Below are 44,441 nucleotides of genomic sequence, written 5' to 3' on the forward strand. Positions count from 1 at the left end.
AACAGGTTCTGTCCTCGATAACTAATGACATATCTTATATCAGTTTTTTCTGTTTACACAAAACTTGAAACGCTCTCACAGGCGGTACCTGCTTTTCATTTTTAGTCATCTGACTGTCATGAAATCAGTACCGCCTGTTTTCTGTTATTTCTTAGTATGCCAGTTCCTTCATCAGTTCATGAACTGTCGTCATCTCATGGATTCTTCCAACGTTTGAACCACAGAAGATCAGACCCTGATCAAGATTTCCTTTTACCGCTTCGATCAGTGCTTTGGTAATACAATACGGAACATTTTTCGGGTCACATTTTTCCAGACAGTTGTAACATTTACGGACAGGTTCCCTCGCTGTCTCCAGATTACGGATAAAGGTATTTCTAAGTGCCCTTCCCGGCATTCCTACCGGACTCTGTACGATCTGAATATCTGCTTCCTCTGCATCAAGATATGCTTTCTTGTAAGCGTCCGAGGCATCACACTCTTTGGTCGCCACAAATCTGCTTGCGATCTGTACACCATCCGCGCCAAGTTCCAGTGCATGATCGATATCTGCTCTGTCAAAAATCCCCCCTGCAACGATCACCGGGATCTTTCTGGAAAATTTTTCTTCATATTCTTTCTTACATTCGATGATCTGTCGGATTTCTTCATCAAAATCCAGTGTATCCAGCCTGGACAGCTGTTCTCTGGAAAATCCCAGATGGCCTCCTGCCTGCGGTCCTTCAATAACAATAAAATCTGCGGTCCTTCCATATCTGTGTGCCCACATCTTAAGGATCAGATTCGCCGCACGTCTGGAAGAGACGATCGGTGCAATCTTTGTCCCGGACTCCTCACTCACCATCTTTGGAAGCTCCATCGGGAGTCCCGCTCCGCTGATGATCACATCTGCTCCGGCTTTCACCGACTCCCTGACATGTTCTTCATAATGCTTCAAGGCCACCATGATATTGACACCGACAATACCTCTGCCGCCTGCAATCTCTTTTGCACGTCTGATGTGCTTTGCAATTGCAGCCCGGTTGCATCCTGCCTGATCATTGGCAAATCCCTCTTCATCATAGCCAATCTGCGCTGTTGAGATTATGCCGATACCACCTTCCCGTGCTACCGCCCCGGCAAGACTGCTTCTGCTGATTCCGACACCCATGCCACCCTGAATGATTGGGATCTGTGCTGTTTTTTCTCCAATATGAAGTGCTTTTAATCTGCTTTTATTTTCCATTGTATCCTTCCTCCGGTCCATCAATTACTTTGATTATCAAACTATTTGATAGTATACTCTTTCTATCTCGCTATGTCAATGTATTGTTGAATCTTTTTCTAGTTTACATGGTTTTTATTACTACATTATCCTTTTTACAAAATATCTGGACTTTACCGGAGCTTTTTTATAAAATAGTCGTGACTGCTCTGTACGCAGAATACTTCCAAAGAGGATTTTCTAATGAACTATCAGGATGGATTTGAATTTGAAAAACGCTGTGCTGCCTTTCTTAAGACCAAAGGCTATCACAAGATAACGGTCACTCCGCCAAGCGGTGACCAGGGAATTGATATTATCGCGTATAAATCCGGTCTGAAATATGGCATCCAATGCAAATATTATTCTGCTCCCGTTGGCAACAAGGCCGTCCAGGAGGCTTACAGCGGTGCTCGTTTTTATGACTGTAACCGTGCTGCTGTCATGACAAATCATACCTTTACGAAGGCTGCCAGAGAACTGGCTGACAAACTGGAGGTTGAACTGTGGGATTACTGCAACCCAACTGTTCAAACAGATTTTTTCCGAAAAGTATCCTGTGTGTTCCTGCTTCTTTTTCTGCTCGCAGGTATTTCTGCCGGTATTTCCATGTTGATTTTTGAATACCCGAAACCTACTTTTTTAAACTATTCCGATATTTTTCTTATGATCACTGCATCCCTTCTGGGAATCTTCGGATGGCAATTTTTTTTCCCGAATCTGCTCTCTGGAGTTTTGCACCTTATTTTATTCTTTCTGCTGTTATTTTCGGGAACCGGAAAAATTCTTCCGGCTGTTTTTCTTCCTGTGTTTCTTCTTCCGGCACTTCTCATGTTCGGACACAGTATTTTTCTTCACCTGCATCGTGCATCTGCAGACACCGGGGACGGCTCTGACAGCCGCAGTAAAAAAGCTGCAGATGCTATTGGAAAGGCTTACCTCAAAGTACTTTCCTGCGGACTTCACACAAAAATCCGCTTTGTAAGCTCCGAGAAAAATGAACTGGAATATAAGTTTCTTTTTTATGCCGATCATTTTTCCACGCAGGAGCTTTATGCCTTGGAAAAAGAAATGAATCGTTCTATGAAGGATCACTACCGCCTGCAAAAAGTTGACGATTCTCATTTTTATCTGCACAGAATCGAAAAAAAAGGAAAATAAAAAACCAGGACAGCCATTAACAGACTGTCCTGGTTTTTTATTTTCCATTTGTTCCGAACATCTTTTTCATGTTTACGTTCATAATAAAATAGTACATGGCGATCAGAAGACCTCCCGCAAGTACCCAGGCTGCCGGACCTGCCATACAGACACCCGTATAGCTTCTCTTTGCCCCGGCGATCACCGCGACAACGCCTCGTCCGATCAATTCTGCGACACCCGCCATCATCGGAAGAAGTCCATATCCAAGTCCCTGAATACCATTTCTGTAAATATTGACTACTGCAAGCGGAATAAAGAAAATTCCGATGCATTTCAGATAGATATCAACCGAACTCATGATGATCTCTACATCCTCTGAAACAAAGAGATAAGTCATATATTTACCAACTGTCATGATAAAAGCAGCTGCCACAAAGGAATATATCACGCCAATGATCGTACACGCCTTAAATCCTTCACGAATACGCTTCACAGAACCTGCTCCCATGTTCTGGGCAGCGTAAGTTGCCATTGTTGTTCCCATCGCCACATATGCCTGTGTTACAACCTGCTCGATCTTGCCAGCTGCCGTATAAGCGGCAACCAGAGTAGAACCAAGAATATTCAGGGAAGACTGTACCATCATAGTTCCAATTGCTGTGATCGAATACTGAAGTGCCATCGGCAGACCTATACGCAGCTGATTCTGGTAAATGGTACTTCCTACATCGAGATCTTCACGCTTCAGATGAAGGATCGGAATCTTTGCAATAATATAAAACAAACAGAGAATTCCGGAAACTCCCTGTGCGATCACAGTTGCAACCGCAGCTCCCTTTGCTCCCATTCCAAATCCGACAATGAATACCAGATCCAGAACAATGTTCAAAAGAGCACTGATCACAAGAAACAGAAGCGGCAGTTTACTGTTTCCAAGCGCTCTTAAGATGCTGGACAAAAGATTATAAAGCATCTGTGCCAGGATACCACCGCTGACGATCATGATATATGCATATGCATCCGCAAAAATATCCTCTGGTGTATTCATAAGGATCAGAAGAGGCTTCATAAATGCCATAAAAAGTACTGTCAGAAGTGCTCCGACCAGAAGCGAAAGAATTCCTGCTCCTGCCACAGTCTTACGCATCCCCTTCATATCACCGGCTCCGAATTTCTGTGCTGTAAGCACCGTGAATCCTGCCGTCATTCCCACAACAAAACCATAGATCAGAAACATGATCGTACCCGTGCTTCCTACCGCAGCGAGTGCTTTGTTTCCTACAAATTTACCAACGATCACGGCGTCTGCCATGTTGTAAAACTGCTGAAATACATTCCCTATAAAAATCGGCAGCGTGAAACCACAGATAATCTTCATTGGGTTTCCGGCAGTCATATCATTTTGTGCTGATTTCATTTTTATACACTCCCGTTTTTTTCATCGTTTGCATATTATATACTCATTTTATGCTTTCGTAAACCCATTTTTTGATTATTTTGGAATACAATTCTGCCTAATTTTTATCTGTGAAATCGGCTTCAGTGAATATATTCACCAATCTGTTTCCAGGCCTCTTTCAGCCTCTCCAGAGAATAACCTGCATTGGCCGGGCTGGTCGATGGAAGCTTATGTGCTTCGATCCCGTTTACAGGATAAATATACTTCTGATACAGTTCATATGCCTTGCCGCCATTTGTATAAATTGCCTGAATATCTGCTGTTCTCAGAATCTCCGACAGATCATTTGGTATTACGTCCCGGATACTTGCATCTGAAGAGCCTTCAATCTCACAGCTCTGTATTACATCCCACACTGCGATGTGATGTTTCAGAAGCATCTCCTTTTTCTCCTCAATTGTCTGAGGCACTTTACAGCCAAGAATCCCTGAAACCACTTTCCAGAACCTATTCTGCTTATGCCCGTAAAAAAATTTCTGCTCCCTGGACTTTACCGACGGAAAACTTCCAAGGATCAGTATTCTGGAGTTCTCATCATACACAGGATTTATTGTATGTTCCATACACTGTATCTCCTTCTCAAATTCCACAGCTTCAGTTTATATTGCCATCATCCAACTCTTCTTCAGATCAGATTCTTCAAGTTTCTGATCCTGCAGCATACGGAAAATGGTTGTCCAGTAATGCTTTTTGACTTCCTGGCAGATCTTGTTACAGTCTCCCTCTTTGCATGCCTCCAGGATGGCAATATGATTATCATACTGTCGTTCCAGTATTTTTTCTTTTTCTGCCAGTAAATTGTATCCTGCCAGCAGATTGCTGTAATACAGTTCTTTCCATGCCTTCTCAAGCCGCGGAAGTTTTGACATCAATACCAGTTGTTCATGAAACTGGTTGTCATATTCAAACACACGGTCAAATTCATTTACAGGAATATTTTTCATATGTTCCAGAATGTTTTCCATATTCCTGATCGTATCTTCAGGCACCTTTCCATTCAGCAGACGTATGCTGACTATTTCATAATTGGTACGAAGAAGATACACTTCATAAGAATCCTTAACGGAAAAATTACACACGGAGCATCCCACATTTCTGGTATATTCTACAATCCCCTCAATCTCCAGCTGACGCAGTGCTTCACGGATCGGACCTCTGCTTGTATGAAATTCCTGTGCCAGTTCCAGTTCCACAATCCGCTCACCCGGACGGATCTGATGATTCATGATTTTGGCCCGGATAGCATTCACTACACTCTCTCTTAATGTTTTGTACAATAATTCGCTCATATGTCTCCCTGCTATATCATAGCTGTAATGCACCTGCATGGACTGACAGTGCATCTTCAGTTATCTGTTACTTTATCACTTTACCATAAAATATTATATCTAAATTTTTTTCACTGTAAAGTGTTATCACAAAAGCATCACATTTTTTTGATAATGTTTTTGATGATTTCTACGGACTGATCCATTCCTTCCACCGTAATATGTTCAAACGGACCATGGAAGCCATCTCCGCCGGTACCGAGATTCGGACACGGCAGTCCTCTGAAGCTCAGACGGGCACCATCTGTACCGCCACGGATCGGAGCGATATCCGGCTCTACCCCTGCCTCTTTGCAGGCTTCTTTCGCATAGTCAATCAGCTGCATACATGGTTCGATCTTTTCTCTCATATTACGGTAAGATTCTTCAAGTTTTACCTCTGCTGTCCCGTCTCCGTAAATGGTATTGATCTGGGCTACTGCCTGACGCATTTTCTCCTGTTTTTCCTCGAATAATGTTGAATCAAAATCACGGATAATGTATTTCATCACTGCCTGTTCTACATTTCCATTAAAATCTGTCAGATGATAAAATCCCTCATATCCCTCTGTTTTTTCCGGACATGCATCTTTTGGCAGCATTCCATGGAACTCCATGGCAATGGTCTGGGCATTTTTCATAATATCCTTGGCGCTTCCCGGATGAACATTTACGCCATGTACTACCACTTCTGCGCCGGCTGCATTGAAGTTTTCAAACTGGATTTCTCCTTCATGGCTTCCATCCAGCGTATAACCGTAAACTGCCCCGAATTCAGGAATCTTCAGATAGTCTGCCCCTCCGCCTACCTCTTCATCCGGTGTGAAGGCGATGCAGATTTTTCCATGAGGGATCTTGTCTCTCATCAGTTCTTCTGCAGCTGTAAGAATTTCTGCAATTCCTGCTTTGTCATCTGCACCCAGAAGTGTAGTTCCATCTGTTGTGATCAGTGTTCTTCCCTTATATGTTTTTAATCTTGGAAAATCTCTGACAGAAAGTACTTTCCCGGAGGTTCCCAGTGCTACATCTTCTCCGTTATAATCCGGGATGATCTGTGGCTTTACGCCACATCCACTATAATCCGGAGCAGTATCCATGTGGGCGATCAGAGCAAGAGCCGGTACCTCTTCCATTCCTTCCGTAGCCGGAAGATATCCATAAACATAACCATATTCATCAATTTTAACATCGGAAAGACCGAGTTCATTCATCTCCTCAACGAGAAGATTTCCCAGATCCAGCTGTCTTTTGGTAGTTGGAACCGTTGTACTGTCTTCATCACTTGAAGTCCAGACAGTTACATATTTCAAAAAGCGTTCATAGGCTTTCATATCACAATCTCCTTAGTTTTTCGAGAAAAACAGCCCGGACACTATATCCGGGCCGTATCTTTATAAAATAATCTTATGCCTGGTGGGTATATCCGAAGAAGAAATATCCAAGTGGGCAATAATACATTCCTTCGATACCATCTGCAAGCATGTATTTCTGAGTATAGAAGTACAGCGGAGCTAAAGCGTTGTCTTCGCCGATGATCTTATCCTCAGCTTTATGAAGCAGTTCCATACGTTCTTTGACATCTGTTGTAGTTTTTGCTTCTTTGATAAGAGAATCATATTCTTCATTTGAATACTGAGCGTCGTTGTTTCCGCCGCCAGTCATCCACATATCAAGGAAGGAAATCGGGTCATTGTAGTCAGCAATCCAGCCGTTACGTGCGATAGAGTAATCTCCATCCTTACGTGTCTGAAGGAATGCTGCCCATTCCTGGTTATTCAGAGTAACCTTTACGCCAAGTTCTTCTTCCCACATGTACTGAAGAGCTTCTGCTACAGCTTTGTGAGCATCACTTGTGTTATAGAGATATTCTACAACCGGGAAGCCTTCTCCGTTTTCATATCCTGCCTCAGCAAGAAGTGCTCTCGCCTCTTCACAGTTCGCTTCATAGTCAGCATCTGTAGGTTTGTAGTAATCTCCACCAACTGTACGGAAGTCATCTCCGGTTGCTCCCTCGGCATCGTAAACACCAGCCGGTACAAATCCGCCAGCTTCAACCTGTCCGGACTGTGTAACCTGGTTTACGATATAAGTACGATCGATTGCCAGAGAGAATGCTTTACGAACTCTCGGGTCATCGAATGGTGCTTTCTGAGTCTGGAAGCATACATAATATGTTCCGATATAGTCTACGATCTTCATATCACCGGAAGCGATCAGGTTAGCGATCTCTGCCTGCGGAACATCCTCGATGAAATCAAGCTCACCGGAATTGAATCCGGAAAGCATAGCGTTCTGGTTATCCATCAGCTTGAATGTGATTGTTTCCGGTCCGAGTTTCTCATAATCATAGTAGTTTTCGTTCTTTTCTACCACGATCTGAGAGTTATGAGTCCACTCTTTCATTTTGTAGGCTCCATTGGAGATGTATGTTGAAACATCAAATGTCCAGTTATCTCCAGCTTCTTCGATAACATCCTGACGTACTGGCATCATAGCCGGAAAAGCACACAGTTCTTCAAAATATGGCAGATCATTTACGAGAGTTACTTCGAATGTTTTGTCATCAACTGCTTTAACAGCCAGTTCAGATGCATCTTTTTCACCGGCGATGATCTCGTTGGCATTAACAACACAATCCAGCATGTAGCTGTAATCAGCTGCTGTTGCAGGATCTACAAGACGTTTCCATGCATATTCAAAATCACCTGCTGTTACATCTTTACCGTCAGACCATTTGATTCCATCACGAAGTTTGAAGGTATAAGTTACAGTTCCGTCTTCATTCTCTGTTTTTTCGTAGCTTTCTGCCTGTCCTGGAGCCAGCTGTGCACTGTTAGCAGTACCGTCACTGCCATTTACTTCTACACCACTGTCTTCCCATTTCATCAGACCTTCAAACAGATGGTTAGCCATGTTACTGCCATCACTGGTAGTATTAAGTGTCGGATCCATTGTCTGAGGCTCAGAAGCCAGGTTTACTGTGATATTAAAATCACCAGTACTTGCAGTTTCCTCTGTTGCTTCGTTCTCAGCTGCACTTACCATTGTTGCACCAGCAAACATAGATACGGTAAATGTTGCAGCTAACAGGATAGATAAGACTCTCTTCTTCATATATCCTCTCTCCTTTTCTCTTTTTATTGATAAACAGGGAGTCCTGTATATCTTGAATTAATAACATGCAATACCTTTACTTTTCAAGCAGATGACATGCCACCCAGTGACCCTTGTCATATTCCTTGAATGTCGGTACGACCTGTTTACATTTCTCAGTAGCATAAGGACAACGTGTATGGAATCTACAGCCGCTTGGCGGATTCATAGGAGACGGAATATCTCCTTCCAGTACGATTCGCTGTCTGCTTCTGCTTACCTCAGGATCCGGTACCGGAACAGCAGAAAGCAGTGTCTTGGTGTATGGATGCAGAGGATTGCGGTTCAGCTCATAGCTTTCTGCAAGCTCAACCATTGTACCCAGATACATAACACCGATACGATGAGAAATATGTCTTACAACCGAAAGGTCATGAGCAATAAACAGATAGGTAAGTCCCATCTCATGCTGCATATCCTCCAGCATATTTACAACCTGAGACTGGATAGAAACATCCAGCGCGGAGATTGGTTCGTCACACACGATAAATTCCGGATTTACTGCAAGTGCACGTGCGATACCGACACGCTGCTGCTGTCCACCGGAGAATTCATGAGGATAACGGTTTGCATGCTCTGTATTCAGACCTACATGTCCAAGCAGTTCCTTGATACGGTCTGTTCTGTCCTTCTTGCTGGCATATAACTTGTGAATATCAAGTGCCTCGCCAATAATCTCTCCGACCGTCATACGCGGGTCAAGACTTGCAGATGGATCCTGGAAAATGATCTGCATCTTACGACGGTAAGGAAGCATGTTCACCTGTTTTGCCTTCGGGACTTTTACCGGATGAAGGATTCCATTCTCATCTCGTTTCCAGGGATCCTGTCCCTCAAAAATTGTTTCTCCGTCATAAATGATCTTTCCGGAAGTAGGATTATATAACTGTAATACTGTACGGCCGAAGGTTGTTTTTCCACAACCGGATTCCCCTACCAGTCCAAGAGTCTCTCCTCTCTTGATCTCAATGGAGATATCCTCTACAGCCTGTACTCCAGGTCCCTTAATGCCTTTGACCGGGAAATATTTTTTCAGGTGTTCAACCCGAACAAGAGTATCATTTTTCTCACTCATGGCTGCCTGCCTCCGTTTTTTCTGTATTTTTGTCTGCTGCTTTCTGTGCCTTTATCTGATCCTGCACACACAGCCAGCATGCAGCTCTGTGGTTTTCGCCCAGTTCTACATATGGCGGCATCTTCTGCAGACAAATCTTCATGGCACTTTCACAACGCGGTGCAAAAGGACATCCTTCCGGAGGATTCAGCATATCTACCGGAGTTCCCTCGATCGGGATCAGACGTTCATAGCTGTCTGCGTCTACTCGCGGCATGGAGCGAAGAAGACCTCTGGTATAAGGATGACCCGGCGCATAGAAAATATCATCAACCGGTCCCTGCTCTACCATCTTACCTGCATACATAACAGATACTTTGTCACAGATTTCTGCCACAACGCCGAGGTTATGTGTGATGAAAATAATACCCATCTGATTTGTCTTCTGGAGTTTTTTCATCAGTTCAAGAATCTGTGCCTGGATCGTTACATCAAGTGCCGTTGTCGGCTCATCTGCGATCAGAAGCTTCGGATGACAGATCAGACCCATTGCGATCATAACACGCTGACGCATACCGCCTGAGAGTTCATGCGGGTACTGTTTCATACGTTTTTCAACGTTGTTGATACCTACTTCCTCAAGCATTGCCATGGCACGTTTCTGAGCATCTTCTTTGCTGATGTTCTTGTCATGAGCTTTTAATGCCTCAACCAGCTGGTTCCCAATCGTATATACCGGGTTCAGACAGGTCATCGGGTTCTGGAAGATCATTGCCACTTCACTTCCTCGGAAGTTGACCATCTCTGCCGGAGTCTTGGCCAGTACGTCCTGGCCTTCAAAAGTAATGGAGCCGCCAATTACTTTACCTGGATTCTGTAAGAGACCGATGATGGAATAAGCTTCCACACTTTTTCCGGATCCGGACTCACCAACAACACCCATTACTTCATTATAATTCAAATCATAACTGATTCCATTTACTGCTTTTACTTCTCCTGCCGGAGTGAAGAAAGAAACCTGGAGATCTCTGACTTCCAAAAGCTTGTCAGTTTTTTTATTCTGTTCCATTATGTTTCTCCCTTTCTTATTTTTTCAGCTTAGGATCTAATGCATCACGAAGGCCATCACCAAACAGGTTCAGAGACAGGATCATAACACTTAAGATCACTGCCGGAATGAACAGTCGGTATGGATAAGTTGTGAGTCCGCTCAGTGCTTCGGAACACATGGATCCAAGACTGGTAAGCGGAGCTGATACACCAACACCCAGGAAAGATAAGAAGGATTCCAGGAAGATTGCTGAAGGGATCTGCAGGAAAGTAGTCGTAACGATCTGTCCGATACAGTTCGGAAGCAGATGCTTTGTGATGATACGTCCACCCTTGGCACCAAGTGCTCTGGCTGCTGTTACATATTCCTGCTGTTTTAACTGCAGGATTTGTCCACGGATGATACGGCTCATAGTTACCCAGTACAGAAGACCAAAAGCAATAAACATTGAGATCAGGTTTGGTCCAAGCAGAGTTACCAGACTCTGTAAAATACCATCCCCTGAATTCTGGAACTGTTCCAGTGCCGGTTTCAGAGTTGCAGATAACAGAAGGATGATCAGCATCTCCGGAATAGAGTAAATGATCTCAACGATACGCTGCATCACAGTATCGACCATGCCGCCACAGTAACCGGAAATAGAACCATACAGTGCACCAATAATCAGTACCAGAAGCGCTGCACAGACACCTACGATAATAGATACTCTGGCTCCGACCATTACACGGACCATGATATCACGTCCCTGATCGTCAGTACCAAATACATGCGGGAATACTTTTTCACCTTCAGCTTTTTTCTGAAGTTCTTTATTGGAGTAACCAAACATACTGTGTTTGATACCCAGTGCTTTGACAGCATCTGCCTCTGTGACTTTTTCTTCATTGTCACTTGCTTGCTGCTGGGATACGTTTGCTTTGGCACGGATCTTGGCTTCATCCACACGGCTTAAAGTGGTACCCTTGGCTTCTGCTTCTTTACGTGCCTGTTCTACTGCTTCATCAGGGGACAGCTTACCGGCACCACTGTGCTCTTCCATGTAAGCATTGATCTTTTCCTGATCTTCCAGGCTGTAGTGCCATGGATGTAAAGCTTCTGAGCCACGGATCTGCTGTTTGTATGTATACGGAACAACAGCCGGTCCTACAAATGCGAAGATTGCCAGCAGGATAATAATAACCAGTGCCACCATCGCTACTGTGTTTTTGCGAAGACGTCTCCATGCATCTTTCCAATAGGACACACTTCTGCGGTCCTGAATAAAATTCTCTTTCTCTTCAGATGTTGCCGGTTCAAAAGCATCTGCCGGCAGGTCATTCCACTGGAGGATGTCCTCAATATTTGGCTGAAGAGAACCCGGTTTATGAAATCTTTTCTTATCAGACATAACCTTTTAGTTTCCTCCCTTTACCAGATTAATTCGCGGATCCACCAGTTTGTAGCACAGGTCTACGATCAGGTTCATCACGATAATAAATGCTGCCAGGAAAATCGTTGTTCCCATGATCAGCGGATAGTCACGGTTCTGGATAGCCTGTACAAAATATCTTCCCAGTCCCGGAATTGAAAATACAGTTTCTACTACAAGACCACCGCAAAGTGTAAATGCGATCTGGGGTCCGAGATAAGTGATAACCGGAATCAGCGCATTACGCAGAGCATGTTTGAAGATAATCTTATTGTTTTTCAGACCTTTTGCTCTGGCTGTCTTGATATATTCCTGATTGATGGCATCCAGCATGGATGTCCTGGTCTGTCTGGAAAGATAGCACATAGGATAAAATCCAAGAGCTGCACACGGCAGTACGTAACTTGCCGGTGTTCCGTCAAACAGTGCCGGAAAAACTTTCAGACCTTCAATACCTCCACAGAACGTATGCAGCAACAGTGTAGCTACAACAAATCCCGGCATTGAAATACCGATGGTACACAGCACTCGCAAAAAGCTGTCCACCCAGGTTCCTCTCTTGAAGGCTGCAAGACATCCAAGGGGAACACCTACGAGCACTGCCCATAAAAGAGCAATACTGCCGACTTTTGCAGAAACAGGGAACATTTCCTTGATGATGCTCAGAACCGGACGGTTCTTCTGCATCTTAATGGAGGTTCCAAAATCTCCCTGTGCCAGATTCTTCAGATATTTGCCCAACTGGATATACTTAGGCTGGTCCAGTCCGTATTTTGCATTCAGTGCCTGGATAGTTGCCTCAGATGGTGTCTTTTCTGATAACCAGGGATTACCCGGAATAGCATTCATCAGAAAGAACGTAATACTGGCAACAAGCAGCAATGTAACAAATGCCATACAGACTCTTCGTACTGTGTATTTTGTCATATTTTACACCTTTCCTCTCTATCTTCTCTCTTTTTTATCTATTCTGTCGATTGTAAATTGTCGACAATATGACAATATTATACCTACTTTACCACATTAGTGTCAAGCTAAATCAGGGAATTTGTTTTTATTTTTCACACACTTGTATTTTGTTCACGGACATTATAATGTGAAATGTCCGTGAAACTATGATTTTTCCAAAATCTGCAAAATCTGATTGACTTTTTTATTCCGATAGTTACAATGATATGCGAAGCTTTTCGGCCGCATGACAGATTTTTATTTCGGCAGACAAGCTTTATCCGACAACAGCCCTCTGATGGGGCTGTACTTTTTATTACAAATCAGGAGGAACCGACACATGAGTTCTTATATGGACTTTATCACAGAACAATTATACGCACTGACTGCTGTTCCAAGCCCGACCGGCTTTACCAAAAAAGCAGCCGATTACCTTTTGGCAGAACTGACTTCCCTTGGATATACCCCAGAACTTTCCAATAAAGGAAATGTATCTGTCACTCTGGGAGGAAGCGGCTCGCCTCTGGTACTGGCTGCTCACGTTGATACTTTAGGTGCTATGGTTCGTTCCATCAAGGAAAATGGACGCCTTCGTCCTACAACCCTCGGTGGTCATCAGTGGTCTACCGCTGACGGAGAAAACTGCACTATCCATACCCGGGACGGCAGAGTTTACACCGGCGTGGTGTTAAACACCGAACCATCTGCCCATGTTGCAGATCAAAAAGTTGAAACTCTGGAAGAGAACATGGAAATTCTGCTGGATGAAAATGTATCCTCCAAAGAAGATGTTCTGGCCCTCGGCATTCAGACCGGAGACATCATCGCCATGGATCCCCGCACAGTTATTACCAAAAGTGGATACATCAAAAGCCGTTTTCTGGATGACAAGCTCTCTGCTGCTATCCTTCTCGGCCTTGCCAGGGCTATCCGGGATGAAAACTGGAAACTGAACCGTAAAGTTTCTTTGTTGTTTACAGTCTATGAGGAAGTGGGACACGGCGGATGTTTCATACCTTCGGATACCGAAGAAATGCTTTCCGTAGATATGGGCTGTGTCGGTGCCGATCTTGGCTGTACAGAACGGATGGTATCTATCTGTGCCAAAGATTCCGGCGGTCCTTATAATTATGATCTGGTAACCACACTTTCTAATATTGCCAGAGAGCAGAAGCTGGATTATGCCATTGACATTTATCCACATTATGGATCCGATGTAGAAGCTTCTTTACGTGCCGGCTACGATATCCGTCACGGCCTGATCGGACCCGGTGTCTATGCTTCCCACAACTATGAGCGTTCCCATGTAAATGGAGTTCGCTGCACCTTTGAACTGTTAAAGACCTATATTACGAAATAACAAACAGCCGGATACTTTTGATCATGTTTACAGAATCAGAAGTATTCGGCTGTTTTTATCTGAGCAGATAAGAGTCATTATCTTCTCAGAAAACTTATCCAATTATTATATCCAGTCGGCAAATCCGGCAGATACCAGGAACAGAATCAACATGACGATCGGCACTACATAGCGGATCATAAATCGATACAAACCGGCCCGCCTGAAATGTTCCCCGTTTCGCTCCACCTCTCCTATGATCCAGTCGGGTCCGATCACCCAGCCGATCAGGATACTGGTCAAAAGTGAGATAAATGGCATCAGAAAACTGTTGCTGATATAATCCATAACATCCAGGAGCTGTCCGACAGAACCATTTGGAAGTTTCAGTTCGAAATACAGTTTATTATACCCAAAGCAGATCAGCACTGCCGTAATAAGAGAATATACTCCGACCACGCCGCACATTTTTTTACGTGGTTTATGAGAAAGCTCCATGCAGTTTGCAACCAGAGTTTCCATAACCGATACACAGGAGGTCAGAGCCGCAAATCCCATCATCAGGAAAAACAGGATTGCCACCGGACGGCCGAAGATTCCCATGACTTCAAATACCTTTGGCAAAGAGATAAAGATCAGGCTTGGCCCGGAAGCCATTCCATCGTTTCCAAGGAACACAAAGACAGCCGGGATGATCATCATTCCTGCAAGAAATGCAACTCCGGTATCAAAAATTTCAATCTGATTTGTCGCCTTATTCAAATTCACTTCATTCTTTACATAAGAACCATAGGTGATCATAATTCCCATCGATACACTTAAAGAAAAGAACAGCTGGCTCATCGCATCCAGAAGAATCTCAAGGAAACGCTTTACTGTCAGACCGCTAAAATCCGGTCTGATATAAACAGCCAGTCCCTGAAGACCGGTACGAACAGTACCATCTGCATCCGTATGAGACAGGGTCAGTGAAAAAACAGCAATAACCAGAATCAGAAGGATCAGCCCCGGCATGATAATTCTGGAAAACTTTTCAATTCCCTTTTCCACACCACGAAATACGATCCAGGCGGTCAGTGCCAGAAAGATCAGCATAAATACGATCGGTGCAATATCCGATGTGATAAACGATGTAAAATATCCATCTGCTGCCGCTTCCTTTCCATCAGACACAACATAAATAAAAAAGTACTTTGCGATCCATCCACCGATGACAGAATAGTATGTCATGATCAGTGCCGGAACCAGAAATGTCAAATGTCCCAAAAATTTCCACTTTGGATTAAGTGCTTCAAAAGCTCTCAATGCATTTTTCTTTGTTTTTCGTCCGATTGCAACATCTGTTGTCAGAAGTACAAAACCAAAAGTAAGTACCAGCACCAGATAAACCAGAAGAAACAGACCACCTCCGTCTTTTGCACAGAGATACGGGAATCTCCAGATATTCCCAACGCCTACGGCACTTCCGGCTGCTGCCAGGACAAATCCTATGGAGCCGGAAAAGCTGCTTCCTTTTTCTTTCATTTCAATTTCCCCTCTTCAAATAAAGTTTGATAAAGGCTGAATCTCTTCAGCCTAATATTTCTATATTAAGCCAAATAAGAAGATGTGTAAACGGTAAAATTTTCTTTTCACGAAATTTTACTCCTTTGAGCCGTGCATACTTCGGATATAGAAAGCAATCTGATAGGGCAGTCTCTCTTCCGGTGTCTTCAGTTCATTTCCCAGAATTTTTCTGATATTGCCAATTCGGTATAACACTGTGTTACGATGAGTATACAATTCTGCAGCCACTGCCTGGATACTTCCATTATGTTTCAGATAGGATTTTAGCGTTTCCACGTAATCCGCGTGGTATCTGCGATCATATTCTTCCAGTGCTTCAAGACATTCTCTTTCTATTTCTTCCAGAATCTTCTTGTCTTCTACCCTGTAAAGCAGGCGGAACAATCCGCAGTCATCAAACTTTACCACCTGTTTTTTGTGTGTCACAGCCATTTGTGTTGCCGCTTTTGCCCTCTGATAACTTACAGAGAGCTGTGAAATATCTATACATCTGCTCCCGATCCCGACACACAATTCCAATCCCGGCATACGCCTTTTTCCTCTTTTTAAGGCTTTTTCTACAAGATTACACAAATACTCTTCCGAAAGTGCATTGGCTACCAGCACAAAATCCGAATTATAATAAAAGAAACTGGCATTGTGCGAAATATCCTCAAGATATACCTGTATTCGATAAGACAGCTTCCTTCTCTCTACCGTATCCATAGAATCCAGTCCTTCGCAGGTGAGCAAAAATACCTGAAAACTTCCATCCACATCAAAATGCTGCAACAGTTCTTTTCTGTATGCCTTCTGGTTTTCGGGTGTCTCAATTGCCGCAATCAGAGCCGAGGCAATCTGCTCATCGGTATGATCCTGCAAAAACACATGAATACTGAAATCTTTTATCATATCTGACAAATGTACTTCCCATGGCACAGTCAGAAGCGGAAGATCATTTTCGTCACAGTATACCTTCAGTTCTTCTGGTACCTCATAAATATACTGTCCCACATTAATGATCAGTCCGGAGGCATGATATTTATTCAACAGTCTTGCAAGATTCATCCAGTCTTCTTTTTGTGGAAAGCCAAGCCCTGTTGTCACTGCGAGTTCCTTTCCCCAAAAGTTCTGTATGATCGTGGTATCTTCCAGAAGATGCACCCAGCTGATTGAATTTGCCCAGCCATTTTTTCCTGCAAGAAACTTCATTTCATATCTCTCTTCTGCCGTCAGTATCATATCTTCTATTGTAAAACTCATATCCCCTCACCTCTGTCTTCCATCTGATTTACCTTTTTGTCTCTTCTTCTCTTATTATATCATCTTATTGTGCTGGAAGCACATATTTAACCCCTGATTTTTAGAATTATCCCCTATAGTTTTTATTTAATTTTGTGCTACAATATAAGTAACTTAAGAAATACTTATAAGGATTCATTAAAGGAGGCGTGATTATGAGATTCGCAACTTATACAAATTCACCGGATACTCTTCCGGAATGGATTACAACGGAACGGTATATGTATTGTGACAATTTTATAAACGATTATATGCACTCTGAACATTTCAGTCTTCTTGCATTTATCAGACGTCTGTTTCACAGATAATATATACGCTCCCTTTTAGTAAAAAGGACATCCTTAGACTCAGGATGTCCTTTTCTTTTTTATCTGCCAAAAATCTGATCCAGATTTTCCAGGATCACATCTGCATTGATCGGTTTTGCAATATGACCGTTCATACCTGCCTTGATCGCCTTTTTACGATCTTCTTCAAAAGCATTCGCAGTCATCGCGATGATCGGTATATTTGCACATTTCAGATCCGTAAGCGTACGTATCTCTCGGGTTGCAGTATAGCCATCCATCTTCGGCATCTGAATATCCATAAAGATCAGGTCATATTTTCTGCCTTCTGCTGATGACATGATGTTTACAGCATCCGTACCATCCTCTGCAATATCCACACTCAGACCAATTTCCTGCATGATCGCCGTCGCGATCTCACGATTCAGTTCATTGTCCTCTACAAGAAGAACTTTCTTTCCTTCATAATTTCTCTGGCTTTCTGCCTGAAGCTTCTGATTCTCATTCTTAAGAAGTGCTCTCTGCTCCGGATTCATCAGAACTTCCCGCAGTTCTGAAAGAAACAGAGGTTTCGACACAAATGCAGTTACACCCGCTTCCTTTGCCTCCTGTTCAACATCTGACCAGTCATAAGCCGTCAGGATGATAATTGGATTCTCAGGTCCAACCACCATACGGATCCTGCGGACTGTCTCAATTCCATTCATGTCCGGCATCAGCCAGTCAATGATATAAACCTTAAATTCCTGATTCTGTTCATAAGCTTCCTTGGCACGAAGCACCGCTTCTTTTCCTGAAGTAGTCCAGTCTGCTGTCATCTCAATCTCACGCAGCATCCGGCTTACACTCATGCAGGTTTCCGCATCATCGTCCACCACAAGAGCCCGTGCTCCCTTAAGTTCCGGAATAGCTCCCCGTTTCACTGTCACTCCTGCTGTTTCGCATTCAAGCCTGACTGTAAATTCTGTTCCTTTTCCTACTTCACTTTCAACCTGGATCGTACCGCCCATCATATCCACGATATTTTTGGTGATCGCCATCCCAAGACCGGTTCCTCCGATTCCATTCTCCGTAACTGTATGTTCTCTTGAAAATGAATCAAACACCTGCTCCCGAAACTCCGGTGACATTCCGATTCCATTATCCTTCACACTGAAGATCACCGTTGTATATCCTTCTCTTCTGCATGGTTTCTCCGAGACACGAATATTAACCATACCACCAACCGGTGTAAACTTCACAGCATTACTGATAATATTCAGAAGCACCTGCGTCAGACGCAGCTTATCGGTAACGATATCTTCATGGAGTACATCCTGTGTATCAATATAAAGATCCTGCTGCTTGGAATACACATATCCCTGAATGATTGTTCTCAGATCGTGCAGAATGTCCGGCAGATGTACCGTTGTATATTCAATCCGGACGGAACCACTCTCAATTCTACTCATATCCAGTACATCATTGATCAGGCTTAACAGATGTTGTCCGGACGTATGGATCTTTTTCAGATAATCCAGAACAAGCTCCGTGCTGTCGATATGTGCTGTCGCAAGTGCAGTGAATCCAATGATCGCATTCATCGGCGTGCGGATATCATGAGACATATTATTCAGAAAGGCTGTCTTCGCCTTGTTCGCATGCTCCGCAGCCGCAAGTGCATTTCTCAGATTCTTATCCTGTTCCATCTCACGTTCTTTTTCTTCTGTCACATCACGATTCGCAACCAGGACTGCACACAGGTTCTTATCCTTATCATATTCCTGCGGCACAATGATCATCGTCATCCATCTTTCATCCACTGTCCGTGCTGTAAGACTCAATGTCATACGTTCTTTCAGTCGCTTCGCCACCGTACTCATATCGGCAAATTCCCGATACGCCTTCTGAAATGGCTCTGCAATAACCTGCTGTATCAGTTCTTCCTGATGTGCTTTCGAAATCCTGTCACCCTTCTGATCCGGCTTCATATAGTTTGAAGATTTTACAACTTCTATTTCCTCTGTTTTTAAATTCACAAGAGAAATAGAGGAATATGCATGACCCAGTGCATTGATCACTCGAAGTCTCTTCTGATCCTGAAGGATACTTCTTTTTTCTGTTCTGCTTCTGCTCACTCGATAAAGAGAAAAAAGAAGCAGTGCAAGCAGCACATAGATTACACATACAATATTTCGTGTGATGTACACCTGAACTTCCGGAAAAAAGATATATGCATCATAATCTTTGATCTTTTCCTGACGTCCATACCAGTTTCCGTTCTTTGAATGAAGACGGACAATTCCCTTCACACCTGCCTTAAATTCATTTTCATACAGGGACTTTGAGTCTTCTATCGAGTGAGCGGCCAGATCCTGTTTATTTGTACTGACAATCTTATCCTCATCACAGATCACAATACTTCCATTCATCTTAAAGGGAAAATCCGAAAATAGCGATGCCATCGTCAAATCTCCGTTAAGCTCATTTACTTCCTCTTTCTGCATATAGGAAATCAGGATGCCTGTCTCATCCTGTCTTGCCACCGCCGCAAAATCGTAGAGCTTTCCTTCGTTTCTCAGACGGGTCGTATAAGTCTTTTCCGGATGGTCTATAATATCACGTACATAATTACTTTCGATCAGTTTCTGCCACAGCGGCATGCTGTCTCCATCCTGCGTCTGTTCCTCTACATTCAGGCTCTGATCTAGCACAAGGATTCCTGTCAGACGCTGTTCCCTGGCATATTCATCCAGCATTTCTGCACTGAGATTTCCCTCCCGCGCCAGAACCCGGCTCAATTCTGTTATCTTATCCATAAGACGTACCAGACTCTTCACCTGGTCGTTCGTATTATAGATCTCATATCTTTCAATCCGGTTTTTTGCAAAGTCAAATGTCTCATCCAGCGTATTATTCAGCTTTTTATTATCACTCGCAGTCAGCAGCAGAAAAATCAGGATTCCGACAAAAATCTGTACAGTCACCAGTAAACAGGCATTTCTGTCAAACTGCTTTTTCTTCCCTGTGTTTTTCCCTCTTTTCTGTGTCTGCGGCATCTGCGTCCTCATCTGTCTGTTCATTTATTTTCTCCTCCCGGCAGAATCTTGTCCGCATCCAGTCCATATTTTATAACTATTTTTTCTGTAATACCCTCACCCTGCATCTCCTTGAGCGTTTCTGTAAGCTCTTCTGCTAATTCCTTATGAGTTCCTTTTTTAAAGGCTATTCCAAGTTCTGATGTATAAATACTTTCCTCCAGCATACGATAAGCGCCCTCACCGTCCTGTACCAGACTATTAAGCATCGCCTCATGTCCTGCAATCGCATCCACATAATTTTTCCTGAGTGCGGCATAAAGTTCATTCGTTGTAGAAAAACAGTTTACCTGCTCCATCTGTGGAAGATCTGAATCAATATTATGAAGAAAAAGATCCTCTGCCTTTGTAGTTGCCTGAACTGCGACTCTCTTCCCTTTCAGATCCTGAACCTTCTTGATTTCACTCTCGGCTCTTACGGCCACCATCTGACGACTGTACAGGTACGGACCTGCCCACTGATATTTATCTTCTCTTCCATTCATGGAATAACTGCTCCACAGACAGTCTATTGTCCTGTCTGCCAAAAGTTCATCCTTGTCTTCCCAGACAATATTCTCAAACTTCGGCTGATAACCCAGCCTCTGAAATGCTTCCTGGGCAAGTTCCACATCGATACCTTTGTATTCGCCGTCACTCGTCTGATAGCTGTAAGGTTCAAAATAATCCATTCCGATGACAATCTCCGGCAGTTCACTGTCCGCAGCTTTCTCTTTCTTTCCTCCACATCCTCCCAGCATAAGACTGCCAGCCAGAAGAAATGCAGTAATGCAAATTCTTTTTCCCCGGGTACGGGAGTTATTCTTTCGATTTTTTCTCATATCCAGTTCCTTTTTTATTTGTTTAACGTAACGCCAAAAAAGAACAGCCAATATATATTCGAACTGTTCCCCTGGTACTTTCATTTCTGCAAAAATCATTTTCGCTTATATCATTGTTATAATATCACAGGCACTTCCTTTTGTCACATAAAAGTTTAAAGTCTCAAACCAAAAGCCCCTGTATTCATAGAACATCATATTTTATAGATTTTCCATCACAAAACGATGTGCATTTCCGTAAAAGATTTTCTCTGTCAGCTCTTCTGAAAAACCATGTTTCATAACTTCCTCTCTTAAGAGTGGAATAGACTGTACTCCATTTATTCCCGCCGGAAAATGTCCGTTACAGCCGTCAAAATCACCTCCAATGGCAAGGCAGTCCTCCCCGCCCATTTCCAGTACAGCATCTATATGTTTCAAAAGATCTGATATCTGTGGTTTCTCACCTACAAACGCAGCACAGAAATTCATTCCTATAATTCCCCTCCTGCGGATCAGTTCCGCAAGATGACTCTTCTGAATATTACGAGGCATGTTCCATACTTCTCTTACATCCGAATGAGAGGCCATGATCGGTCTGTCTGTTATCTCAAACAGATCTTCAACTCCCTGATCCGACAGATGCGAAATATCTATCACGATTCCCTGATCTGTCAAAGCTTTTATTGTTTCTTTTCCCTTAGATGTCAGCCCCTTTCTCTGATCAAAGGCTGCGCCACATGCATATTTATTTTCGTAATTCCAGGCAGGCATTGCAAATCGAAATCCCATCTCATAAACTGTTTCGATATATTTTCCCATGACAGACATATCTTCAATAGATAAAAATGCGGCTGCTTTTCCCTGTCTGTGCGCTTTCTCCATTTCTGCTCCATTCAGACACAAGGTGATCTTACGGTTTTCATCTTCGAGATATGCCATAGCTCGATGATATAATCTCAGGAAATCCTGGTCAGGATCTTCTCTGTCCAGTTTCTTCGCATCTTTCCAGACAGCAAAAATCTGCGTGTAATTTTCTACAAAATCGCCTGCTCTTTTCAGATCCAGATCACCGGAGTTTTCCTCCAGACAGTCTCCTGGTTTTACAATTTCAGTCAGTGTATCTGCATGACAGTCAAAATAATTCATTTTATCCGCCGTTCCTTTCTTCTATCTGAGGTATTTTCGTGAACCTTTTTTTACATTCATCTTATCATTCTCATATACAGTTTGTCCAGATTGGATCTCTGTCTTTCCAGTCTGATCAATAAGTCAAAATACCGTAATTTTTTGTCATATTAGCAGTAGATTTTTTCTTCCGTCACAGTTATAGTAGAAGATAACAAAGCGGAATAATTTCGGCAGTTTTTCTTAAAACCAGCTGAAAAGTGCTTTTATAAGTCAGAATAGTGTTATTAACAGGCACTTTTCTGACTCAAATGACAACAACCATACAGGAGAAAAAACGATGGCAGAGGAAAAAAAAGGCCAGTTTCCTTCTTCCTTAAAAGAAGCAAGGCAGCATGGAAGCTTCAGTTTTCCATGTGCATTTTACCAGGCAGTGCCTGAAACCAATCCGCCCGGATTTCCATTTACGGTCAAACATCACTGGCACGAACCGGTCGAGATCATCTATCTTGAGCAGGACTCTTATCAGGTTGATATCAATATGACGCTGACTCATCTCAAAAGCCCATGCTTTTGTTTTATCAACAGCGGAGAACTGCATGCACTTACCTCCGATTCTGAACAGTATCAGGAACAGGCTGTCGTCTTTTCTCCCGATCTGCTCACATTCGCCGCTCCGGATCCGGCACAGGAACAGTTTCTGCTTCCATTATCGGAACATAAACTTTCCTTTCCATCTTTTCTTGGATCTGATCACCCGGCCTTTTCGGAAGTACAGCAGGAATTTTTCCGGATCCGCTCAATCTTTTCCCGCGAAAACCGGAGCTGTCTGGATCAGTTTACAATCGAAAGTCCCATTTCACAGCTGCGGATCAAGGCAGCACTTTTGAGTATTCTCGGAATTCTTGCCGAGTATGATCTGCTTACCCTGAACGATCCGGTACACAACCCTCGCGTAGAGCTTCTCAAGACCGTGATCAGTTATATCCGCCAAAACTACCAGCGTCCGCTTTCTCTTGGAGAGCTGGCTGCACTTGCCGGAATGAATGAGCAGTACTTCTGCCGTTTTTTCAAAAAAGCCCTCGGCAAAACACCCATTTCCTATATCAATGACTTTCGCATCCGGCATGCGGCAACGCTGCTGTGCACGACCGAACTGCCCGTCACGGAGGTCTGTCTGGAAAGCGGGTTCAATAATCTCGGACATTTTATGAAGGAATTCAAAAAAGCGACCCAGTTTACACCGCTGCAGTTCCGAAGGCAAAGTATGACGGAAACTTTTCCCGATAACAAACACTCTTTATAACTATTTTTATAACTAATGAAAGGAATTTTACTATGCAAAAAAAATGGTGGCACAAAAAAACAGCCTATCAGATCTACCCAAAAAGCTTCTGCGATTCCAATGGAGACGGCATCGGCGATCTTCCGGGCATTATCAGCAAACTCGATTACCTCAAAGACCTCGGCATCGACATTATCTGGCTCTCTCCGATCTACTGCTCTCCGCTCGCAGATCAGGGCTATGATATTTCGGATTATTACAACATCGACCCACGCTTCGGCACAATGGACGATATGGACCGTCTGATCGCGGAGGCCAAAAAACGTGATATGTACATCCTGATGGACCTCGTTGTCAATCACTGCTCTGATGAGCACGAATGGTTCAAAAAAGCCTGCGAAGATCCGGATGGCGAGTACGGAAAGTATTTTTATATTGAAGACTGTCCTGATGGAAAACTGCCGTGCAACTGGCGTTCCTACTTCGGCGGCAGTGTCTGGGAGCCGCTCCCGGGCCATCCGGACAAATATTACCTGCATATGTTCCACAAAAAACAGCCGGATCTGAACTGGGAAAATTCAAAACTGCGCGATGAAATCTACAAGATGATCAACTGGTGGCTCGATAAAGGACTTGCCGGCTTCCGTATCGATGCGATCATCAACATCAAAAAGGCGCTTCCATGGCAGGATTACCCGGCAGACCGTGCAGATGGTATGTGCAGCCCAGCCGAGATGCTCAAGCATGCAGTCGGTGTCGGCGAATTCCTGGGAGAAATGCGTGACCGCACTTTCCTTCCGCACGGTGCCTTTACTGCCGGCGAAGTCTTCAATGAGAAACCGGAGGAACTTCCGGATTTCATCGGTGACAACGGATACTTCTCAACGATGTTTGATTTCAACGAAACCATCTTCGGCGGCAGCGAAAAGGGCTGGTACGACCAGACTCTGATCACCCCGAATGACTACCGCAGCTGTTGCTTTGCCAGCCAGAAAAAGATCGGCAACATCGGTATGCTCTCTAATATTATCGAAAACCACGATGAACCGCGCGGTGTTTCCCGTTATATCCCGGAGGGCGAATGTACCTCCACCGCCAAAAAGCTTCTTGCCACAATGAACATCATGCTCCGTGGTCTTCCGTTTATCTATCAGGGACAGGAAATCGGTATGGAAAATGTAGAATTCCAGTCGATTGACGAAGTAGATGATATTTCAACACTCGACGAGTACCAGGTAGCCTTGAATGCCGGTCTGACACCAGCCGCCGCCCTGAAGGCAGTAAACCGTGTCAGCCGTGACAATGCACGTACTCCGTTCCAGTGGGATGCTTCTGCAAACGCAGGCTTTACGTCCGGCACTCCATGGCTGAAGGTAAACCGCAATTACACAAAGATCAACCTGGAAAGCCAGAAAGATGATCCAGACTCCGTTTATCAGTACTACCGCCGCCTGCTTGCACTACGCAAGGATCCGGCTTATGCCGAAACTGTCGTATATGGTGATCTGCTTCCTGTATTTGAAGATCAGGACCGCGTCATGGCATACTACCGAAAGTCCGCAGATCAGACACTGCTCGTGATCGGTAACTACAAAACACAGCCACAGACTCTGACACTTCCGTCCAAGATCAAACATATCGTGCTGAATAATCTGCCGCAGCTTAAGACAGAAGGAAATGAAATTATGCTGGAAGGCTATCAGGCAGTCATTCTGGAAGTATTTTCATAAACAGAAAAGACACAGAGCAGAACCTTCATTCATCCGGTTCTGCTCTGTATTTTAACTTATTCTGTCAAATATCGAACATTTCTCTACAAATTGTTTTTCCACACGCTGTTTTGAAAATATTATGATAAGCTTTTAAAGCAGCTTCTTTCGTCAGACTATCCTCCATGATATTTACCAGAAAATCTGCCTCTACCAATATTTGATAATCCATTGCATCAATATCATTATATGTATGATGATGTGCGATCAAATACTGAACCCGGTCAGATACCTCCTGATCAAATCCTAATTTTTTGAGTAGTCTTTCTGCTATTGCAGGACCTTCCTGCTCTTGTAGTCTGCCATTACAATTTCCATATTTTTCTTCACAGAAATGGATTCCAATATCATGTGTCAAGGCAGCAGCCTCAATAATAAATAAACTTTTCTTGTCTACATTCTCCGTTTCGGCAATTAACTTTGCATAACTATGCACTTTACAGAAATGTTGAATTCTCTTTGCATCTCCTCTATATAGTTCAATCATTGCCAGGTGTAATTTATTTATCATCTCATGTCTTCCTCCACTTTCTCGCATATATAATTACTCGTAAATTAATCCTATCATTTTTCATGATGAATATTATTTTTCGTAATTTTAATATGATTCATTGCGTTTCCTTCTCTTCTCATCATTAAGCATCTGTTTGTACAGAAAACGACAACAGCCAAACGTTTTTCCAAGGAGTATCTTCTGTTCTTCTGTTGGATAAATCCGGAAACGATATGCTATGTTCAATTCTTTTTCTCTCCCTGGTTTTCGATGTATTGACGGATCACTTCTACTGGTGCCCCTCCTGCCGTCAAAAGGCAGAAACTCTGGCTCCAGAACGCTTCTTTCCAAAGTTTTTCCCGGATTTCCGGATACTCTTTTTTCAGCAGCCTGCTGCTGGCACTTTTATAAGCATTGATAAATTTACTGAGTTCTGTTTTAGGCTGTGCACGAAACATTACATGCACATGGTCAATATCATGATTCCATTCCTCCAAAACAATTCCATACCGTGGATTTTATCACCAAACAAGCGTTCTTTTTTTATTTTTTGCAATTCATCTCCCACCTGTAGAGGTAGGAGAATTTTTATAAGGCTTTATATATTTTTACAGTTTCATAGCACTGCGGATGCAGTTCTCAATAAATTCTTCTCCCAAATCTGTATTCAGGCTAAGATCAAAGTTTCCGGCTGCTCCCCACATACGATGAGTGTAATAGCGGTAGTTATCTGCACGGAGTTTTTCATTTTTCTGAACCGTAGCTTTGGCTTCTCCCTCGGAGATATTCTGTCTCTGTGCCACTCTTCTTATTCTGCTCACAAAAGGCGCTGAAAAAAATACTTTCAGACAGTTTCCGGAATTTCTGAGAACGTAATCTGCACAACGGCCTACTATGACGCAGTTGCCTTTTTTCGCAAGATTGCGTACAACCTGACATTCTGCCTCGAAAATTTTATCCTTCGGTGCTTCATCCTGCCTGTCTGTATTCAGGTACATCTGATTGACCAGATCATAGAGAAGGCTGTTTGTCATGATCTCCTCGTTTTTCTTAACGAATTCCGGGGTATATCCGGTGGTTCCTGCTGTCATCTGGATGATCTCTGCATCATAAAAATCGTAGCCCAGCTTTTCTGCAAGAACCTTGCCGATATCGTGACCGCCGCTTCCGAACTGTCTTCCAATGGCGATAACATTTTTTCCATAGATTCCTGCTGTCTGTTCTTTTGCTTCGTTCTCGTTTTCTGCAGATACGCTTTCGGGGAAAATCATATCTTTCAGGAATGCAAGTTTCTTAGCGATGAGTCTGGCGATAAAGCCTACCAGAAGGGCAGCAATAACGGTACCTTCTCTTACACCAGCCAGCTTTCCTGCAAATACGAAAGAAAGTACAGCAGCGATTACTGACATGGATACATCAAAACATATCTTGGTTGTTCCGAAATTTGTTTTCCATGTAAGAACAATAGCACGGACAAAAGACTCTCCCGGAAGCATAACAACGTCTGCCAAGACCTCCATATATACACCTACGCCAAGGATCAGACATCCGATAAGAAGATATACAATCTTCATGATGTACGCTTCCGGATTGACCCAGAAAAAAAGAATCATGGTAAGATCAATAAAATATCCAAATATGATGGATACCGGAATCTGAAGGATGTGTTCCAATTTAAAGTTCTTTCTCAGGATGATCAACTGAAGTACGATCAGAAAGATACTGAAAAAGATGGTAAAGTTTCCAAGTGTAAATGGAAAATTAAGACTTAATACGTAAGGAATTGATGAAATCGGGGATGTTCCCAGGTTTGCCTTTGTGATCAGGCTGACTCCCAGGGAGTTTACAAACAATCCTACCAGAAATATTAAATATCGTTTTAATTTCTCCATTTTTTATCCCCTCCTCATTTCATATTTTTTATTGCCGGATCATTTCATATCTGCAAGATTTCGATAGATCCGGCAAAAAATATCCATAAACAGCTTCTGCTCTTCTTCGGAAATACCATTTAATGCAGTTTTTTCTATTTTCTTAAAAGCCTCCTCCACAAGCTTCTGATTTTTCTTTCCAGATTCTGTCATAAAAATATGAAAGGTACGACGGTTTCCATTGAGCATTTTTCTTTCAATCAGATTTTTTTCTTCCATACGGTTTAAAATGGACGTTAAAGATCCTGCCTCAATGAGGCATCCTGCCGCAATCTCTTTCTGGCTGACACCATCATGATCTTTCAGGTAATCTAATACTTTGGGCTGTCCCAAGGTAAGGCCTGTATCTTTCAGCTGTTCCATTAGTTTTTTCTGGATAGTCATATGGTTTATCATAGACAGGTAGTGAAATGAATCATCCATTTATTATTTATCCCCTTCTTTTATTATATAGTATAATTACAATTCAAACATTTAGAATTATAACTATATTTATGGTGTATGTCAACAGCTTCTTTTAATATATTGGAATCTTATACAATGTATCACCATCTTGAGAATATACAGTCCAGATTTGAACCCTATTGAAAAAATGTGGTCAAAAATGAAATCCTTTCTCAGAAAGAGGAAAGTCCGCGTTGCTACTGAACTACCTGAGGCTGTAAAAGCGGCCTTAGAAACAATAAGCACGAATGATTGCAAAGGGTGGTTCCACTCATCTGGAATTTGCGTTAATTAAGAGGATAGCTATAGAATTGCTCTCAAAGCAGCAATTATCTTAACATTCCCCAAATACACTCCAGTAATGTTAGTGCAAGGATAATGTTAATAACACGGAAATGCCGCAGATAAAACTTCTGAATCAGTACGTCCAAGCCAGTCCAAGTACAGGTTGCTGAAGCCTTTTAGAAACGATGCGGATTGCTCTGTGTTTTCTGAGGTCTTCTTACTGAAAGCAATATGAATCGCAAGCCACAGTATATAGGCTGCTCCGATGTACTTCATCACTTCCATTACATTTGGAAGCAAAGAATTAACCCCATATACAAAAATTGCGCATAAGATTTGTACTACATAGTAGCCTGCAAAAATTCCAAAGAACAGCGGCTTTCCTTTTTTATATCCATAGTTTGTTACGGTATTTAATGCCAGAATATTTCCCGGCCCCGGAGTAAAGGCATTTATAACGCAATAAATCAGAAAATTGCTTAGTACCGCCATAGGCATAATCATCAACCACCTTTCTGCTGTTATTATATCAGCAAACAGCGGTACATACATAACACCTATTTTATATGGTTATCCATAGCCTATGACTATGGATTGGCTGGAGCATATTTCCGTAATTCTTCCAGATAGCTTTTTCCAAGTTCACTTAATTCCTGATTTTCATTCAAATTAAAAGTTCAGGAGTTGCTGTTTTTTTTAGATATGCTGGATTTAGAAAATACAAAAAGATTGAACCAGTATGTTTCCGGACAGGTGGAAACTATCAAAGAAATTCACAGTCTGATGACATCCGACCTAAAACGCCACTATACTATTGAAGAGTTGTCAAAACAGTACCTGATGAACACCACTACTTTGAAATCGGTTTTCAAAGCAGTCTATGGAATGCCCATCGCTTCTTACATGAAAGAATACCGTATGAAGTTGGCATCAAATATGCTGTTGCAGGAAGATAAATCTATTTTGGAAATTGCCGCCGCTGTGGGATATAAAAGCCAAAGTAAATTTACATCGGCTTTCCGAGATATATTTCAGATATTACCTACTGCATATCAGAAACTGTATCGTAATCAATAATTTTAATGCAAAACTGCACCCACAATATCCCTGAGTGCAGTTTTGTATCAATCAATATTCTAATGTTTCTTCATTAAGTGGAATATCAAGAACAAGTATCCTATACAAATGCACTTTCCTCTTTTGCTTTCCGCAAATCTTTTAACACTGTTCCTATATCTCCCAAAATAGCAATCCCCTTATCTTCAATGAATTCCGGCAAAAACTGATATTCTGAATTTACGGAGATATAATATGCATCTTTCAAGCTGTTTGTCAGTTCCCAAAACGGTTCCTGTATAAACATCGGTGTCATGCGCCCTACTCCAAGTTCTATGAAGAGAATTTTTCTATCTTTGTTCTTTTGAATGTATTTTGAAATTTTCTCATATTCTTCTTCGTATTTTTTCCCTTGCAGAAAATTCCCATATCCTCTTACCCACGGAAACATTTCCGCACCACAATGAGGGCAGCGAGGAATCAGTTCATCCGGCACCATTGTCCCCTCTCCCATAGCCGCAATCATATCTGCCACAGGTTGTACGGCATCCCATGTTTCATCCTGACAACACTGGGAACACTGGAAGAAACGATGATCTCCTTGAATCTCACTGACCTTTTCTTCCGGATAAATCTTTACAAACTGTGTATCCTGATTAGTCGTTAAGATATGAAAATCCTTTCCCTGCAAGATTCTATCCAAATCCAGATATGGCTCTCTGATAGGGGCATTTTGTGTAGTATTTAAAAAGGTTGCCACATATCCCCAGTGTTCATTTCTTGTAGAAAACCGATGCATCATTCCGCTAAAAGCACCTTTGAATCCATACTTATCTGCAAATTTTCCAAAATGCTCACGAAAAGAAGGGGTATCACTATAATAAAAGTCACCACCTCCAGCCGCTGATAAACCGGATGCTCCGCCTACTACGATACACTCTGCCTCCTGCACTCTGCGAACAAATTCCTGAATCTGTTCCTCATAAGGAAGTGGTTTTTGTTTGCTCAACACTACAGCAGTACCGCCGGATGCATAGGTACTATAGTGTCTGGAATAGTTCATTTGTGTTTTCATTACCAAATTTTCATAACAACTCATTTTTTCATTCTCCTATCTCACAACTGTAATATCTTTAACCACTTTACTTAGTCTATCCTTCCCTTTCTGATTTCCTTTAACGCTACCGTAAGATTACCATCCACACCGATGGATTTTTCTTTGATTTCCTCTGGAATGTAAATTTCGCCCTTGTTAAATGTGATATATCTTGCCTGTGGTTCTACTGCTGCAAGCTGCATCAAAGGAGCTTTAATCATCTGATTTCTCCAACCAATGCCAAATTCCAGAATTACCAGCTTCTTTCCATGTAAATTCTGAATAAATTCTTGATAGAGGGCAGCCTTTTCCTTCCAATTTTTCGTTTCTGTAAACGAGGACATCTCACCCCAATTTACTTCCATATCTCCACCACATTTTGGACATTTCGGCAGTAATTCTTTAGGTACTCTTCCGTTTACTTCCTCTTCTGTCATGGCGAGAACTGCTTTTTGATTAGGATAGACCTCGTCATGACATCTGTTCTTGCACCGCATCTGGGTTAATTTCCCTTCCATTTCAAAAACACGGTCTGCCTCAAAACCTGCCGGCACAAAATGATCCTCCGCATTGGAAGTTACTACGAAATATTCTTTATCCTTTACTAGGGCATAGATGTTTTTCATAATCTCACTCGGCTCATCCTGCATAGCTTTTGCCTTAACAAGTCTGCTTACAAACGCCCACTTTTCTTCTACCTTCATTGGCACTGAAAATCCATGTAAAACACAACGCAGTCCGTATTTTTCTCTGAAATCTCCCATATTTTCCTGAAACCATGCGTCATCTGCAAAAATATTATATCCCTCTGCGATAGACAAACCATTACTGGCTCCAATCAAAATACCATCTGCTTCTTTGATGATTTGACTTATCTCTTGATATACATTCATCTTCATCACATTTCCTTTCCCACTATGTTTTCTTTTAAATCCCGCAGGGTTTCTGCCAAATCTCCTGCTATATAAATGCCTTTGTCTTTTATATGCTCTGGAACTGAGGATTTCTTCTGATTCAGACAGGCATAAAACACCTTTTCATTTTTGTATGTCATTTCCCAAAAAGGAAGTTTAATAATACTGGGTGTCATCTCACCAACCCCCAGCTCCAGCAGTACAACATTCTTATCTGTTCCATTCATGAGATATTTTTTTAGGAAATTCTCATATCGCCTTACACCTTCCCTCCAGTCTTTTCCCTCCAAAAATGTATCATCCCTTACCCAGGGAACCATGATTCTCCCGCACTCATTACATCTTGGCAGAAAACTGACTTGTTCCTCCTTTTGCATACACCACTTTATCTCCTTTTTTATATCAGATTCCACTCTTTTTATTTCGCTTGACTTTTATTTTTTTACTTGTTAAAATCAAAATTACATCAAGCATTAAAATCATACTATCATGTAATTTTTAAAATTGCAAGAAGAAAATTCGAGGTGACAAATGAAATATTCCACAAAGCTTAGTGACACCATTCATATTCTTATATTTATTGCTCTTGGAGATGACGAACAACTCTCCAGCACAAAAATTGCAGAAAGTATCAAGACAAACCCGGCTTATGTCAGACAGCTTATGGCAACCCTGAAAAATGCAGGTATTGTTGTCAACACACAAGGTCATGCGAATGCCGCTCTTGCAAAATCGGCAGATAAAATCAGTATGTATGACATCTACCGAGCCGTAGAGGGCGATAAGCCGCTGCTTCACCTGGACACAGATACCAATCCGGATTGTGGAATCGGTATCAACATTCAATTCGCTATTGGGGACTTCTATCATGAAATTCAAAATATGGTAGATGAAAAAATGAAATCCATTACATTGCAGGATATTATTGACCGGTATTATTTTAAAATCATGAAAGTTAAAAGCCTTTAACTAATCAAGAATAGCAAGCACTGCCTGTGTCATGACACAGGCGAAATCCCCCACACTTTCCTATCGTCTTTGCTACAATTTGCCTTGGGTAGTTACACCTAAAATTGAATAACTGTGCGTCGCATTCTCGTTACTTCAATGATGAGTTAGACGCACTATTTTCTTAAAATTAAATAGAACAAATGTTTACATAATCTTTTCGCATATGCTATAATAAAAACATGGAGAAAAATATATTTAATATTAATAATAATGAACTTTCATATGGTAGAGGATATGTGTATTCTCTGCAGTACCATCTGGTATGGTGTACAAAATACCGGAAAAAGATTTTAAAAGATGGTATTGATGCAGAATGCAAAGAAATGCTCTATGACCTTGCAGAAGAATATAAATTTCAGATTCTGGCAATGGAGGTTATGCCGGATCATATCCATCTGCTTGTAGATTGCAGACCACAGTTTTATATTCCGGATATGATCAAGATCATGAAGGGGAACATTGCCAGGCAGATGTTTCTTGCCCATCCGGAACTGAAGAGGGAACTTTGGGGAGGGCATCTGTGGAATCCATCTTATTGTGCAATAACGGTGAGCGACAGGAGCAGGGAACAGGTATGCTCTTACATCGAAGGGCAAAAAGAAAAACAGAAACCTGAAAGAAGCAGTTTTTAAAACTGTAAGCAGAAAGAGGGAAGAGATGAAGACAGTATCCAGTTATGGTGCAGAATTGCGAAAACAGAATATCCCGATCCGCCAGACACTGGATATTTATCGTTCCGCAGTCAGTTGCCTGACGGAGATTTATGCTCAGATATGGGATGAACTGGCAGCAATCACGGAACCTAAAAAACGTTTTAACACGGCAGAACATCTGGTACATAGCACTAAAAAGAATCAGGCAAGGTTTGATTTTGACCTGTGTTTTCCAAAGATGCCTTCCTATCTGCGAAGGGCAGCTATCCAGCATGCTCTGGGAAGTGTGTCCTCATATAAGACGAGGCTGGAACTGTGGAAAAAAACGAATCAAAAAGGTGGCGAGCCGAAGCTGGTGTGTGATAATCATGCTATGCCGGTATTCTACCGAGATGTGATGTACCGCGAAGATACAGAAGAAAAAGATGGGGCGTACCTGAAACTTTATGATGGTCATGACTGGAAATGGTTCCGGGTCAGTCTCCGTCATACAGATATGGAATATCTCAGAAAAAACTGGGCAGGAAAAAGAGCTGCTGCACCCGTACTGGAAAAAAGGCATCATAAATACTTCCTGCGTTTTTCTTATACAGAAGAGGTGCCGCTTACAAGGGCATCTGCAAAAGAACAGATCATCTGCAGTGTGGATTTAGGACTCAATACGGATGCAGTCTGCACCATTATGCGGTCAGATGGAACTGTCCTGGGAAGAAAGTTTATCAATTTTCTCAGTGAAAAAGACCGGATGTACCGTGTGCTGGGACGGATAAGCAGGTTCCAGCGGAAGCATGGCTCTGTACAGGTGAAAAGCAGATGGGCTTATGCGAAGCGTCTTAACACAGAACTCGGAAGAAAGATCGCAGGAGCAGTTACAGGATATGCGGAAGAAAGCCATGCGGATGTGATCGTGTTTGAGTATCTGGAAATAAAAGGAAAGATATCGGGAAGAAAGAAACAGAAGCTGCATCTGTGGAGGAAAAGGGATATCCAGAAAAGATGTGAACATCAGGCTCACAGGAGAGGAATGCGGATATCCAGGATCTGTGCATGGAATACCAGCAGGCTTGCATATGATGGGTCAGGAACAGTTGTCCGTGATCCGGGCAATCACAGTCTCTGTACATTCCAGAATGGAAAAAGATATAACTGTGATCTTTCGGCATCCTATAATATTGGAGCAAGATATTTTATCCGTGAATTCTTAAAACCCCTTCCGGCAACGGAAAGGTCTTTGCTGGAGGCAAAAGTCCCTTCGGTAAAGCGTAGGATCTCATGTGTATATGCGGACTTAAGAGAATTATTTTCAGAAATGGAACTCTTAAAAACTGCATAAACACAGGCAGATATACAGCGGACTACCTGTGGTGTGGGAACCTGCCATATCTGGCATGGAAAAAGCGCATGACTGCGCATGTCCTAAGTTACAGGCGTATCCGCCGATATTTAGCCTTGTCGCTTAAAGCGACTGAGGAGCACGTGACTTTAATCACGTGAGATCCACATCCACATAATTTCACTATCACTTATGCTAGTAAGTGAATTTTGATGCCAAAAAAGAAACTCAATCTATTTGCCAGTAAATGCAATTATCACCGCCTCATAAGGACGCAATATATTTCCTTCTCTGTCGTCCTCATAATTCCGGATCCAGACTTCCCCGGCTTTCCACTCATCAAGCAATGGGCAGCTAACTTCCTCATCCGTAAAGTTTGTACATATCAGCATCTTTGTATGCTCATCTGTTCTCGTATAGGCGAAAATTCTCTCATCTTCCGGCAGAAGAAGTTCAAATTTTCCATTCACGAATACTGGATTTTCTTTTCTTAAACGAATCAGCTTCTGATAATAGTAAAATACCGAATTTTCATCTTCCAGTGCCTCTTTGGCATTGATTCTGGTATAATTTGGATTCACGGCAAACCATGGTTCTCCTGTTGTGAATCCTCCGTTCTCATCCCCTCTCCACTGCATCGGAGTACGGGCATTATCACGGCTTCTTGCGTAGATAGACTGCATGATTTCTTCTGGCTGATATCCTTTTTCCAGACGCTCTTTGTACATATTCAATGTCTCAATATCTTCATATTCCTCAATGCTGTCAAACTGCACATTCGTCATTCCCAGCTCTTCTCCCTGGTAAATGTAAGGGGTTCCCTGCATTCCATGAAGCATTGTCGCCAGCATTGTTGCCGACTCTTTTCTGTATTTTCCGTCATTTCCCCAACGCGACACGATTCTAGGAAGATCATGGTTATTCATGAACAGACTGTTCCATCCTGTCTGATATAAAGTATTCTGCCACTTTGCAAGGCATTTTTTCAGCTTAACCAGATTCAATGGAATCGTATCCCATTTTTCTTTTCCTTCTTCCTGATCAAGCATAATGTGCTCAAACTGAAAAACCATAGAAAATTCACTGCCATCTGGATTACTATATTTCTTTGCAATTTCCGGTGTTGCTCCCCAGGCTTCTCCAACAGTGATCATATCCCCCTTCTGAAATGTTTCTCTGCTTAGTTCACGCAGAAATTCATGCAGCTTTGGTCCATTATTTGTGATCTTAAGATCTGGCTCTTTTGCAATCTGATCGATTACATCCAGACGAAATCCGCCTGCTCCTTTTTCCATCCACCAGAGAATCATATCATAGAGCTCTCTTCTCACTTTCGGATTCTCCCAGTTCAGATCTGGCTGTTTCACTGAAAACTGATGAAAATAATACTGTCCCAGTTCTGGAACCCACTCCCATGCCGGTCCTCCGAACACAGAATTCATATCATTTGGGTAAATACCTTCTTCTCCATCACGCCACACATAATAATCATGATACGGATTGTCTTTGCTTTTCTTTGCCTCCAAAAACCATCTGTGTTCATCTGAAGTATGATTCAGCACAAGATCCATCATAATTCGAATTCCGCGTTTCTTTGCCTCCGCAAATAACTGTTCCATATCTTCCATTGTTCCGAACATCGGCTCAATATCCTGATAGTCTGAAATATCGTATCCATTGTCATCCTGTGGCGAACGATACACCGGTGAGAGCCAGATTGCATCTATTCCAAGTTTTTTCAAATAATCCAATCTGCTGATAATTCCTGGAATATCACCGATTCCATCTCCATCCGAATCTTGAAAGCTTTTCGGATAAATCTGATATACAACTGCATTTTTCCACCATTTATTCTTATTTCCCATACTCATTCTCGATATCTCTCCGGCAGATTTTCTGATTCTACCGGGATATCCTCTCCTTTCTAACCATATACCTGGCTTATTTTTTTCTATATTTTAACGGAGAAACTCCATATGTTTTTTTGAAGCTTCTGATAAAATAGCTTACATTCTGATATCCACTCTGCATTGCAATCTCTGTAACAGAAATATCCGTATCTTGTAACAGCTGTTTTGCATGCTCTAACCTTAAATGTGTTATATATTGCGAAAGGGTAATATGAAAATGTTCCTTAAAATATCGCGATATATATTTTTCCGAAAGATGAAACTGCTCACTAAATTCTTTTAATGATATCTTTTCCATAAAATTCTGCTGTATATATGAAATCATTTCTTTTTCTATCGTATTTCTCCCGCTTTTATCATTTTCAATTACAAAGCCCTTCTCCCACATTTCAAGAATAAACTGTAAAAGAATTATTTTTGTTTTTATCTGAGCAGTTATTTGGGGCTCAGTTTTCTTGTTTTTTGCCATATATATTTCAACCAACTGCTCACATAGTTCTTTTGCTGTATCTTTTACTCTTGGACTTATCATCAGATGACCATTTTTTAACGGCTCCAATAATTTATCATCCAATATGTCATTTATGCAAAAAGATATGTATTTTAACGGAAAAAGGAAAGTAAAATAATCCACTGTATCAGTCTGTGAACCCATAAAATGCAGATTACCCGGCGACACTACAAAAGCATCTCCGGGGGTTCCAATATAATTTTCTCCTGATATACTAACAGTCAAAAAACCGCTTTTTACATATATAATTTCCAGTTCATCATGCCAATGAACCGGTATCTGAAATGATTGTCCTTCATTTTTTATATGATATGTACTAAACGGATCATCCTTTGTACCATGTGGTTTATTTTCCTTTAATTCAAAGTACATACTCTCTCCTATACTTCTACAAGACCTTTACTCTTCCATTTTCCACTCTTCCATCTAAGTACCATTCCCACTGCTCTCGCACATTCGTCACCTGCCATAGCAATATATGCTCCTACAGCCAGAAATCCCATGTGTATTCCGAGAAAATAGGTTCCGCCAACTGCAAACAAATACATAAATATCGCACCTAATATAACCGGAAAAAATGCGTCTCCGCTCGTTTTTAACGCCTGCCCATATACAAGGTTTGTTACCCTTCCAAGTTCAAGAAATATATCTACTATTAACAACTTTACCACAAGATTTATCATCTGTATATCATCCGTAAATATATGCACGATAAAATGTCCCGCAAATGCAAAGGTCACGGAAAAGCATGTCGCTGTGATGATACCATATATCGCAGCTTTTCTCGTCCCCCTGTTACATTCCTCAAACTCTTTTGCTCCAATTCTCCAGCCGGTCATAATTGCATTTGCCTGAGCAAGGGCAGCTCCCACGCAATACGAAAAATTTGCAATCTGTATCGCATATGAACGCGCTGTAACATTCATTCCATCCACATCCATCTGATTCATAAAACGCACTATAAATGTCATTGCGATGTTGTAAAGTGCTGTTTCAAGCGCAGAAGGAAAACCAATCTTAACAATCTGTGCAAATATCTTTCTTGATGTAATTCGCTCAGGACTCTGCTTTGCTTTTATAAGTACAGCCCCCATGCCGGCTACAATAATAAGATTTACAACTCTCGAAATAACCGTGGCAACAGCAACTCCCATCACACCCCAGTTGAATGCAAATAAAAATACTGAATTAAGTATTATATTGAGAACATTTCCAACAACAGTTCCTATCAAAGAATGTTTTGTATATCCAAACACTCTCAAATAACTGGAGAAAATAGGAATCAGTGCATTTAAAAAACATGTGCCGCCAACAATTTTAAGATATATTTCAGCCGGCTCAAGCAAAGCCGGAGCAATACTTACAATTCTAAGTATCCCACCAGAAAAAGTAGCAAGAACGACAGACATTACGATACCTATCAATGCGTTGAATATAAGTCCAAGTTGCCTTGCCTGATATGCTATCCCCGGTCTTCCAGCTCCGATATTTTGTGACATAACGGCTATCATACCCGATGATATTACTCCAAACATAATAATAAAAACACCTATATATGTATTTGCTGTTCCCACTCCTCCTACAGCCTGATCACTTACAGATGATAGCATAAGCGTATCAACCATACCTGAAAGCATATAAAATAAAGTTTCTAAGCATATTGGCACAGATAGCTGTGTTAATGTTTTTCTTTCCGCTGCCATAGTTTTTCTCCTCACATACAATTCAAGAATACCATATCAATAATACGATATATTTCTATGTAATTCTTGTATAATATCATGTGAAAATTGCACTATTTCTACTTTATCTTAAAGAGCACTGGGTGTGAGCTATATGGAATAAAAGAAAAAGACTACATTTTATATTCTGTTCAATCCATTTAGTCGGCGTCATAACAATTGATTACTCATGCTTACAAGGATTTGCAAATCAGGATAACTTTTTCCGTTTTCCCAATTTGAAACAGTTTGCCTGGTAACATGAAATAATTTACCAAACTCCTCTAACCAGTAGGAAATGTTGCATGATTAAGCTGCTGTTTTGGCTGCCTTGATATTTCTTAGGTTGACGGCTAGATACGCATTAGAGATGTCTCCATCCAAATGCTGTTTAGATTTATCATACATACAAAATGGAAGTTATCTATTTTTCCTCTTCGTTAAGACCTAGTTCATTACATATTACTTGCTATCCCTGATACCTTATTCTTTCTACCAGCGTTTCCTTTTTCAGATTACTGCTTAAAACGCAGGAAAGTACAATCTGCAACAGACCGACCAAAAAAATCATAATAAAAATTGGTACGATTGGAACATGATAGATATTCATTCCAAATATTCCATTATGTTTTGCATAGGAAAAAAGTGCATAGCCGAGCGGCAGACCAATGATCAAAGCTACGCATATGGTACCAACCGTAAACATCATTCCCTGTAACTGCAGACATAAATTTAATTGTTTATTTGTCATACCCACAGCCTGTAATACACCATATTCCTGCTTTTTTGTCGTAATATTCATAATTATGGTGTTTGCCATATTCATAAAACCGATGAGTCCTACAACCGCCATAAACAGATAACAGCCAAGCTTCATCATGCGAGCTGTGAATTCTGCAGATTGTAACTGTGCATGATAGATATCCATTTTTATATGCGAAGTATTAGAAATCAAAGTATTCAGACTCTGTTCCACAGATGCAACATCTTTTTTATCACAGTCCACCCACAGATAGCCATAGGCTGTTCCCCTCGGATTCATGGAACGGTATACACCTTCCGGAATGACAAGATAAGTGTCCGCGCTTACAAAGGATCCTGCAATCTTTCCCTGATAGGTATAGGTTTCACTTCCATTCTCAAAGTCAAATGCAATGGATTCACCCGGAGCATATCCATCTTGTTCCATCCACATCAACCAACCAAAGAAAATTTCACCATTCTTTACCGCCTGATCATAGTCCATAGAGCCAATATCCCCGTCTTGGCGCATAAAATCAAAATCATTTTTACTCACAATATCAGCCGGAAATCTTGTTCCGTTCAGATTTACAGAGACAATCTCTCTCGTCATGACATCTGTCACTCCTGGAATGCTTTTGATTTCTTCAATCATTGAATCATTCAATGGATTATCCGTCAGAATCGTATCCAGATTATTCTCCGGATATCTTTCATCGTACTCAGCAGAATAGTCAAGCTGCAGTTCAAATTGTCCATGATTAACAGAAAGACGTGCTTCATGCTCCGTATCAATATTTCCTACATAATTAGAGATAATCACAAACAATGCGCAGGAAAGCCCCAGTGTGAGGATGGTACCAATGGTTCTTTTTGGATTACCCGTTATATTTGCCATTGCCATAGAAAACACGGTGACATTTTTTCTGCCATTTCGTTTTCCTTTTTTGTGTGTTTCTGCATTTTCTAAATACCGTGTTGCTTCGATAGGTGAAATCCGTGAAACAATTTTCATTGGTTTACGCAGCGCCAAAGCAACGGTAAAAAATGACACGAAAATACATAGAAGCATAACAGGCAGGGAAAACAGTGGCATCTGCTGATTTTGGACTCCCATAGAGCCAGTTCCGGTTGATACAAGGTTTCCCTGTTCTACCAGCCAGTTAAAACCGCATTTTGCAATCAGAAAACCAAGAAGCAATCCAACTGGTATTGAAGAAATTGTCAAAAACATACCCTCTCTGAAGATCAGTTGTTTCATCTGCTTTTTTGTCGCTCCCAGAGCCTTGATTTTTCCATACTCCTGTATCTTGTTGGCAATACCGACCTGAAAAATATTATAAATGACCACAACAGAGAAAAGTACAATTGCAAGAATCAAAACCCCGCATACCGCAATCGTTTCATAACTCGGCTGCAAGACCCATTGCAAATAGAGATCATTGACTATAACGTTTTTTTCTTCGATCCCACAAGCTGCTGCAATCTGCTTTATAATCGAATCAATATTATTCATAGATACATTTGCAGAATCATTTAAAGTAAAATAAATATTATACTGTCTGTCATTCTCTGCGACGTGCTCATCATAAAACTCCTGTGACCCGAAAGCAACATAAGATGCCTCGATGGTATACTCATCCCGATCATATAGGATTCCGCTGACAACAAATTCTTCCAGCTTATATTCTGACTGCATCCCTGCGCGGTAATCCAGTGTAACCGTATCTCCGATCTTTACATCACCATACCCCATTGCACGAAAAAATGCTCTTCCTGCGGCAATTTCCTGCATTTTTTCCGGATACTTTCCTTCCTTCAACTCATATTCTTTATTATAAGGAAGCATTTTTCTTGCAGTCTCATCCATGCAGACAAACCCGCCTTTTTCATTGCCTTTTATGATACCTTCGGTGCACATAGTGCCTGTAGCATCTATTTCCGCACGGCGGTTTACTTCTTTTAACTGCGATCCGTCTGCGGAAACAAACAGACCATAATTGCTTCCATATGATCCTGCCGCCTGACTTTTCTGTAAATGAATTACCCCATTTCCCACAGTACTGATGATAACAAGCAGCATCGTGGTCAGACAGATTGCCATCATGATCAGTATACTTCTTGTCCTGTTCCTTTTGTCATTGCTATATGCAATCCTGCTTATTGTCTTCATCTGAAATCCACCACCTGTCCGTCCTCAATCACCAGAATACGGTCAGCGACCTGTGCAATTTCGTCATCATGGGTAATCATTACAATTGTCTGTCCATATTTTTTTGCTGTCATCTTAAGCAGAGCGATTACCTCATCACTGGTCTTAGAATCAAGATTTCCTGTCGGCTCATCTGCAAATATAATTTCCGGACGATTCACCAGTGCTCTTGCAATTGCTACTCTCTGCTGCTGTCCTCCGGATAACTGATTTGGCAGATTATAAATCCGGTTTTCAATCCCCAGAGTTGCAATAATATCATTTACATACGCTTCATCCACTTTTCTTCCATCCAACCCCAGTGGCAGTACAATATTTTCCCAGACATTAACAGATGAAACCAGATTAAATGCCTGAAAAACAAATCCGATTTTTCTTCTGCGGAAAACAGCAAGGGCATCTTCCTTCATCCTGTATAAATCTTTCCCTGCTAAAGTAACACTGCCTTTTGTCGGGGTGTCTAGCCCTCCAAGCATATGAAGTAATGTACTTTTACCGGAACCTGACTTTCCAACAATTGCGACAAATTCTCCCTGCTCAATCTGAATGTCCACCTGATTGACCGCTTTGACCTGATTCTCACCTGCGCCATAAAACTTACAAAGCTGCTTGGTTTCTAATATCACACTCATGTGTTGCCTCCTTTTCATCTTACATCCAAATTGTATCAGGACAATCTTTCATTTCACTTTCAAAAAACAAGCAGAAATCTTACAGAACTGTAAGATTTCTGCTCACTTAAAATTTAACCAACATATGGTAATTGAATCACAAACGTGCTTCCTTTTTTCTTTTTGCCGGAGGTTACCGTAATCGTACCTGCGTGTTTTTCGATAATTTCTCTCGATAGAAAAAGTCCGATTCCTGTACCACTCTTTTCCATGACCTCCTTGGAACTTCCTCTGTAAAATCGTTGAAAAATTTTGTGATACTCATTCTGCGGAATACCAATTCCCTGATCCTCAATTTCCATTCTTACAAGATAGTTTCTTTTTTGTAACCGGATAAATATTTTTGAACCACACGGACTGTACTTGACCGCATTGTCCAGAACGTTGATCACAGCTTCACCAAGCCACCTTTTATCCTGCATAATCGTGCATGTTTCCAGCTCTTTTTCATAGTCAAAAACGAATTCAATTTCTTTCTCATCCGCTTTAGGATAAGTGCGGTTCACAGCAGATATGACAGTATCCATAAGCGGAAGTTTTTTCTTATTAATCTGAATCAGTCCAGTTTCCATCTTGGATATTTCAAGAAGCGACTGCAATAATGTCTCCAGACCATCCAGAGCACTCCGACAACGGATACGAAACTCCTCCTGTTCTGTGGCATTTAAGTCATTCTGCATCAGCACACTAAAACATGTATCCAAAGCTGCAACCGGTGTCTTTAACTGGTGAGAAATATCAGAAACCATTTCTTTCGTGTTCTCCTTTTCTGCCCTTGCTTCTTCCTTTATCAACTGAATATGATGTCCGATTGCTTCAAGCTGGTCATTCAATTTTTCCAGTTCTGCATGATTTTCCGTTTTCAGTAAATCATCAAATTTATTTTCACGGAATCTGATCAGAATTTCTTCCAACTGGTCTAAAATTTTCTGATGACACGCATCTTCTTTTTTCTTCCAATAAAGTAAAAAAGTCAAAAGAAGCACGCATATCACAGTGCTTACAGCACCGGTCACCATAACCTGATACCGGAATTGCGAATAAAATGCATTCCCTTTATTCCCCCAGTATCCATATTGCTCCAATAATCGCCTTCCCTGTTCGTTAGTTTCAATATCCTTATCCTTAAGCAATTCCGAAACAGCATCCAGCCCGGAAAATTCTTCCTTTGCAGCAATCTCTGTCATAAGATTCATTTTATATTTATAATCTTCATAAAACACATACGTGGTAAAGCAATTTAATATTGCAAACAATAATATGACGGGTAATACCAAGGAGAGCACTACTGTAATCTTCTTGCGATATCTCTTTGTCACTGCCTTACCTCCTGATTCCATATATACCCAAGACCTCTGATATTCTTTATATAGACCGGTGCAGCCGGATTGTCTTCGATTTTCTCACGGAGTCTTCTGATATTGACAGCGATTGTATTTTCATCCACAAAATCCCCTTCCAGATCAAACACATTTTCCAATATTTGTGTTTTTGAAAGAATCTGTTTCGGATTCTGAAGAAAAAAAGTCAGCATTTTCAACTCCGTTTTTGTCAGACTGATTTCACGACTCTTTACCAGGACTTTCATTTCTCCTGCGATAAATACGATATCTCCCGAAATCATCTTTCCGGCTTCCGTTTTCTCCTGTCTGCGGCGGAAATGTGCTTCTATTTTCAAAAGAAGTACCGAAAGACTAAACGGCTTTGTAATATAATCATCTGCCCCTGCTTCATATCCCATGACCTGATCCATCTCCTGATCTAGTGCTGTAAGACAAATAATGTATGTATTATAATTGCATCTCATCCACCTTACAAATTCCAGTCCATTCCCATCCGGAAGATTCACATCACAAATGGTAACATCCACATTATTATCACTTGCAATTCTTTTCGCTTTTTTCACTGATTCTGCTGAAAAAACCTCATATCCGGATTTTTTCAGTGAAAATGTAATTCCACGATTTAAATTTTCATCATCTTCAACCACGAGTATACCTGGCATAGCATCTGCACCTCTCTTTATTAACTAAGTTAGCAACCACCAGTTCAACTGGTGGTTTATCCCTGGCCCTCCAAAGGGCCATTGTTACTGCTCGCCCCAAAGAGCGGTATCGCAAGCACTTTTACTGGCCCGCTATAAAGCGGTACTACTGGAATC

The 44,441-nt window shown here is 41.7% G+C and carries 40 protein-coding genes and 1 pseudogene; 9 read left to right on the forward strand and 32 right to left on the reverse strand.

The genetic code is table 11. The features are described 5' to 3' along the window. Window positions 1-151: 151 nt before the first annotated feature. Window positions 152-1,225 carry an NAD(P)H-dependent flavin oxidoreductase gene (locus tag GT674_RS11700; protein WP_161285863.1) on the reverse strand — a complete coding sequence of 358 codons (1,074 nt, stop codon included), beginning with the start codon at window positions 1,223-1,225 and terminating at the stop codon, window positions 152-154. 222 nt (window positions 1,226-1,447) lie between these two features. On the opposite strand from GT674_RS11700, the gene GT674_RS11705 reads away from it, so the two are divergent. Beyond that, window positions 1,448-2,404, forward strand: a complete 957-nt coding sequence (locus tag GT674_RS11705) for a restriction endonuclease (protein ID WP_161285864.1) — start codon at window positions 1,448-1,450, stop codon at window positions 2,402-2,404. Window positions 2,405-2,441: 37 nt separating this feature from the next. On the opposite strand, the gene GT674_RS11710 is transcribed toward GT674_RS11705, so the two are convergent. The 9 genes from GT674_RS11710 to GT674_RS11750 form a co-directional block, all read right to left on the reverse strand. Further along, window positions 2,442-3,803 (reverse strand): MATE family efflux transporter, encoded by a 1,362-nt coding sequence (locus GT674_RS11710; protein ID WP_161285865.1) that lies wholly within the window; start codon window positions 3,801-3,803, stop codon window positions 2,442-2,444. A 122-nt stretch (window positions 3,804-3,925) separates the two neighbouring features. Next, on the reverse strand, window positions 3,926-4,408 hold the full coding sequence (locus GT674_RS11715; RefSeq protein ID WP_161285866.1) for a DNA-deoxyinosine glycosylase: 483 nt from the start codon (window positions 4,406-4,408) through the stop codon (window positions 3,926-3,928). A 36-nt stretch (window positions 4,409-4,444) separates the two neighbouring features. Next, the gene (locus GT674_RS11720) at window positions 4,445-5,134 is read right to left on the reverse strand and encodes a GntR family transcriptional regulator (RefSeq protein ID WP_161285867.1); all 690 of its coding nucleotides are present in this window, start codon (window positions 5,132-5,134) and stop codon (window positions 4,445-4,447) included. Between the two features lie 137 nt (window positions 5,135-5,271). Beyond that, entirely contained in the window at window positions 5,272-6,483 is a 1,212-nt protein-coding gene (pepT, locus tag GT674_RS11725) for a peptidase T (RefSeq protein WP_161285868.1), read from the reverse strand. A gap of 73 nt (window positions 6,484-6,556) precedes the next feature. Further along, the gene (locus GT674_RS11730) at window positions 6,557-8,266 is read right to left on the reverse strand and encodes a peptide ABC transporter substrate-binding protein (RefSeq protein ID WP_161285869.1); all 1,710 of its coding nucleotides are present in this window, start codon (window positions 8,264-8,266) and stop codon (window positions 6,557-6,559) included. A 76-nt stretch (window positions 8,267-8,342) separates the two neighbouring features. After that, complete coding sequence (locus GT674_RS11735) at window positions 8,343-9,380, reverse strand: ABC transporter ATP-binding protein (RefSeq protein ID WP_161285870.1); 1,038 nt, start codon at window positions 9,378-9,380, stop codon at window positions 8,343-8,345. Continuing rightward, entirely contained in the window at window positions 9,373-10,428 is a 1,056-nt protein-coding gene (locus GT674_RS11740) for an ABC transporter ATP-binding protein (RefSeq protein ID WP_161285871.1), read from the reverse strand. The genes GT674_RS11735 and GT674_RS11740 overlap by 8 nt, the downstream gene beginning before the upstream one ends. 16 nt (window positions 10,429-10,444) lie before the next feature. Beyond that, window positions 10,445-11,797: an ABC transporter permease gene (locus GT674_RS11745; RefSeq protein WP_161285872.1), complete on the reverse strand. Its 1,353-nt coding sequence runs from the start codon at window positions 11,795-11,797 to the stop codon at window positions 10,445-10,447. A gap of 6 nt (window positions 11,798-11,803) precedes the next feature. Next, on the reverse strand, window positions 11,804-12,745 hold the full coding sequence (locus GT674_RS11750) for an ABC transporter permease (protein ID WP_161285873.1): 942 nt from the start codon (window positions 12,743-12,745) through the stop codon (window positions 11,804-11,806). A 361-nt stretch (window positions 12,746-13,106) separates the two neighbouring features. On the opposite strand from GT674_RS11750, the gene GT674_RS11755 reads away from it, so the two are divergent. Then, window positions 13,107-14,126 carry a M42 family metallopeptidase gene (locus GT674_RS11755; protein ID WP_161285874.1) on the forward strand — a complete coding sequence of 340 codons (1,020 nt, stop codon included), beginning with the start codon at window positions 13,107-13,109 and terminating at the stop codon, window positions 14,124-14,126. Window positions 14,127-14,231: 105 nt separating this feature from the next. On the opposite strand, the gene GT674_RS11760 is transcribed toward GT674_RS11755, so the two are convergent. Both GT674_RS11760 and GT674_RS11765 read right to left on the reverse strand, forming a co-directional pair. Further along, window positions 14,232-15,629 (reverse strand): sodium-dependent transporter, encoded by a 1,398-nt coding sequence (locus GT674_RS11760; protein ID WP_161285875.1) that lies wholly within the window; start codon window positions 15,627-15,629, stop codon window positions 14,232-14,234. A 117-nt stretch (window positions 15,630-15,746) separates the two neighbouring features. Next, window positions 15,747-16,913 (reverse strand): PucR family transcriptional regulator, encoded by a 1,167-nt coding sequence (locus GT674_RS11765; RefSeq protein WP_161285876.1) that lies wholly within the window; start codon window positions 16,911-16,913, stop codon window positions 15,747-15,749. Window positions 16,914-17,107: 194 nt separating this feature from the next. Between GT674_RS11765 and GT674_RS11770 the strand changes: the two genes are divergently transcribed. Beyond that, window positions 17,108-17,260 (forward strand): hypothetical protein, encoded by a 153-nt coding sequence (locus GT674_RS11770; RefSeq protein WP_161285877.1) that lies wholly within the window; start codon window positions 17,108-17,110, stop codon window positions 17,258-17,260. Window positions 17,261-17,319: 59 nt separating this feature from the next. Here GT674_RS11770 and GT674_RS11775 read toward each other — a convergent pair whose 3' ends face one another. The 3 genes from GT674_RS11775 to GT674_RS11785 all read right to left on the reverse strand — a co-directional run bounded on the left by GT674_RS11775 (window position 17,320) and on the right by GT674_RS11785 (window position 22,265). Continuing rightward, complete coding sequence (locus GT674_RS11775) at window positions 17,320-20,301, reverse strand: response regulator (protein WP_161285878.1); 2,982 nt, start codon at window positions 20,299-20,301, stop codon at window positions 17,320-17,322. Further along, the gene (locus GT674_RS11780) at window positions 20,298-21,137 is read right to left on the reverse strand and encodes a substrate-binding periplasmic protein (protein ID WP_161285879.1); all 840 of its coding nucleotides are present in this window, start codon (window positions 21,135-21,137) and stop codon (window positions 20,298-20,300) included. The genes GT674_RS11775 and GT674_RS11780 overlap by 4 nt, the downstream gene beginning before the upstream one ends. A 201-nt stretch (window positions 21,138-21,338) precedes the next feature. Beyond that, window positions 21,339-22,265 carry a dipeptidase gene (locus tag GT674_RS11785; protein WP_161285880.1) on the reverse strand — a complete coding sequence of 309 codons (927 nt, stop codon included), beginning with the start codon at window positions 22,263-22,265 and terminating at the stop codon, window positions 21,339-21,341. A gap of 319 nt (window positions 22,266-22,584) precedes the next feature. On the opposite strand from GT674_RS11785, the gene GT674_RS11790 reads away from it, so the two are divergent. Continuing rightward, the gene (locus GT674_RS11790; protein ID WP_161285881.1) at window positions 22,585-23,550 is read left to right on the forward strand and encodes a helix-turn-helix domain-containing protein; all 966 of its coding nucleotides are present in this window, start codon (window positions 22,585-22,587) and stop codon (window positions 23,548-23,550) included. Between the two features lie 32 nt (window positions 23,551-23,582). Next, window positions 23,583-25,259, forward strand: coding sequence for a glycoside hydrolase family 13 protein (locus tag GT674_RS11795; RefSeq protein WP_161285882.1), 1,677 nt, complete (start codon window positions 23,583-23,585; stop codon window positions 25,257-25,259). A gap of 64 nt (window positions 25,260-25,323) precedes the next feature. On the opposite strand, the gene GT674_RS11800 is transcribed toward GT674_RS11795, so the two are convergent. The 6 genes and pseudogenes from GT674_RS11800 to GT674_RS11830 form a co-directional block, all read right to left on the reverse strand. Next, the gene (locus GT674_RS11800) at window positions 25,324-25,809 is read right to left on the reverse strand and encodes an HD domain-containing protein (RefSeq protein ID WP_161285883.1); all 486 of its coding nucleotides are present in this window, start codon (window positions 25,807-25,809) and stop codon (window positions 25,324-25,326) included. 87 nt (window positions 25,810-25,896) lie between these two features. After that, window positions 25,897-26,037 carry a helix-turn-helix domain-containing protein gene (locus GT674_RS11805; protein ID WP_330585558.1) on the reverse strand — a complete coding sequence of 47 codons (141 nt, stop codon included), beginning with the start codon at window positions 26,035-26,037 and terminating at the stop codon, window positions 25,897-25,899. Further along, window positions 26,034-26,300, reverse strand: a pseudogene (tnpA, locus tag GT674_RS11810) (IS200/IS605 family transposase); the annotation flags it as partial. The pseudogene tnpA (GT674_RS11810) and the gene GT674_RS11805, both read right to left, overlap by 4 nt. A gap of 99 nt (window positions 26,301-26,399) precedes the next feature. Further along, on the reverse strand, window positions 26,400-27,683 hold the full coding sequence (locus GT674_RS11815; RefSeq protein ID WP_161285884.1) for a cytidylate kinase family protein: 1,284 nt from the start codon (window positions 27,681-27,683) through the stop codon (window positions 26,400-26,402). 39 nt (window positions 27,684-27,722) lie between these two features. Then, a complete protein-coding gene (locus GT674_RS11820; protein WP_161285885.1) occupies window positions 27,723-28,145 on the reverse strand; it encodes a MarR family winged helix-turn-helix transcriptional regulator in 423 nt (140 codons plus the stop codon). A gap of 402 nt (window positions 28,146-28,547) precedes the next feature. Continuing rightward, a complete protein-coding gene (locus GT674_RS11830; protein ID WP_243149113.1) occupies window positions 28,548-28,949 on the reverse strand; it encodes a LysE family transporter in 402 nt (133 codons plus the stop codon). 204 nt (window positions 28,950-29,153) lie between these two features. Here GT674_RS11830 and GT674_RS11835 point away from each other — a divergent pair, with 204 nt between their 5' ends. After that, window positions 29,154-29,528: a helix-turn-helix domain-containing protein gene (locus tag GT674_RS11835; protein ID WP_161285887.1), complete on the forward strand. Its 375-nt coding sequence runs from the start codon at window positions 29,154-29,156 to the stop codon at window positions 29,526-29,528. A gap of 100 nt (window positions 29,529-29,628) precedes the next feature. Here the strand turns inward: GT674_RS11835 and GT674_RS11840 are convergent, their stop codons facing one another. Genes GT674_RS11840 through GT674_RS17430 form a run of 3 tightly spaced genes read right to left on the reverse strand, consistent with a single transcriptional unit; the run spans window position 29,629 to window position 31,930 of the window. After that, on the reverse strand, window positions 29,629-30,606 hold the full coding sequence (locus tag GT674_RS11840) for an NAD-dependent protein deacetylase (protein WP_161285888.1): 978 nt from the start codon (window positions 30,604-30,606) through the stop codon (window positions 29,629-29,631). A 47-nt stretch (window positions 30,607-30,653) separates the two neighbouring features. After that, a complete protein-coding gene (locus GT674_RS11845; RefSeq protein ID WP_161285889.1) occupies window positions 30,654-31,502 on the reverse strand; it encodes an NAD-dependent protein deacetylase, SIR2 family in 849 nt (282 codons plus the stop codon). After that, window positions 31,502-31,930, reverse strand: a complete 429-nt coding sequence (locus tag GT674_RS17430; protein ID WP_243149114.1) for a hypothetical protein — start codon at window positions 31,928-31,930, stop codon at window positions 31,502-31,504. Before GT674_RS17430 ends, GT674_RS11845 begins: the two co-directional genes overlap by 1 nt. Window positions 31,931-32,048: 118 nt before the next feature. Here GT674_RS17430 and GT674_RS11855 point away from each other — a divergent pair, with 118 nt between their 5' ends. From GT674_RS11855 to GT674_RS11865, 3 genes are all read left to right on the forward strand, one after another. Continuing rightward, window positions 32,049-32,486 (forward strand): Rrf2 family transcriptional regulator, encoded by a 438-nt coding sequence (locus GT674_RS11855; RefSeq protein WP_161285890.1) that lies wholly within the window; start codon window positions 32,049-32,051, stop codon window positions 32,484-32,486. Between the two features lie 221 nt (window positions 32,487-32,707). Beyond that, a complete protein-coding gene (gene tnpA, locus GT674_RS11860; protein WP_161285891.1) occupies window positions 32,708-33,160 on the forward strand; it encodes an IS200/IS605 family transposase in 453 nt (150 codons plus the stop codon). Between the two features lie 25 nt (window positions 33,161-33,185). Next, entirely contained in the window at window positions 33,186-34,514 is a 1,329-nt protein-coding gene (locus GT674_RS11865; RefSeq protein ID WP_161285892.1) for a transposase, read from the forward strand. Between the two features lie 233 nt (window positions 34,515-34,747). On the opposite strand, the gene GT674_RS11870 is transcribed toward GT674_RS11865, so the two are convergent. The 8 genes from GT674_RS11870 to GT674_RS11905 form a co-directional block, all read right to left on the reverse strand. Continuing rightward, window positions 34,748-36,379: a glycoside hydrolase family 13 protein gene (locus GT674_RS11870; protein ID WP_161285899.1), complete on the reverse strand. Its 1,632-nt coding sequence runs from the start codon at window positions 36,377-36,379 to the stop codon at window positions 34,748-34,750. 76 nt (window positions 36,380-36,455) lie between these two features. After that, a complete protein-coding gene (locus GT674_RS11875) occupies window positions 36,456-37,307 on the reverse strand; it encodes an AraC family transcriptional regulator (RefSeq protein WP_161285893.1) in 852 nt (283 codons plus the stop codon). Window positions 37,308-37,315: 8 nt separating this feature from the next. Then, window positions 37,316-38,638, reverse strand: coding sequence for an MATE family efflux transporter (locus GT674_RS11880; protein WP_161285894.1), 1,323 nt, complete (start codon window positions 38,636-38,638; stop codon window positions 37,316-37,318). Window positions 38,639-38,827: 189 nt separating this feature from the next. Further along, a complete protein-coding gene (locus GT674_RS17925; RefSeq protein ID WP_161285900.1) occupies window positions 38,828-38,956 on the reverse strand; it encodes a helix-turn-helix transcriptional regulator in 129 nt (42 codons plus the stop codon). A gap of 169 nt (window positions 38,957-39,125) precedes the next feature. Continuing rightward, a complete protein-coding gene (locus GT674_RS11890) occupies window positions 39,126-41,570 on the reverse strand; it encodes an ABC transporter permease (RefSeq protein WP_161285895.1) in 2,445 nt (814 codons plus the stop codon). Continuing rightward, window positions 41,567-42,241, reverse strand: coding sequence for an ABC transporter ATP-binding protein (locus tag GT674_RS11895; protein WP_006426335.1), 675 nt, complete (start codon window positions 42,239-42,241; stop codon window positions 41,567-41,569). Before GT674_RS11895 ends, GT674_RS11890 begins: the two co-directional genes overlap by 4 nt. 113 nt (window positions 42,242-42,354) lie before the next feature. Further along, complete coding sequence (locus tag GT674_RS11900) at window positions 42,355-43,620, reverse strand: sensor histidine kinase (protein WP_161285896.1); 1,266 nt, start codon at window positions 43,618-43,620, stop codon at window positions 42,355-42,357. Continuing rightward, window positions 43,596-44,285, reverse strand: coding sequence for a response regulator transcription factor (locus GT674_RS11905; protein WP_161285897.1), 690 nt, complete (start codon window positions 44,283-44,285; stop codon window positions 43,596-43,598). Before GT674_RS11905 ends, GT674_RS11900 begins: the two co-directional genes overlap by 25 nt. Window positions 44,286-44,441 lie beyond the last annotated feature (156 nt).

It is taken from the genome of Blautia sp. BIOML-A1 (assembly GCF_009883055.1).
GTDB lineage: Bacteria > Bacillota > Clostridia > Lachnospirales > Lachnospiraceae > Blautia_A.

What these genes read in the sequence shown, in the direction of transcription:
- GT674_RS11700 (WP_161285863.1), bottom strand. Translation starts at nt 1,225, where the DNA reads ATGGAAAATAAAAGCAGATTAAAAGCACTTCATATTGGAGAAAAAACA.
- GT674_RS11705 (WP_161285864.1), top strand. Translation starts at nt 1,448, where the DNA reads ATGAACTATCAGGATGGATTTGAATTTGAAAAACGCTGTGCTGCCTTT.
- GT674_RS11710 (WP_161285865.1), bottom strand. Translation starts at nt 3,803, where the DNA reads ATGAAATCAGCACAAAATGATATGACTGCCGGAAACCCAATGAAGATT.
- GT674_RS11715 (WP_161285866.1), bottom strand. Translation starts at nt 4,408, where the DNA reads ATGGAACATACAATAAATCCTGTGTATGATGAGAACTCCAGAATACTG.
- GT674_RS11720 (WP_161285867.1), bottom strand. Translation starts at nt 5,134, where the DNA reads ATGAGCGAATTATTGTACAAAACATTAAGAGAGAGTGTAGTGAATGCT.
- pepT (WP_161285868.1), bottom strand. Translation starts at nt 6,483, where the DNA reads ATGAAAGCCTATGAACGCTTTTTGAAATATGTAACTGTCTGGACTTCA.
- GT674_RS11730 (WP_161285869.1), bottom strand. Translation starts at nt 8,266, where the DNA reads ATGAAGAAGAGAGTCTTATCTATCCTGTTAGCTGCAACATTTACCGTA.
- GT674_RS11735 (WP_161285870.1), bottom strand. Translation starts at nt 9,380, where the DNA reads ATGAGTGAGAAAAATGATACTCTTGTTCGGGTTGAACACCTGAAAAAA.
- GT674_RS11740 (WP_161285871.1), bottom strand. Translation starts at nt 10,428, where the DNA reads ATGGAACAGAATAAAAAAACTGACAAGCTTTTGGAAGTCAGAGATCTC.
- GT674_RS11745 (WP_161285872.1), bottom strand. Translation starts at nt 11,797, where the DNA reads ATGTCTGATAAGAAAAGATTTCATAAACCGGGTTCTCTTCAGCCAAAT.
- GT674_RS11750 (WP_161285873.1), bottom strand. Translation starts at nt 12,745, where the DNA reads ATGACAAAATACACAGTACGAAGAGTCTGTATGGCATTTGTTACATTG.
- GT674_RS11755 (WP_161285874.1), top strand. Translation starts at nt 13,107, where the DNA reads ATGAGTTCTTATATGGACTTTATCACAGAACAATTATACGCACTGACT.
- GT674_RS11760 (WP_161285875.1), bottom strand. Translation starts at nt 15,629, where the DNA reads ATGAAAGAAAAAGGAAGCAGCTTTTCCGGCTCCATAGGATTTGTCCTG.
- GT674_RS11765 (WP_161285876.1), bottom strand. Translation starts at nt 16,913, where the DNA reads ATGAGTTTTACAATAGAAGATATGATACTGACGGCAGAAGAGAGATAT.
- GT674_RS11770 (WP_161285877.1), top strand. Translation starts at nt 17,108, where the DNA reads ATGAGATTCGCAACTTATACAAATTCACCGGATACTCTTCCGGAATGG.
- GT674_RS11775 (WP_161285878.1), bottom strand. Translation starts at nt 20,301, where the DNA reads ATGAACAGACAGATGAGGACGCAGATGCCGCAGACACAGAAAAGAGGG.
- GT674_RS11780 (WP_161285879.1), bottom strand. Translation starts at nt 21,137, where the DNA reads ATGAGAAAAAATCGAAAGAATAACTCCCGTACCCGGGGAAAAAGAATT.
- GT674_RS11785 (WP_161285880.1), bottom strand. Translation starts at nt 22,265, where the DNA reads ATGAATTATTTTGACTGTCATGCAGATACACTGACTGAAATTGTAAAA.
- GT674_RS11790 (WP_161285881.1), top strand. Translation starts at nt 22,585, where the DNA reads ATGGCAGAGGAAAAAAAAGGCCAGTTTCCTTCTTCCTTAAAAGAAGCA.
- GT674_RS11795 (WP_161285882.1), top strand. Translation starts at nt 23,583, where the DNA reads ATGCAAAAAAAATGGTGGCACAAAAAAACAGCCTATCAGATCTACCCA.
- GT674_RS11800 (WP_161285883.1), bottom strand. Translation starts at nt 25,809, where the DNA reads ATGATAAATAAATTACACCTGGCAATGATTGAACTATATAGAGGAGAT.
- GT674_RS11815 (WP_161285884.1), bottom strand. Translation starts at nt 27,683, where the DNA reads ATGGAGAAATTAAAACGATATTTAATATTTCTGGTAGGATTGTTTGTA.
- GT674_RS11820 (WP_161285885.1), bottom strand. Translation starts at nt 28,145, where the DNA reads ATGGATGATTCATTTCACTACCTGTCTATGATAAACCATATGACTATC.
- GT674_RS11830 (WP_243149113.1), bottom strand. Translation starts at nt 28,949, where the DNA reads ATGCCTATGGCGGTACTAAGCAATTTTCTGATTTATTGCGTTATAAAT.
- GT674_RS11835 (WP_161285887.1), top strand. Translation starts at nt 29,154, where the DNA reads ATGCTGGATTTAGAAAATACAAAAAGATTGAACCAGTATGTTTCCGGA.
- GT674_RS11840 (WP_161285888.1), bottom strand. Translation starts at nt 30,606, where the DNA reads ATGAGTTGTTATGAAAATTTGGTAATGAAAACACAAATGAACTATTCC.
- GT674_RS11845 (WP_161285889.1), bottom strand. Translation starts at nt 31,502, where the DNA reads ATGAAGATGAATGTATATCAAGAGATAAGTCAAATCATCAAAGAAGCA.
- GT674_RS11855 (WP_161285890.1), top strand. Translation starts at nt 32,049, where the DNA reads ATGAAATATTCCACAAAGCTTAGTGACACCATTCATATTCTTATATTT.
- tnpA (WP_161285891.1), top strand. Translation starts at nt 32,708, where the DNA reads ATGGAGAAAAATATATTTAATATTAATAATAATGAACTTTCATATGGT.
- GT674_RS11865 (WP_161285892.1), top strand. Translation starts at nt 33,186, where the DNA reads ATGAAGACAGTATCCAGTTATGGTGCAGAATTGCGAAAACAGAATATC.
- GT674_RS11870 (WP_161285899.1), bottom strand. Translation starts at nt 36,379, where the DNA reads ATGGGAAATAAGAATAAATGGTGGAAAAATGCAGTTGTATATCAGATT.
- GT674_RS11875 (WP_161285893.1), bottom strand. Translation starts at nt 37,307, where the DNA reads ATGTACTTTGAATTAAAGGAAAATAAACCACATGGTACAAAGGATGAT.
- GT674_RS11880 (WP_161285894.1), bottom strand. Translation starts at nt 38,638, where the DNA reads ATGGCAGCGGAAAGAAAAACATTAACACAGCTATCTGTGCCAATATGC.
- GT674_RS11890 (WP_161285895.1), bottom strand. Translation starts at nt 41,570, where the DNA reads ATGAAGACAATAAGCAGGATTGCATATAGCAATGACAAAAGGAACAGG.
- GT674_RS11895 (WP_006426335.1), bottom strand. Translation starts at nt 42,241, where the DNA reads ATGAGTGTGATATTAGAAACCAAGCAGCTTTGTAAGTTTTATGGCGCA.
- GT674_RS11900 (WP_161285896.1), bottom strand. Translation starts at nt 43,620, where the DNA reads ATGGAATCAGGAGGTAAGGCAGTGACAAAGAGATATCGCAAGAAGATT.
- GT674_RS11905 (WP_161285897.1), bottom strand. Translation starts at nt 44,285, where the DNA reads ATGCCAGGTATACTCGTGGTTGAAGATGATGAAAATTTAAATCGTGGA.